Genomic DNA, 57,671 nt, shown 5'->3' with positions numbered 1-57,671 from the left:
TACAATGAAGAAATTTTATCAAATAAGCAATGGAGTTGCTTTGGTCATCACTGTGATCATTAATTACCTATCCAATACGGGGATTTTTAATGGGGAGACCATGGCAACAATTTCTGCTAAATATCAAAATCTATTTACACCTGCGGGATATGCCTTTTCCATATGGGGTCTCATTTATTTGGGGTTGTTTGGATTTGTAATTTATTTTGGTCCTTTTGTCAGACAGACAAATGAAAAAGATAAAGTAGTTTTAAAAGTCGGATGGTGGTTCTTGATTTCTTGTCTAGCAAATAGTTTATGGGTCATTACCTGGTTGTATGACTATACCTTTTTAACTATTTTATTGATGGTCTTACTTTTTGTGTCGCTATTAAAGATAATTTACTATACACAAACTATTGCGTTTCATGCTGCACGCAGCAAGCGTATATTTCTTAAGATCCCTTTTCAACTTTATGCAGGGTGGATTTCTGTCGCTTTGATTGCCAATATTGCAGCCTATCTGACGAAGATAGGCTGGGGAGGTTTTGGATTATCAGCTACCATGTGGGCTATTATCATGTTTTCAATTGCATTAATTCTTCACTTATTGATGATCTGGCAACGTCATTTGCCGGTATTTGGACTTGTCGCCGTATGGGCTTTAATAGCCATTGCAGCTGCTAATAAATTAGTTAATAGCACTGTATATGCAGCGGCTATAATGGCAGCCATTATTGTTTTGCTAAATGTAATTGTGTACTTTATTCAATATCGTAAGCGACAGCCTTTCTAGTCCTTGCCTAATAAAGTGCATGATTCTGTTGGCAATCGAATTTTAAGCTTTCCATAGTAATGCAGCGAAACCAACTATTATTTTATTGCTGATTTTGCAATCAATAGCTTTTGAAATTCTTTTCCGATAAATGGATTGATGACGTGCTGAAATCCTTTTTGCAATGTAAAGACAGTGATAGTCGCATCAGACTCCGACGAATAGATCACATCTGTTCCCCACCAAACCCCATGATAGTAGGCGTTGAATCCCATGTCAAAATGATAAATTCCCAAACAATATTTAGATTTATCCGACGAAAGAACATAGGTATGCATCGCTTCTAGAAGCTTTTTATCCTGAATGATTTTCCCGTTAAATAGATATTGGAAAAACAGGGAAGTCTCTTTGGCTGTTGCTGCGATTCCGCCGCCTCCGTACAGATCCCAGGAAGGATCAATAGCATAAGAGTCCCAGTTGTATTTGTTAGCGTATTGATGGGCGAGTGGCAAGGTGCTTTCAGGATAATGCTCTAAGTTTATAAACCATGTCTTTGTAAGATTTAATTCTTTGTATTTCAGTAAATTTCGAATAGCTGTATAAAATGGCAGATGCGTTTTTTGCTCAATAATCTCGGTGAGGAGCAAATAATTAATATCAGCGTAACTAAACTTTTCCCCGACAGGCTGTGGGCTCCCGATATCGATGGATCTTTTGATCTGCTCGTCTTTTTTCCATTTATATTTAGGATGCTGATTGACGAATTCAAAATAAGCTTCATCTACATAATCTTGAATTCCCGAAGTATGTGACAGCAAGTTCTTTATAGTAATTCCCGCTAGATTATAGCCATCGCTTTCAAATAGGTGACGTGTTTTTTTTGATAATAAATTGGCAATCGGTTGATCAATAGAAAATTCACCTTTTTCTACCAATCTTAGCATTGCTGCAGCAACATAAGGTTTTGTGTTGCTAGCAATCAAAACAGGCTGTTGGTCTTCCAGCGCTTGGTTCGTGCTGGTATCTGCTACTCCTCTTGCATAACTCCAGGAAATATTGTGTTTCGGTGCTTCTACATGAACAATAATCCCGATTGCATCCTTATTTTTATCATAAATAGAATCTATTTTATGCTTAAAAACTGGCTGTAATTGAGCCCATCCGATTAATGGAATAAACATGGTATTTAATAACACGATTTTTTTCATATGTGCTTTTCTAAACGTGTATCTCAGATCCAGAAACTGTCTGAGCATTGCTAAGTATATTTCTTTACTACTTCACTAACAGACGCCACTGCACCTGCGAAAGCATTGATCCTACAGTAGGATTAACGGATTTTGCTTCCTGTTGCGCTTGTGAAAATAAGAATTAAAATAATAATCTTGATGGTGAAAAATGTAAAATAGCACATCAGTTTTATTTCTTGTCGTATGCAAAGTCTTTTCAATATATAAAATGTTAGATTTATGGTGTAAAAGAAGCTTATCGTAAGGATATGAGAAAAGTAATTGCAGCATTCAATATGACCCTTGACGGGTTTTGTGATCATACAGCAGGCATTCCCGATGAGGAAATACATCTTCATTATACGCATCTATTAAATAACGCTGATGTCATTTTGTATGGTAGGATTACTTATCAGCTTATGGAATATTGGCGGCCTTTTGTAAAAAGTCCCTCAGGTGAAAAATCAATGGATGACTTTGCATTGGCTATCGATAAAATTCCAAAAGTTGTTTTTTCAAATAGCCTGAAAAATATAGACTGGGCAAGTGCAAAATTGGCCGATGGTATACTTAAAGATGAATTATTGAAATTGAAACAGCAATCCGGTAGGGATATTTTGGTTGGGAGTCGAAGTTTAATTGTACAGTTGTTGAATCTCAATTTGATCGACGAATTTCAGCTGTGCATTTATCCAGTTGTTGTAGGACAGGGGCTTTCACTTTTTGAAAATATAATCGATAGAAAAGTTTTTAAATTATTAAAAACAAAGCCTTTTTCTGGCGGATCAGTCCTCTTGTACTATCAATACAGTCCAACACCTACTTCCCTATAAACTATTCCATCGGGAAATATCGGCAACACAGCGGGAAATCCAGATACCTGCAGCTCCTCTGATGAAATTTACATTTGTAATGTAATTTAAAAAGAATTCATTATGAAATATAAACATTCAATTTTGTGGGCTATAGCAGCACTCCCCTCGCTAATTACCGCTTGCAAAAGAAATGATGCTATGCCATCGATGTCGGAGACGACCATCACGATAGAAAATGTATTGGATTCGAAACCATTGGTCGAGTCTGGTCGTTTTAAAAACAATGGTGCTTCGCCAGTGATTATGCCTGGTGAAGCAATTTCAATTAAGTTTTCTGCAGCCAAAGGACAAGCGCTTAGCTTTGCAACGATGTATGGTTGGTCGAATGATTTGTTTTTTGCTCCAGAAAATCCTGGCATAAAGCTGTATCAGGACAATGGAACTCCGGTTGAGGGCGATGTTTCGGTACAGATCAAATTATGGGATAATGGTACTCGTATCAATCAGAAACCAGGCGCAGCTGTAATGCACCCGGGAACCACAGAAACTGCTCCAAAAGCTATTAGCGAAGTAAATGGAACCGATGCACAGGGCAATACTTATGCTGCAGCTTCTACTTTAATGAAGGCAACACTTCATTATGAAGGGAATTCCAATTTTACACTTATAATCACGAATACCTCTGGCGGTACGAGCAATCCGACTCCCTTCAGTCCCGGAGTTTGGGCGATTTCATATATCGCAGGAGGCAAGCTGATAAATTCTAATCCATTATTTGAGGCAGGAAAACCAAGTGCAAATGGGATGACAAATATTGCGGAAATGGGAGACAATAGCGTTTTAGGAAATTATATCAATACACAAACAGGTATTTTTACACCATTATCTCCGGTTTTGGTGGTGTTGTATAAAGACATCGAAAACCCGATATATAAAACCGGTGAAAATGACCGTGGAAAAGGACTGAAGGATTTAGCGCAAAAAGGTGATGCATCAGGCCTGGCGACTTATCTTAAAACACTCGCAGGTGTAAAAGCTGTTTATATCCTTCCGGCGGCTAGCTCAACTGTATTACTTCCTAAAATCGGAGCGCAGGCGGGAAGTAGCGTTTCGCAGCAGTTAAGTGTAGCAAGTGGAGACCGAATTGCCATTGCAAGCATGTACGGGCTTTCCAACGATTGGTTCTTCGCCACAAAAGATAATGGAATTGATGCAACAGTAAAAGGAGATGTATCCTATTCAATCGGATTGTTTGACAATGGGACAGCGATTAATCAGTTTCCCGGAGCCGGCAATGGGCAAGCAGGATTAGGCGGCACTCCTGCGACAGAACGTAAACCTGTTATAGAAGTGCCTAATCCAAATGGGTTCACCACACTGCCATCAATTTCCAGCATGATTAAAGTAACAATCAACTAATTTTTGAGTCCGGTTATACGGGCGAAAATCTCATGGATATTATTGTCCTTACTGGAGACAGGACAATCAGCAACCTATTACATGCGGGGCTAAAGTATCGATTGAGTTTCCATGGGAAAAAGTATAGATTCAGTTTAATAAGTAGTAAATGTGTTGTAAAATGAAAAATTATATAAAAACAAAATTAGCTGCGTTTATTGCGTTGCTGTTATTCACGACGTGCATCGCAGGCATAGCCAATGCGCAAGAGCCTTCTCGCATGAGTAAAGCTGACGGCGTGATACATAAAATCGAAATGAAGCAATCCCCTTATCATATTCCGCAAAATCCGGAAGACATCAGCCCGCTATTGTGTGGAGAAAAAATACCGATGGCCGTATTGTTTGACGTTTCCGGTAAACGATTTGATCTCAATAGGGCGATTTCCCAAAAACCGACCATTTTGGTTTTCTACCGCGGTGGCTGGTGTCCTTATTGTATCAGACAACTTTCGGGCTTACAAGAGGCCTTTTCAGGATTGGAAGAAATGGGGTATCAGTTGATTGCCATAAGCACAGACGAATCTGAAGGACTAATGGAAGCTGCAGCAAAAGAAAAATTAAGCTATACACTTTTATCGGATTCAGATCTTGCGCTGTCGAAACAAATGGGGATTGCATATAAAGCTCCAAAAGACTATTGGGAGATGCTTCCGAAAACAACTGGAGGTAAGGACAGCGAGTTATTGCTCCCAGTGCCATCGGTTTTTATAGTCGATCAAATGGGAACCATACACTTCGAATTTATCAATCCCAATTTTAAACAGAGATTGTCCTCCAATCTGCTGCTTGCAGCTGCAAGCAGCATTAAAGAAGACCTTTAAATTTCTAGTTTTTGGGTCGTAGACTCTTAAGAAAATGATTAAATTTAAGCGAATTGAAATGCTGTAAGTAAACGACAACATGATTAGGGAGTATAATGATAACGTGACCGCAGCACGGTTTGTGATGCATAGTGACAACAACCAGTTTTCAGGTAGGGGACTTCGTAATGCGGGTTGTCTGCCTATCAACACATTTATCTACAACAAGGGCGGCGAACAGAAAGTGACGATCGATGAGATTAGCTATACGATGCCAGCAAGGTGTATACTTCCTTTGGTTTCCAATCAGCATTTTGTATTTGAGCAGCCCGATGCGCTGACTGCCTGGCAGTTTAATAGGGAGTTCTATTGTATCGTTGACCACGATGCTGAGGTCGGTTGTGTTGGTTTTCTGTTCTATGGTATTCGACATCCAATGTTCATTGTATTAAATGATACTGCTGTCGAAGAAATGTCTCATCTGGAGAATGTGTTTTCCAATGAGATGATGGTAAAAGATAATTTTCAGGGTGAAATGCTGCGCACCCTTCTTAAGAGAGTTATTATCAATACCACAAGAATTGCAAAGCTCCAAAGTGAAAGCTATCAGCTATTTCCCGACGAAAAAATGGATATTGTGAGAAAGTTTGCATTGCTACTGGAATGTAACTTTAAAGAGGAACATGAAGTCAGGTTCTATGCCGCTGCACTCAACAAATCACCAAAAACACTGAGCAATGTATTTGGTCTGTTGAAACAGTCAGCGCCATCTGTTCTTATCCGTAACCGAATAATTCTTGAGGCTAAAAGGTACCTCCATTATACCGAGAAGTCAGCGAAGGAAATAGCCTACGAACTTGGTTTTGAAAGTCCTGCCCATTTTAGCCGGTTTTTCAAAAAGTATTCTGGAACAAATGTTTCAGCTTTTAAGAACCTTTGATCATAATTCAAGGCGCGGGTTGCCGTTTAGAGAAAGACTATATTGTATGGGAATTTGATTTTATACCTTTTAATGAATATGCGATTAAGGTTTCCTTATGAAAAATAAGTGAATTTGCTCTTACAATAAAAAATATGCCATTGGTAAACTGGCGCTAGAAAATTGAAGCCCAATATAACAAATTATTAATATTCTGTAAATGAATTTATTAAAACGGTATTTTGTGTTGATAGGGATGATCATTGCATTGATTTTTATGTACATTGCAATTTCGGTTTATCCGGGTGGGACGTACCAGAATGAGTCTGAGCGAGAAATTAAAATTCTATTTCGAAACGTTGCCAAATTATGATGAGCAATAATATGATAAAAAATGAACCACAAAAATCTCCTAGCACTAATTTTCATTGTAGTAAGCCAATTAGCGAATGCACAATTTGCAAAAATCGTTAATAAAGACGGGTATGTTGTTATTTATTGCGGAGATCTCCAAAAGTAGGCGGGATCAAACGTAATCACCTTGTTTTTTAAATATTTGTTATTGCTTTTGTCAAACCCACTTGGAACTAAAGAAATGTACTGCAGATTGGGGTCGGCAGGCCTATATCTACTTTCTGTGTTAAACTGGCTTTTATTCGTGCATTGAATCCAGTATAAATTTTTTGCCATATAATAATCCAGATACCAAAGTTTGCTTACTTTGGTCTCTGCGTTTAGCTTGAGCGATTGATTATTTTTTAAATGCTCCCTAACTTCTTCAATGCTCAGTAAATTGTTGTTGTCGTCCATCACAAATGTACCATGGGAAGGATCCATCCACAGCCATTTTTTTAGAGTTTCAGCATATACGCTATTGATCACATGGCAATCAGTATCTTTGTCGTCTTTTGGCATGCATGTAACATAGCGTGACTTAAATCCCATAGCGAGGTACATTTCATTTAACGTCATCGCTTTGTGCCGACAGTTGATACCCTTTCCCGTTGCCTTGTGGTAGTTGTAAAAATCAATTGCGTCAAATTCACATAGCGCCCAATTGCTGCCGTCATATTTAATGCTATTTGCCACGAAAAACATGATATTACGGATTTTGGAAATTTCGTCGCCATTACCAGCTATCGAGTCCAGGTTGAAAAAATTTTTTACTGCTAATAAATTACGATCGCTCGCTACCTCGTAGGTAAATATCGGCAAAGAGTCACTATTTGCTGAAACGTATCCTCCTGATTGCTGCAACAGGGTTAATTTATCGTATTGCTTCAGTTGGACCAATGCTTTTACAAATTTGCTTTCCTTTCGAATATTATCTAGATCCTGATCATTTAAAGCATTACGATAGTCGGTATATCCCCACAAAATTGCCTTTTCAAAACTTGAAACAGCTTGTTTTTTTTGATTGAGTAATGATTGTAAACAAGCAAGGTTGAAGTTTATATTCGCATTGATTTCACTTATCGTAGTTTGATATTCCTGCTTTTCTTTTTCAGATAGCTGTAAGCTGTCCATTTTGGCCGATATGGCATTTAATACTGTGGCTGCTTTTTGATAATCCTTTGCCGGGTAATAATTATTATATTCCTGTTCTAACTTCTTAAAGTCTGAGAGGAATTTATGCCATGTCGTAGAAGCTGTCTGCGCGGATACACAGGTGGTCAATAGCATGAAAAGAAGAAGGTTAAATAGTTTCATTGGAGGTTTTTAGTTAAAGTAAATAGTTTTATTATATCAATGTCAACTGTAATTTTTGTGCTTGAAAAGCGTTGTCCTATGATTTTATAAAATAGGATTTGCTTTAAGACAGTTATACCATGTGAATTATTACATCTGGCTCGTATAATATTATCCAAATACTTTTTAAATAATTATCGCTTAATTCGCTGTGATCGAATATCGTCTTTAATCCATTTAAGCGCTGCGCGATTAGGAGAATGAATATTAAGCGGAAATTATCTGGAAAATGCAACAAAACACGTGTAGAGTTGTTTGCATTTTGAATGATATTATAAGGGATTAATGATTCGTCATATGAAAAAGATATTTTATGTGTTTCTATTTATCCTTTCCATGATGAAAGTTTATGGTCAGGGGCATTACAACGGTTCATCGTTTAATCCCAACGATTATTTTGCTCCGCATGAAGGGTTGATTATACCAGTATGGTATGGTTATGCCAATATGAATTATTTCAATGGGCAGGGTAAAAAGACAGATCAATTGATTAATCCGGTTCCTGGAAATCCTACTGCTTTACAAATTGAACAAAAGGTGATCACGCATTCTTTTATCCTGATGGCAATTTACGGAGGAAAGGGAAAGATTTTGGGCGCCAATTGGGGACTGATGGTTATCCCGACAGTAAACAGTCCTACCGCCAATATTGCGTTGGACTACTATTCGCAGCAGACAGGTCCTGGAAGATATGTTTTTACCAATAAAAGTTTAGGATTTGGCGACATGTATGTACAGCCAATCTGGTTATCATGGAAGCAGGGAAAGTTTCAATATGCATTAAATTATGGCCTATGGGCGCCGACTGGGAAATACGAGCATGGTAGTTTAGATAATGGGGGGCATGGATATTGGTCACATAATATACGTGGTGCTCTTAAATATAAACCAACTTCCAAGATCAATTTAAGTATTGCTCCTACATTAGAAATCAATCAGTGGCAAAAAAACACTGACTTTAAAGAAGGGAGTCATCTTACGTTTGATTTAGGTGGTTCGTATTTATTGAATTCCCGGGGAGATGAAGTGGGGTTATTTGGCAACTATTCCAAACAAGTATCCGACGACAAGGGAACAGAGGGAAGTTTTCTTTCTGACCAGAACGCGGGAATAGGTGCATTCGGATCGTATTGGGTGGTACCTCATAAAATCGGTATAATGGCCCGGGTAACGCAGAATTTTGCGACCGAAAATAGATTTGGTGGGATTGCTTTTCAAACGGGTGTAAATTTCCTAATACCGGCAAAATAACTCAGAGGATGCTATAAAACGCGACTTTTGTGTTTGCTTGGAGCTCCTGTAGGCGAAATTGGTTAACTATTGGTTCTCCAAAAAGAGTCGTAAAAGATTCCCCTTGTTTATTTGAAATGCAATCAAAAATTTCAGTCCACCATAGTGGAATATCATTGATCAATGTACCGAGTACTTTTTCTGCAGGTGAATGCAGAGTTATTGTAATACTGTAATTTTCCAAATTGGCGGTTTTATAATTTTTGTTGTGATAACCAAAATTAAGCTTTAGTATCCAACTCAAGCTTGACATAGGATAAGTATACCAAATGTATTCTAAGCACTTTGGTGGACGATAAATTATAGATGACGCGATAATATGAACTCATTTATATGCTAAGCACGCCCATTTTCTATAATTATTAAACACTAATATATTTTTTGAGTACTTCGAGAAGGTCTGCCCGCCGTATTGGTTTGGGAAGAAAGTCGTTCATTCCGGATTCAAGACATTTTTCTTTTTCTCCCAGCACATTTCCGGCGGTAACACCTATGATCGGGATGTGTTGATATCCTGACAGCATTCTAATATGTTGTGTCGCCTCAATACCACTCATTATCGGCATCTGTACATCCATAATAATAAGGGAAAACTGCTTTTTCCTGCATTCTTCCAAAGCTTGTAAACCGTTTGCAGCTTCCGTTAAATGTATGTTGGGAGCTAGAGACTTCATTATCCTATTGTTCAGGACCATATTTACTGGGTTATCATCAACCAAAAGCACATCTAATTCCCGTGCAAATGCATGCGAATCTTTTTCTGGCTGATCCTGAATAATTTCTAATACAGTACTTCTGTCTACCTTTTTTAGGGTTTTGTATAGATCATGTGATTTTATAGGCTTCAACAGCAAATGTGTATTTTCTATTTTTCTAACTGAAGTAAGTATATCCAGTTCTTCTGAAGAAGAAGAAAGTACTATAAATGGAGCGATCTCCTTTCGCTGATTTAACAAGCCTTTTATTTTCTCAATTGTTTCCAATCCAGACATGATAGGCATATGATAATCCATCAAAATCACATCAAACCGCTCACCCTTCAACATGATATCCAGTGCTTCCATGCCGTTAGAAGCCAATGTGGATTTGATATTTTTATAGGTAAGCATGTGTTCAAGGATAATCCTGTTGCTTTCATTATCATCTACCACTAATGCCGTTTTAATAGCCGTTTCATCTTCTTCCTTCCATTCAGACTTTTCGTATGGAACCGTGAGATCGAAGAAAAATACAGATCCGCTGTCTATCTCGCTGTTTAGAGATAAATGACTCCCCATATAGCCCAAGATATTGTTTGAGATCGTTAGCCCTAGTCCCGTACCGCCAAATCGCTTGCTGATTGAACTGTTTTCCTGGGTAAAGGCATCAAAAATATATTTCTGTTTCTCAACAGGAATGCCGATTCCTGTATCTCTTACCGAGAAACGCAAAGCAATCGTATGATCATCCATGCGCAATTTCTCTACTTTTAGTTCGATCTCACCCTTTTCTGTGAATTTCACAGCATTCCCTAGCAGATTGATCAAGATCTGTTTTAACCTGGCTTCATCAATAAAAAGTGTTTTCGGGAGGCCCGGCTCAACGTTGAGAAGAAGTTCGATGTTTTTTTTCTGGGATTGATAAAGAATCACGTTGATGACTTGACTTAACATATCATACACGTCACTTTTTTCGATCAAAAGTTCCATTTTTCCGGATTCTATTTTAGAAAAATCCAGTATATCATTGATAATGCTGAGCAGGTTTTCTCCTGATTCGTTGATGTAATTCAGATATTGTGTTTGTGTTTCATTCAGCGGTGTACGGAGGAGGAGGTCTGAAAATCCAATAACTCCGTTCAAAGGCGTACGGATCTCATGACTCATATTGGCCAGAAATTCGGATTTTGCCCTGCTGGCTATATCCGCAGTTTCCTTAGCGCTTTTCAGTTCTTCGTTTATTTTTACGGCATTTGTAATATTCTGTATGGAAATAATTATACCTCCAACCTCATCTTTTGTAAGATACCATGGCCCGACTTTAAGGTCGTAATGCTGAATTTCTTCTTTACCTTCCACCTTTACCGCAAAATCCCCATCGATGTACGTTTCTCCCAAAAGCGCACTCCTGTAAATTTTTTTTCTTTCTTCTGGAATATTAGGCGATATTGTAAATAGATTATTGCCGATAAGATCGACATTATTCATATTAAATTCATCTCGCCATCTACTACTTACAGCAACGTAGTTAAGGGCTTTGTCCAACATTGCCAATGGAATAGGAACATCGGTGGCAAAAGACTGCATCATAGCCTCCTTCTCGGCAACCTCTAGAAACATTTTTTTGAAGGCATCAATGTCCTGAATAATTCCAAAAACCCTGTGGCATATTTCATTTTCAAATTCGGGAATACCCTTTATCCTTACCCAAATCGTAACGCCGTCATTACGCATGAGTTGCAGCTCCTCATCAAAAGAAATTCCTTGTTGTACTGCTCTGTCAAATAGATATTCTATTCGCTCTCTATTTTTTCCTTCGTAAAATCCAAGGGCATTTTCAAAAGTTGGTTGGAAATTAATGTTAGTTTTATGAATTTCTCGCACACTTTGAGACCAAGTGAGTTTTCCGCTTTTCATATTGACTTCCCAGCCTCCCACTTGGGCAACCGCACTTGTTTCCTCGAGCATTTCCTTCGTATAAAACAGATCTTTTTCCAACCTGTCCCGGCGCATTATGTCAGATTTTAGTTGAATATAGACGAAAATGGTGACACCGATTGCCGCAACTGCAGAAAATATAATGAACAAAACGGTCCGTTTGGTGGAGTTATTCAGGTCTTCATTTTTTATAGCAAGCTGACTTTCTCCATGTTTTACAAATTCCTGAACAAGCATTCGACATTTATCCATGATCTGCTTGTTTTGTTCAAGCTCTTCTGGGGTCATTAATATACCCTTTTTACGATTATTAATCAGCGAGGCATATTCTTTCATCAGCAGGTCTGAGGTGTGCCGCAGTTCATGAAAGATATTAATTTGGAGTTTATCTTTAAGATTAAACCTTTCTTTGTCAGCAATAAGCAGGGGATATTCTTTCCCGCTTTTATCCAACGGTTCAAGAAATTCTTCCTTGCCGGTAAGCTGGTAACCCCGATTGCCAGTTTCAGCATTTAACAGCGTGTTTAAAATATCCTTTATTAAACTGATAGATTCCTTCGTTTTTAAGAGGCTTTGCCTACTTTCCATCTGCTTATGTATGCTAATATAAGAGGCTATAGAACCCGTAATCAGCAGTATTAAAGAGAGCATTACACCGATCTGAAGATTTCTAATAATTTTTTTTGGCATAGGATGGTTGTTTACTGTTAAGATACTAAAAAAGTAAATAATTACCCCAGATTTCCTATTGAATACTTTGAATAATAATCCAAAGGTGGACAATGCTACTATCGGCGCCAATAATATATTGCACTGTTAAGTTGTTATTTTCAGATATTTAATTCGATCATTAAACAACTGGAAATGATATCTCAAAACTTCGCATAAGCACCACTGTCAAATTTGTTTTGTGCTTTCAGGAGTTCGGAGATAATGTTTGGTAAATTCATATTTTCAAATCTTAGGAAGATTATTAAATGGTTGGTAATGTTCCGCCGTCAATTACGTATTCTGTCCCCGTTAGATAGCTGGCTCTTGGTGAAACTAGAAAGCCAACAAGTTCAGCTACCTCTGCAGGCTCTGCAGGTCTCCCGAAAGGGATCCCGCCCAGTGCATCCATTACGCCCTGTTGCGCCTCTTCTATAGTACTGTTCGAATTTCTTGCAATTTCGCCTAGCCAGGCTTCAGATGCGGTGGTATTGATCCAGCCAGGCGAAACCGTCAGTATGCGGACACCTTTAGGAGTAACCTCGTTCGATAAGCTTTTGCTGTAGTTCCTCAATCCAGCCTTTGCCGCTGCGTAAGGTAATGTTGAATCATATAAGGGTAATTTGCCCTGAATAGAAGCAATGTGGATGATCACACCGTTTTTGCGTTCTATCATCTGCGGTAAAAAGCTCCTATCTAGACGGATCGGAGCCAAAAGGTTAGCTTGCAGTGTCGATTCCCAATCCTCATCACTTAACACAGCAAATCCTCCTGCGGGGGTAGAAGATCCGCCAAGGTTGTTTACCAAGATGTCTAGTCTACCATAGCTCGAAAGCACTCCGCTCACCACTTTTTGAGCCCCTTCTGCTGTACTCAGATCGGAAGCAATGAAATGCAGCTTGCTGTTTTCCAGGTCGGGGACGTTTCTTGCGGTAATCACAACTGTTGCTCCAGCTTGTAATAGTCTTTCCGCGATTGCTCTTCCAGTGCCTTTTGTACCCCCTGTTACCAAGGCAATCTTGTCTGATAATTCGTTGTTGAAATTAAATTGTTCCATTTTTACAAATTGTTTATAGGACAAAATTGAGGTATAAAACCAGCCTGTGCAAGTACGGCATTACGATTCATATAGGGATAAATTTTTCCCCTATTGTACAAATCGGAACATACCTTTAATTTTGAAAATATGTATGAGAGAAAAATAATTCCGAACCTAAATTGCGGTCTCGACTTGATAGGTGAAGTGCTTTACGGAAAATGGAAAATACGCTTGCTCTGGTTTATTGACCAGGGACATAAAAGACCGAGTGAATTGCAGCGTAAGATACCAGACGCCTCCAGACGGGTGCTGAATATACAGCTGAAAGAACTGGAAGATCATGAGGTAGTCATGAAGAAAATATATCCTGTCGTTCCTCCAAAAGTTGAATATTCGCTTACAGATTTAGGGATGAGTTTAATACCCATAATTTCCGCATTAGGACAGTGGGGTGATCAAAACGAAGATAGACTGCGGACAATAATTTTAAAAAGAATTTTAGGATAATACCCCTAATTGCTCTAGTCGGTAAAGTATTTTAGTTTATACAAAATTTCTCTTTTATTTTCTTGCAAAGAGCAAGAAAATAAAATCATTAAAAAATGCAGTAATCAAGACGTTGGCTAGTAAAAATAGCGTGCTATTATTTTTGTTACTGGAGGGGAGAGCAATTGGTTACTCAATTTAATCTATAAAAAACGGCCGAATATAGGTTCGACCGTTACTCAGGAAAAGCTCCCGAACATGGGCATTACTCCAATCTTTTTAATCTGAACAATAACTGTTGGACAGCTTCTTGCGCATCATCAATAATGGATTGTGAGAAGTTTTCCTTAAAAAGTCCTTCTCGTTTGTTTTCAACTTGCTTGTAAAAATCCTCAATGTATTTGATGTAATTAGCCGGTTTTGACGTTTGGGGAATCACGATATCAAGTGTACCTTCCAATGAAAAAGTGGTTTCCACCAGTCTGTCTGTAATATCAATAAGAGACTCAATCGCTTGGTCTAAAGAAATATGAGCCTCATAGCTCCCTTTTCCTGTTATCGACCAATGGGTCAGCTTCAATGCGTTTCTGAATGAAATCATTTCACCTAAAAAGTTCGCAATTTCCTGTTTTGAGTTCTGTTGTTTTTTTGCCATGATATTTTACTTTATTTAAGTCACATTTTTGATTATTATAACAACAACCTAGTGGTCAAAGTTTCTAATTTATTAGAAAAACCGCTAGTGATCAAGAAATCAAGGATATCCGGATTTTCGACTGTATAGTTTTGTGTGCCAGTAGGGCCTACCCAACGAAGTCGGACGAAATTACGAGATTGTACTATACTTTTAACTAGCCAATACGTCGTGAATACTGGATGTAATTTCATTTAAATCAAAAGGTTTCGCAATAAATCCGTTTGCGCCAAGTCCTTCGGCAACATCGCGACCATCTACACTGGCGGATAGAACAAGGATAGGTATATTTTTGATTTCGGGTGTATTGCGTATGATTTTAATCAGCTGGTCGCCCGAAAGCACGGGCATCCAGAGATCCAATAACAAAAGATCTGGCTGATATGCTATGAGCTGTTTGGTCAGATTTGTACTGTTTTTTCGCTTAAGACCTGGTAACCCTCCAGATCCAAGAATAATTCCAGCATCTCAACAATGCCTTGGTCATCGTCACAGATCATTATTTTCTTACTTTTCATCGTTTTCTGTCCTCATTATTGGTAATGTGAAATTAAAAGTAGAACCTTCTCCGGGTTCGCTTTCTACCCAAAGGGTTCCGTTGTGATGCGTTATGATCTCGTGCGAAACATACAGTCCAATACCTAATCCCGGAAATTTCTTTTGGGTATGGCCGGCGCGAAAGAAGCGCTCAAATATTTTTTGCTTGTCGACATTTGCTATTCCCATGCCATAGTCTCGTACAGAGATCTTGACAAAATTGGCAACCCTGTGAATGGCAACGTCGATTCTATTTGAACCCGGTGAATATTTGATCGCATTGGACAACAGATTATTGATTACCTGAATAATTTGTAATTCATCGCCGCTAACTGTAGCATCTGTGGAGCCTAATAGGTTTATTTTGTAACCAGGTACACCTACCATTATATTGTCAATGGCTTCCCGAATTGTATGATCTATGGCAAATGGCTCCATGTGGAGCTCAATATGGCCAGACTGTATTTTTGAGGTGTCTAGTAATTTAGTAATCAATATATTCAGTCGATCTATATAGGCCGAAATTTTATCCAGTGTACTGACAAATTTATTGTCGGAATGGTCTATACTAAGTCGTTGCAGAATCTGTACAAGCCCCTTAATGGTCGTTAGGGGCGTCTTTAGTTCATGACTAGCGACGGACAAAAAATCGTATTAACGTAGATCCTGTTCTTTTTTCTCGGTGATGTCTTCAATGGCGATCAGGATACGGTCTTTATATTGCCCTTCAAACTCTATGCGATAGGCATTTAATAGCATCACTTTGCGGCCGATATGCGGAAATACATGTTCTACTTCGTAATCAATTACGGGATTGCTGGTTGGTAAAATATGCGTAAGAAGTTCCTTCAAGGAGGGGATATCCCATTGCTTATTGCCCAGATCAAACAATAATTTTCCTACAGTCTCTTCTGAGGAGACGTGAAATGATGTTAAAAAATGTTTATTTGCACTCAGCACAATATAATTGCCATCGAGTACTAGAAGACTTTCGCGAACCGTTTCAATCATGCTCGAGAGGAAGCTTTCCTTCTCCTGCAATTCTTTGGTTCGTTGCTGTATTTTGATCTCAACATTGTTTTTTTCCTCCCGGAGTTCGTGTTCGGCCTTTTTACGCGAGGTAATATCATTTTGAACACCAATAAAGTGCGTCACCTGGCCGGCCTCATTCTTCACAGGTGAAATGAAAAGCTCATTCCAAAAAAGTGTTCCGTCTTTGCGTTAATTGCGAATTTCGATCTTACATTCTTCACCATTTTTGATACAATCTTTGAGGATGTAGCGTTCAGGTTGAGAACGATCCTGCGCTTGCAAAAAGCGACAATTGTGACCGATAATTTCATCGTGTGAATAACCACTGATGTTTTCAAAGGCCTTATTGCAATAGATAATCGGATTATCATGCTGCAAATTATCGGTGATAATAATGCCTGAATAAGCAGAATTTAAAGCCTTAAGATATATATTTAATTCATTAATGCCTGACGCACGTTTTCCCATATAGTGTTGTATTCCAAATATCGTTGTCCAATTTAATCTATAAAACTAAAACCAATGAAAAACAGCCTGTTTTTTTTGAAAAACACGTATAAATCCGCGTCAGGAGTTTAGCTAGCACGTGGTACTGTACACCAAACAACATAAACTGAGTGTTGGTAACATATGCTAATATTGCCTAAAATATTACATACAAATTTGTTAGTAACGTACATTCAGCGGTATATTGTAGTAAATGTATGACTTCTAGTTAATTTTACTTGAAATTTTGATAGCCTACCAAAAAGATTCTCGGAATACGCGTGATACCGGCAATGATTTTCTATAAAAACATAAATCATAGTAAAGAAATGAATACAACTAAATTGACTCCTGAAATAATTAAAATAATTGAAAACCTGAACAAGCTTCATGTGTTTGACGGCATAAATTCATTAGAAATAAAGCTGCAAAGGATATGAGGCAATGGCATTCGGCTCAGCGGCAAAAAAGAAGCAGTGAAAATGTTAGAAGAATTTAATATTCGTAGCAAGAATCACGAAATTCCTGTGAGAATACACCGACCCAATGAAATTATAAATGAAAAATCACCGGCCATCATTTATCTTCATGGCGGTTGGTTTATTTCTGGAAGTTTTGAGACGCACGATGCTATTGTCTGTCAATTGGCCAACGCTACGGGTTGTGCCATTGTTTTTGTGGACTTTCGACTGGCGCCAGAGTATCCTTTTCCGGCTGGTTTCGATGATGCTCAATCAGCGACTGAGTGGATCGTTAATAATTCGGACTCTTTAAACATCGATAAAACTATGATTGGAATTATTGGCGACAGTGCGGGGCAGCTTTAACCGTAGGAGTTTCGACAAGGCCTGGTGAGCATTTGAGGTTTCATGTGTGATTTATCCGGCAGCTGATAATCAATTAAGTACAGTCAAAGAAAGACTATCAAAATGGTCCGATTATTAATAAGGAGGAAGGAATAAAAGCCTGGAATTGGTATCTAACCGACCAAATGGATCAACAGAACCCCATAGCAATTCCTCTTTTGATTGAATATTTTAAGAATACGCCTCCAACGTTGATTTTATTGACTGAGCACGATCGGTTGCGGGATGAAGGAAAACAATTGGCAGAGAATATGAAAACCTCCGAAATTCCAGTCAAAATTACTCATTACAAAGAGATTGCCAATGGTTTTTTGCATATGGGAGCTGTTTTAAGAGAAACCAGAGAAGCTTTTCGGGACATCGCAGCATTCACAAAAGAAAACTTAAAATAATCTTCCGAAAAAGTTACTTCAATATCGTGTAAGGTATTTCTGAAACCGTCCTCAACAAGGGCTAGCATATGACCATACGATCGATTTGCCAGTTCTGAACAAACTTCTCCGGACTGTCCTGAAAGCTTAATACATTGTAGCAAAAATTTCTTCTGTGGATTTGATTAAACGATTTTAGGTTGTCCATTGTTCTCAGAATAACTGTACAAAAACAGTACAAAAAAGGTTGAAAACGTAAAAAGCAAAATATGAATGGATTTAATAAAAATATGTTGGGCGGATTGATCGGTGCGCTCGTACTCAATGTGGTCCATAGTGCTGCCAAGAGATTCGATCCCAAAGCTCCAGAAGTGGATAAAGTGGGCGAAGAAGCGATGCAGAAAACGGTGCGCTTTGCTGGATTTAAACCGCCAAAGGGCAATGCATTGGTGGCGGCAACTTTTGGGGCAGATGTAGCTTCCAATGCCATGTTATATACCCTCATCGGATATGGAGGTCAGAAAAATATGCTGCTCAAAGGAGCGTTGCTCGGAACGGTAGTTGGTCTGGCAACACTGACTATTCCAGAACAGGCCGGACTGGATGCCAAGCCAATAAAAAAGACTGATCGTACCAAGTTTATGACCTTGGCCTGGTATGTGATCGGAGGAGTGGCCGCTGGTCTAGCCATGAAAGCGATGAGCAAGAGTTAGGAAAGACTAGAGTTGGTAAATTTATCAGATTACATTGTTCAATGCATGCCCCTTTAAGCGCCAATCTAAAATGAAAAAACATCTTTTTTGATCTAGATCATCGTTTTAAGCCGTCGGGAAAATTGAAATTTGAATAGCTTTCAATAAGGGAAGTCTATCAGATTAAAAGTAATTAACGAAATAGGAATAGATAGTTTTATCGCTACCGGAGCATATGATGGTGGGTTGAGTTCAGCGGAAAATATAACAGCAATGAAAGCCCTATTGTCAAAGATAGCGTTTGCAGATCAGGCAGGATTGCATGTCTTCGGGCTCGGGGAGCATCATAGAAAAGAATTTTTAGATGAATCAAAGCCAGTAGGAGTAGCTCGTCATCTTTAGTATTTCCTGCAAATTCAGCTATTTGGATTGCATTGCTATAGTTCACGTAAAAGGACTTACAGGTGACCAGGGATTATTGACCACCGGGTTTTGTATTTAAGTATGAGAAGGCTTTAATTGAAAATAAGGCAAAAGCAATAGCGCAAATGTAGATAGCTCAAACCTTTTAGACTTTGGCTTTGTTCACTTTATGGATGAATCGGTTAAACTCTTTCGCAAAATGCCGATTACATCAATTTATCAATAAAGGTTATAAAAGATTACCGAAACTTTAGGACTTTGCCATTTGCACTGACCCTTACACGTTTTGGAAATCAGCTATGTCTGTCATTATTTTAAAAAATGGTATGAAAAAAGCAGCAAGTAAAAAGATTCGACCGTTGCAAAAGCAAAAGCGACCCGGATTAGAAATAAATATGACACCAGTTCCTGACACTTCGCCGTTAAAGTATCCTGCAGAAGGAAAATTGAAAAATAAGGTAGCATTAATTACTGGAGGAGATAGCGGCATTGGGAAAGCTGTAGCTTTGTTATTTGCCAAGGAGGGAGCTGATATTGTTATTGCCTATCTTAGTGAAACAAAAGATGCAAAACAAACCCAGAAAGAGGTTGAATCCTTCTCAAGAAAATGTACGCTGATTAAAGGTGATTTGGGAAAAGAAAATCACTGTAAAAAAGTAATTGAATTTACGATAAAAACGCATAAGAAAATTGATATTATCGTTAATAACGCGGGGCTACATTGGCAAACAGAATCAATTGAAGAAATTACCACTGAACAGTTACACAAGACTTTTCAGAATAATTTCTATTCCTATTTCTGGATTACGAAGTATGCCATGCCTTATCTTAAGAAGGGGGCAAGTATCATTAATACATCCTCAGTGACTGCATATCGAGGCAGTCCAAAGTTGATCGATTATTCTGCAACAAAAGGTGCAATAATTTCTTTTACACGAAGCTTGTCAGCAAATCTTATGGATAAAGGAATTAGGGTCAATGCTGTTGCGCCCGGTCCGGTATGGACTCCATTGATAGCATCTTCATTTGATCCTAAAAAAAACTCCGAATTTGGAAGCGACTCCCCAATGGGAAGGGCAGGAATGCCAAATGAAATTGCACCAAGCTTTCTATTTCTAGCTAGCAAAGATTCACATTTTATGAGCGGTCAAGTTTTACATCCCAATGGCGGAGAAGTCGTCAATGGTTAACCAATGAATAAGTCACAATCAGATCTGCAAGTCGTCAATCGACATAAGGCTTTCAGTTTTTCAAAATGTTCTCTACTATGGGGTGACTGCCCCGCCAATGAATGAATGACTCGAGCTAGCTAAATTTGTTGACAAAGTATTATTCTTTAATAAGTACAGATTTGTTGTACGAATTGTTGCTGGAATTAATATTAGTTTGAGAAACAGGCGGTTTTCTTATTCTCTTTCCGCTCGTCGGCGACCTTAACCATGATTCATATACCTGTTGTCGTATGGATACAGTCGCAAATTGAAGATATAGATCGGAATGAAATAATTTTAGCGGGATTGTTTCCATCATTGAAGATTGATACCTTATGTATGTTGTTTTTGCCAAGTGATGAACTATTGCGACCGGAGGAATGTTTAGGATTGAATGGCGGCGGCTATAGTAAGATTTTTGAATTTTAAAAGGTTATGATTGATATACAAAAAATATTTGCAGAGGGGGTGGAAAGCTCCTTTCTTATTGAAATAGGTGCGAGAACAATTATAATGTTTCTTCTAATATTGATCATTCTAAGGCTTTCGGGTAGAAGGGGAGTTCGGCAGTTAACTCTTTTTGAGGTTGCGATTATAATCAGTTTGGGCTCAGCTGCGGGAGATCCCATGTTTCAAGAAGAAATACCCATCTTTTATGCGATTGTTGTCTTTATATGTGTAATCTTTGTCTATAAGTTGGTAACCTGGATTACCTCCCGATCAGAGAATATTGCCCATTTATTGGAAGGTAAAGTTTTACCTGTAGTTAAGGATGGCGTATTTGATATAAAACATGAAAATGATAATACCTTTTCGCGTATGGAATTTTTTTCTGAACTGAGAAATTTAAATGTCGAACATTTGGGGCAGGTTAAGGAAGGCATTCTAGAAGTCGATGGAACATTAAGCGTTTTATTTTATGCTGATAGTGATGTGAGGTATGGGCTACCATTATTCCCGTCTTCTTTCAAAAAGGTTGATGTAATGAGTGCTGAAGGGCCATTCGCATGCATGTATTGCGGCCATGTCGTATTTAGTTTTAAGAACGAATCAAAGGCATGTCCAAGATGCAATAAAACACAATGGAGCAAAGCCTTGAATTCAAGAAGAGTATAGAAGAATAATACCATGTATTATTTAAACAAATTATAGGGTGAAAAAATTTGACCGTTTTTATTTGAAGCTTTTCTGTGAACACACGATCAACATCAATCAAGGCGCAGAATCCACAATAAGCTATTTAATGGCCCGGGTTAAGATGGCGGATTATATGAATGAACCTGTTCGTTAGTGTATTTAAAAAACTTGATGCCTGATTGTCAATTATTATGCGTACATTTATTACTGCGATCTGCTATTCATCTTAACCCATTCAGTAGATCCGATATGATAAATACACTTGTTTTATCTCTAAATTCTCCACGATATACCTTTCGGAAATTTTCAGTTCAACAACTAGCAGCTTGCGTACTTCAAAGAGTAAATACGATTCAGCTTAATATTATTCCTTCCGATCAATCATAGCTATTGAAAGTAAAAGGACCATCACTTTATAAAATCCATACATCATGAGTAAAGACATTAAAAAGGAAAAAAGCACCAAAGAGAAAGCACAATCTTCTTATCAAAAGGAAAAAGATGGCTCCTCTAAAGAGTTAACGGATAATGTTTTCCGTAAAAAAAAGAAATAGGCAATCGAAAAGGTAGCTTATTTTTTGCACTTGCACAAGGCAGATTATTTTGAAGCGGGTATACAGTCTGGATTATCACCAGGCTTTTGCTCGCTTTTTTAATTTGCAAAGCTGAATGATATACCCATTGTTTTGACAACAAAATGAGTTTCATCACAAAGCGATGTTTTTATACGTCTTCGTCTGAATATACACGTGAAGTATGGGTAATGACGTTTGAAGTAGAACCAAATATATTCGATGGGGGTTCAATTTTAAAAAGCTCTAGGGCGATAGACTTACTCAATGGAAAAGCTCATTAAGAGCTAATCAACAATCAAGGAAGGTGGATCTTATGCCTAAGATCCATTTTTTAATAAGTGATGAAAAAAATATTTCTTAAAAAAATAAGATGAAAAAGACAATAGTAGTGTGCGATGATGATAAAGAAATACTAAATGCATTTTCCTTGGTGTTAGAGAATCATTATACGATTGTTATATCTGTAGCAAACAGTTTAGTCCTGACGGAAGTGTTGGATACTATGAATGCTGATATACTCTTTTTGGACATTCATATGCATGCACGGAATGGTGACATGATACTGCGTGATCTCAAGAGTTCAGCTAAATATGATAAGCTGCCTGTGATTATGATGTCAGGTCATATCGACGGAAGAAGAATCTCTTTGGAATGTGGGGCCGAGGGTTTTCTAGCAAAGCCTTTTGAACTTACTGATCTGGAAAACTACATACGAAGATTTGTTTATGAAAGTGAATCGTAATGCCCAATCGTCACAATATAGCTTGCCGGCACTATAGTATTCTGAAGGCAAGAACAATGACGTCGGAGGCGTATATATTTGCTCTCCTGATCAGATGGTACTCTTATTAGACTTTGCGAAATACCACTATATATTTAGCTACAAAATTACCGAAGTATGTCGCGCCACTTCTTACTCATATTAAGCAGCCTATATATGAGGCTTCGCTTTGATACGGATGTGCCTGAGTTGTTTTATCATCATGGAAAACGCCAGGTAGTGGAAGTTCGGGCCAAGAAATACAGCCTTTGGCATATTTATCTCAATAATGCTTATGTAGGAAGTATTCAGTATGACAGTAAGCAGTTCAATTACCACCTCGTAGATAATTGCTTACTGACCGATGATCACGTGCAAAAGTATAGCCATGATACAACGTGGGGAATTAAAGTGGATAAAGGACGATATTCGATGAAAAAGGATATAAAGTTCGAATGTGACGTGTGTGGTCAAAAGCAAGTGGTTGAGGTTTCTGTTTTGCATGGCGGTGGAACCTTGCAAATTATGATTGATCGGTTTTTTTATAATGGATGTAGATTTTCGCAATGGCGAATGGGTAATGCTATGTAACAATACGAGCTGGTTGACAATCGATGAACTTGCTATTATCCTGTTAATCTAATTACACTCAGTGCTATTGATGGAATACAAAGAAATAATTGTCAATAAAATTCCACAACATGACCACGAAAACACTCCCAATTTTTGCTACGTAAAATGACAAATTAGCCTTCTCATTAAGCAGATATAATACGATTTGTTTGCTCCGGTAAATCCAGCGGATTCAAAGGTCGAGACAAATACAGACAGTTCGCTTTCTTCCATCAGAGGCTTGCCAATTGGTTCTACTGCTCTCGCGGGATTGATCATGAGCATGCCGGGATCAGGTCGAGCGGGAGGGATATCCTTGCGGAATATGTTCCGCAGGAACCGGTGTACGTTTTCATTCATTATGGCATCTGCAATTCCGATCTGCTTATTGAAATGAACAAAGTAGAAGTCTTCTCCAAATAGGATTTCCATCAGTTCAGTCCATGGTTGTTCTCCGCGCTCCTGATAAGGCAGCGCTAAGTTTATTATTTTATTTACCCGTTCAGGATACAATAGTGCGAGATTCCACACCACATTAGCACCCCAGTCATGACCGACGAAGGTAGCATCTTTGTATCCGAAATGATCAAGTAGAGCGGATAAGGTCAGCAGTCCAGTGCTTTATGTTATAATCCGTTACTTCAGTTGGGCAGGATGAGTTACCATAGCCACGTTGATTTGGGACAATGCCGTAGGTTGATTATTTTCGCTAAAGCCTATGCTGAAATTCTCATTAATTGGAACGAGATCGATTATGGGACAAATTTGATTTGTTTGGCTGACATAATTTTTGTCTTGAAATGATCCTTTAAAGTGAAACCACCGACTATAGCGATGGTCACCAAGCTCATCATTGTAATAATGCCATACTTCACATTCTTTTTTATAACCAATTCCCAAATCTTCGAATAAAAGTTTGATTTCATATTGCCTCATTTAACCGTTATAAAGGTGCCATTTGATGCCCTATTTTTCCAGGTCATAGCTAATAATGTCTCTCTTGACATTCATCAATCCTTTACAGCAGTTTACGTTTTGCATCCTCAAATTCTGCTTGTGTAATCATTCCTTTTTCCATCAATCCATGTAATCGTTCTATTTCAGTCGCAGCATCTTTTTGGGTAATGGGGGAGATAGGCACATAATTATGAACGACGGGTTGTGAAAAATATACGCGGTTGTATTTTAAATCAAAATTCTCTTTGCGCATTGTTAGAAAAGCAATAAAGTCGATCAATGCGATAAAAGCAGGTATAAGCGTCCAACAGAAAAGGAGATAAAGGAAACCTAATCCGGTCTGCCCTAGGTAAAATCTATGTGCACCAAATACTCCAAGAAAAATGCCATTAAAGCTGCGGTTGTTTTATCTTTCATATGTTATTGATTAATGCGGTTTGTATTGTCTTTTCAAACCTAAGGATTGCCTGTTAGACATTCTTACGGTTTTCCGTAACCGATCCCACTTTCAAACCAATATCTTAGCCTTACAGCTTGTAATAATCTAGATAGTTAAAATTGACCAACATATTCATTCAGAATAAATAATGTATAGTAGGCTTTGGTATTAACCTTGCCCGATTGAAAAATAGCATGCCATGATGGTAACCACCACCAGTTCTGTTCTTTTTCTGTTACCTTCCTTATTTGCCTAAATACATTAGAATTAGCCTAAGATGTCAATTTTGCTAAACTGAAACGGTTTTATTTTCAAAAATCACAATTTAATATGGCACCACTACTAGCATTGCCAACAAGCTGCCGATATTGACTCAACCATTTAGAATTTAGTTTTTTTCTGATCGGAATAAAGCCTTTTCTTCGCAATTGAATCTCATCTTCGCTAATGTCAGCTGAAAGCATATGTTGGTCGATATCAATAACGATATAGTCTCCGTTTTTTAGTAATCCAATCAATCCACCTTCAGCAGCCTCAGGTGAGACATGTCCAATAGCTATTCCGCGGGTAGCTCCGCTGAATCGGCCATCTGTTACCAACGCTACAGAACTGCCCAATCCCATCCCCATGATCAGGCTAGTAGGTGTCAACATTTCCTGCATCCCCGGGCCACCTTTGGGACCTTCGTAACGGATCACCACAACATCTCCAGCTTTGATCTCACCGGCAAGGATGCCTACTATGGCCTCTTCTTGACTATCATAGCAAACCGCAGTCCCGCTAAAATTCTTTTCGCCAGTGATTCCTGCAGATTTTACAACGGCTCCCTGCTCTGCAAGATTTCCGAATAGAATCGCCAATCCTCCAACAGGACTGTATGGATTATTTATTGTATGTATGATTGTTGCATCTTTGATCGCTGCATTGGCAATCTTTTTGAATAACATTTCGCCACTGATCGTTATATTATCCTGAAGGACATGGTTGTTGCGCTTGGTCATTTCGTTCATTACAGCGTTTACTCCTCCGGCGCGATGGACGTCTTCCATGTGGACGGTGCTTAAACTGGGCGATATTTTTGCAATGTGCGCTACTTGATCTGATATTGAGTTAATGTCCCTAAGCTGAAAATCTATTTCCGCTTCGTGAGCTATAGCAAGCATATGAAGGACAGTATTGGTACTACCGCCCATGGCCATATCCACTGCAAAAGCATTCTGGATGGCTTTTTCATTGATGATGTTTTTAAGTTTGAATTGTTTGGAAAGCTGATTGTCTTTGGCGATTTCACAGATCCTTCTGGCTGATTCCCGATATAGATTTTCACGCTCGGGTGTTAATGCCAATATGGTTCCATTACCAGGTAGTGCTATACCCATAGCTTCCATCAGGGTGTTCATGGAATTTGCTGTAAACATACCCGAGCAACTACCACCACTGGGGCATGCATTACACTCGATGTCTTTGAGCTCTTCGTCACTGATTAAGCCTGCTTCGTGTTTGCCTACAGCCTCAAAAGCTGTAGACAGGTCAATGGCAGTGCCATCTTTGATATACCCTTTTCTCATGGGGCCTCCACTGACAAAGATTGTAGGCACATCTACACGTAGCGCACCCATAATCATGCCGGGTACAATCTTATCGCAGTTAGGGATAGCTATCATAGCATCCAATTTGTGTGCATTCATGACGCTTTCAATTGAGTTGGCAATCAATTCTCGGCTGGGGAGCGAGTACAGCATTCCATCGTGTCCCATAGCAATACCATCGTCAATACCGATCGTGTTGAATTCAAAAGGAATACATCCGTTTGCCTTGATTTCGTCTTTAATGATCTCAGCAACCTTATTCAGAAAAAAATGTCCGGGTATAATTTCGATAAAGGAATTTGCCACTCCAATAAAAGGCTTATCAAAATCGTTATCATTTACGCCTGTGGCCCGAAATAGGGCTCTATGGGGAGTACGTTGGTATCCCTGCTTTACTTCGTCGCTTCTCATTTTTTATTAGTTAAATAGTAGATTTTAACCTACTTAGTGTTTCGGGTGATATCGCCAGATAAGCCGCAAGGTTAGCATTAGACAAACGCTGTATGAGTTCGGGATTATTTTTCAATAGATCGCGATAACGTTCTTTAGCAGTTTGGGTTAATAAGCTGCTGAGCTTATTATTAACAACAGTTAATCCATATTCGAGGATGTAGATATAAAAATTGTCCCAGCCGGGCATATTTGCTCTCAAAAAGATAAAATCAGTGTTGCTGATGCTTAGGACCTCCGTATCTTCTACGGCTTGGATAAATTCTGTAGCTGGCTGTCTGGAAATGAAGCTGACGATAGAGGTTAGAAAAGTATGCTCAAAAGCCATGAATCGGGTTGCCGTTGATAGTTCGTCATTGCGAAAATATAGGCGCAGACAGCCCTTTCCGACAAAGAAAAGATAGTCTGCAATGGAACCTTCGTTGAGCAGATGGTCATTTTTCTTTATCGATTGGGGTTTAAAATAAGTTAGGGCCTCCGTTAATTGCTGTTCGTTTAACAACGCTTTTTCACGTAACAATTGTAATAGTTGCTCTCTCATCGCTTATTATTTATAGGTCAAAGATGCACTTTATATTAGGATATAGTCGTTGACATTGGTCAAAAACGTCAACGATTTATTAAAGTTTTATTCTCCTTTGAGATAATGGAAATTTGGTAAGTTTAGAGCTAATACAACATTGAAATATGCACAAATTATTTATTTGTTAGGTGCAAAAGCTGTTCGTTTGACCACAGCTCACCCAAAAAAAAATCCATTTCAAACTAATTTATACCTTAGGAAATGTCGTGCGTGAAAGAACGAGGAAAATTAAGCCCGAACCGCAAAACTTTGTTTCTTTCAGAAATACCGACCTTGACATCTATGTATTAGTTAATAGATTCTTTACCGAGACTATTTGCTTTGCACTAGATAACCATGGTGATTTAGTCGTGCCGAGTGAGTCGACAGCTGGCGGTTTTCTTATTCTCTTTCCGCTCGCCGGCGCCCTTAACCATGATGTATATACTTATCGTCGTGTGGATTCAGTCGCCAATTGAAAGATATAGATCCGAAAGAAATAATTTTAGCGGGTTTGTTTCCGTCATTCAACTATTTTTGAAAGACATTTTTGGTCTGTTGTTATTCAGTCTTCTTTCGTTAGATGCAATTGAAGAAAACCGTTTTTAAGCTTCTGACCTTGGTACTTGAACGTTGAACTTAAATCCTCATTGCTTGCTAAAATTGCTCCAGCTCCAGTAATTATAGGGCTGATGTTAAAATAAATATCGGTAACCAAATTCTTATCCAAAAAAGCGTTGAAAGTACCTGCTCCGCCACCAACGGCTATTTCCCGCACTCCTTTTGCAGACATATATGCAATTGCTTCTTCAGGACTTGCAACAGTCTTGTAGCCGTCAGCCGTATAAGGTTTATCGGCCAATATGATGATTTCTATTCCATTAAAATGATCTTTTATCGGATCTGGAAAATTTAGAAAATTTTCAAATGTTTTCAATCCTATCACTACATTTCCAATCCGTTTTACAAATTGTATGTAAAATTCCATTGCTTCCGGTGGCAGTTTATGATGCGGATTATCGGATATCAAAATTCTTCCATTAGCCGAAATATTTGCGATTACTGTTACTTTCATAATGATTTTCTTTAAATTTTTGTACAACAAAACTATTGGATATTCAATATATATTTACTATTCATTACCTTTAGGAAAGTAACTATCTTATGAGCAATAAAAATATTGGTAAAGAAACTATATTGGCATTAAAAGATGGCATTGAATTGCTCAGTGGTAAATGGAAATTTTGTATCCTACACAATTTGCAGAAACACGGCCCAATGCGGTTTAAAGATCTGCAAGAGATGGCTCAGGGAATATCCCCAAAAGTTCTATCCAAGGAACTTCAGGAATTAGAAGATAATTTACTGATTAGTAGAACGGTTAATGACACCAAACCTGTAACTGTTTCTTATGCGCTTACCGCCTATGCTAAAGAAACGGAGGAAGTTGCCAATGCTTTAATTAAATTTGGTCTAAAGCATAGAGATAAAATTAAAGCAAAATGAGGTTTCTATTTTAACAGCTCATTTGGGGAAGTTTGGAGCCTTCTCTATGTAACAATCCGAATAATTATTCCTAACCTTATTAAGTATTGATAAATAATATTTATCTTTAAGCTAATGTTATTTATCCTATGCGGCTAATCTTAGGCGTGTAAGGTTAACCAAAAGCCTAATTTATGCGTATTATACAAAAGCTTAGCACTTATTTAAACGAGAAATTCGATGGATTAGTTTTAATCGGTTTGTTATTAGTTATGATTTTTTACAGTGCAGGTTTTATGCTTTTTAATCAATACATAGCTTTGTTTTACGGACTGTTTTCTGGATTAATATTAGTTCTTTTTTTTAAAAATTGGCGGACTGAATATTTCATCAACAGATCTGGGTTGGGATTATTAACTTTTGTTATAGTGCTAGAATTTGCATTTTTGCTATATGATCAAGTTCATTTGAAAGATGATTGGTACTTTTTACCGTGGGCGGTTCTGTTGGGTGGAGCTGTGATGGTAACCATTAGTATGTTAATCGGGTTAAAAAAAATCATTATTCCAAAAGCACTTTCGAAATTCTTTTATATAAGCGCTATTTTTCTCTTTTCAACTGTCTATTCCTACGGGCTGCTATCTCTTATAAACATTTTTAATGCGCGGCAAGTCGTTAAATGGGAGCGTGCTGAAGTGGGGCTACCATCCTGGGTAATTACTTTTGGAGGAAATTACAACGATGCCATATTTGAGAACAGAGAATGGGGAACTCGGTGGATGAATTTATTTTTTTTGAAATGGGAAGGTGATTTTCCGCATCCGCCAACGACTGCCGAAATAAAAGTCTTTGAGGGAAACCTAGGACAACACTATATGCTCAAAACGTATGATGAGGATGAAAAGAATGACGCAAGACAAATCGACTAACATGGACAAAATTATATATCTTGACAACAATGCATCCACTCCAATGGATCCTAGGGTCTTAGACGAAATGATGCCCTATTTGACAGACAAGTATGGTAACGCAGCAAGTCGTCATAAACTAGGCAAATATTTAGATACTGCGGTCGAGAAGAGTAGGAGACAGATTGCTGATCTTATAGATACCAATGCAGAAGATATTTTCTTTACAGCTGGTGCTACTGAAGCTATCAATATGGGATTACGTGGATTATTGAGGCCCGGGAAACAACATATTATAACTGTACAGACAGAGCATCCCACAGTTTTGGATACCTGCAGGTATCTTGAGACCAATGGTATTGCGGTTACTTACCTTTCTGTCGATAGCGACGGATTGATAGACCTTGAAGAACTAGAGCGGGCCTTTACACCTCTTACAGCTTTAGTATGTGTGATGCATGTCAACCATGATACTGGTGTGATTCAGGACATAGAGCGAATTGCGGAAATAACACATGCTCATGACGCCTTTTTTATGACCGATGGAAGCCAATCTGTCGGAAAACTCCCTGTTCGCGCACGATCATTAATAGATATCCTCACATTCTCTGCCCATAAATTTTATGGGCCAACGGGTATAGGCGGTATTTATTTTAGACCCGAAGTACCTATGAAACCGCTTATTTTTTCTGGTGGACATGAAGGCGAGGCAAGAAATGGTACACTTAATGTGCCGGGTATCGTTGGTATGGGCAAAGCCGCTGAACTCGCAGCTTTACAGATGAATGAAGACGAAGAACGCATTGGCAAACTACGTGATATCTTAGAACAACAATTATTGGCAATCGGAGGGACGAAATTAATAGGTTCTAAAACACACAGGATCTATACAACATGTACAATACGTTTTGATGGTATTAACAGCGAAAATATTGTTCAAAAACTCGATAATATATGTGTTTCCAACTGCTCAGTACTCAGTTATTTTGAAGCAGCACCTTCTCCTGTACTTCAAGCTATGGGATTGAGTAGGGATGAGGCATTTAATGCACTAAGATTTAGTTTAGGGCGTTTCACTACAGCAGAAGAAATCGGACAAACTGTGGAAGCTGTTAGCGAGATCATAAACCAATTGCACAATAATAAATCGCTACATCGACACCACTGCCTTTAGCGATATAAGAGCGAGCTATGTCGATTTCTTTGGCGGTCGCTCTACCAGCTATGAGAGGCCTCATCCATCCAAGGGCATATAAAAAATGTGAAATCCTAAATATCTTTACTGTATACAATATTACTAATATTATTAGTAATATTGTGAAATGAAACCTCTGGAAATCTTTAGCCGAAATCGGGTAATGTACGCTCAAATTACCGTGCATGATAAAAGCATGGGCATGAAAGATTATCATCTTTACAACAAAAATGGTCTTGCTTTTTATGTTTTCAGGAAATCTCAGGGAGTGTGGGAATTGGCATTCGGTGTACTGGCCGATGACATTAAGGAAGCGTGCATTGACGCCCTTATACTTCGCTTTGATACGGATGTGCCTGAGTTATTTTATCATCATGGAAAACGCCAGGTAGTGGAAGTACGGGCCAAGAAATACAGCCTTTGGCATATATACCTCAATAATGCTTATGTAGGAAGTATTCAATATGACACCTTCACTAAGCAGTTCAATTACCACCTTGACGACAATTGCTTATTGACCGATGATCACGTGCAAAAGTATATAGCCATGATACAACGTGGGGAATTAAAGTGGATAAAGGACGATGTTCGATGAAAAAAGGATATAAAAGGAATAAAAAACCTTGAGTCTGGGAGGATCTCAAGACTTCATAATTACTACCTATTTCTGAAAAGTACTATTAATACAATATTGAATCCTGTTTGGTTTTAAAAAAAATTATTTCTAGCTGTTGAGTAGGGAGATACCGGAATGCAGAAGGGGATGACGGCTTTTCTTATACTTACGAAAATACGTAGCTTAACATCAACAAAGTGAAGGGGGCAGAACGCCATTTCAAAGACAATTTAAAGGTGGAACATTTGTAGCAATTTTAAATGTGCCAAAAGGAGCCGGCGGTAATGGTCATAATACTCTGTTAGTAAGAAATCCTATTTTTTGTAATGTAGGATTAACTTGATTAATTGATAAAATGAAGAAAATTAAATTTTTAGAATATCCGATTGCCTACTTCAACGAAGTTGAGTACGTTGCATATCTGCCCAAAGTAGAAGGTGAAAATGAATTATTTAGAAAGTTGAGCAATATTCTTACTTTTCCAGATTATTTTGGGGAAAATTGGAGTGCTGTATTTGATTGTCTAAGAGATTTTAGCTGGATTAGTAAAAAAGGAATCACATTGGTATATGAAGAAATTCCTGTACTTTCGGAAGAGCAATTGAGGATATATTTTGATGTTTTGTTTTGCGCAGTTAATGATTGTAGTTACCCAGCGGCAATAAGATTGAAACCACTGGGCAAACCTAGATCGCAACAGAGAGGTCGCGATTAGGAGCGGGGCTCCATTGCACCGAGCACCCTCAGGTCATCAGATGCTGGCAGTTCAAATACCTGCAGGTGAAAGTGCTTAATGGCAGCAAGTAAATGGTCAAAAATATCGGCCATCGTATCTTCGAAATAGGCCCATTGTGTCCCCTTGGTAAACATGTAGAGTTCCAGTGGAATACCGTATTCGCTAGGGGCTAGCTGACGGACCAATAAAGTAAGTTCCTGATGGATATTGGGGTTATGTTTGGCATAGGCGAGTACATAGGCCCTGAACAGGCCGATATTGGTCATCCTGCGACCATTGACGGGCGAGGAGCTGTCTGTATGCCAGGTTTTATTGTACTCGGCAATCTCGCGCTCTCTTTTTTCGATATAGGGAGCTAGCAGCCGGATCGTTTTCAATGCCGTGACTTCCTCCTCACTGAGGTAGCGTACCGAAGACATTTTAATGTTCAATGCCCGTTTTATCCGACGGCCACCGGTCTCCTGCATCCCACGATAGTTTTTAAATGAATCGCTCAGTAGGGTATAGGTCGGAATGGTGACAATGGTCTTATCCCAATTTTGTATCTTCACATTGTTGAGGTTAATCTGCAGCACGTCGCCGTCTACACCGTATTTAGGCATTTCTATCCAGTCTCCTACGCGGACCGAGTCATTTGCCGACACCTGAATACTGGCCACAAAGCCCAGGATTGTATCCTTAAATACGAGCATGAGGATGGCGGATGCCGCCCCTAGCGAAACCAGAAAAGACCAGGGCGAATTGCCGGTCAGCAGGGAAACGACCAGTGTACCGATCACAAATATTAAAAAGATCTGTACCACTTGCAGGTAGCTGTCGATGGGTTTGTCCCTAAACACATTTGTACCACGAAAAATATCGCGGCAGGTTTTTAACAAGCTATTGGCCAGATAGTAGATGGTGAACAATACCACGATATCCAGAAACTTGACAATAGCGGCTGTAAGCACCGGAAAACCAACGAAGATCACCGGTAGCAGCTGCCGTGTAAGCAGCACGAGCAGGGTGCGGCTCACGCGTACATGCACCTTGTTTTCCAAAAGATAATCATCCCATTTGGTCGAGGTTCGCTGGGCAATCCGGTTCAATGCGGAATAAAATACTTTGCGCATGATATAATCGAGCGCATAGAGCATCACCGCAAAAGCAAAAAGTAATCCGGCGGCCGTAACAATATGTGCCTGCTGCTCGGATAAATCCAATTTGGCAAAGAAATTAAAAATGTACTGATAAATTGAACTTGGTGATTGTTCATTGAAGTTAAGCATGTTTAAATTTTTCATATGAACGAACAAATTTACGAAGAAATATAAACACGGATTTTGGCGTGGAAAATACCCCTTTAACGCTGTTTTTATGTGTAAAGTTTGCTTATTGATTAATTTTTACGTATATTAGTAAATTAATAGATAACCCGACGGCGAAATTTCTTCTGTTTCGCGTCTTTAAAACCCCCAACGATTTGAATGAGATTAGTGTGATAGGTGGTGGGAGTTGGGCCACGGCCCTGGTTAAAATTTTGACAGAAAATAGCATTCATACCAACTGGTACTTGCGGCGTTCAGAGCAGGTGCGCTCGATAAACCGGGATGCTGTTAACCCTGACTACCTATCGTTTTTAAAACTTGACAATACAAAAATTTATGCGTCCGATCAGCTGGACGAGATCGTGGCCCGATCGAAAGTAATCCTTTTCGTCGTGCCCAGTGCGCATTTGGACAAAGTTTGCGCCGCAATCCCCAAAGAGGACCTTGCCGAAAAGTTTGTGATCACCGCTATTAAAGGAACCGTCGGCCCGGACAACCTGCTTCCCAGTGCTTATCTCGCTAGGTATTTTGAATTGGAAGATTTTCAGCAGGCAATCATTGCAGGACCATGCCATGCCGAAGAAATCGCACGGAACAAGAAAACCTATATGACCCTTTGCGGTCCCAACGAATCCTTTATCCGTAAGATTTCCAAGGGCTTCGCTTCAAGCTATACGCAGGTAAATTATAGCTGCGATATGCTGGGCGTGGAGTACGCCGCTATTTACAAAAATGTCGTCGCCATCGTCTGTGGCATGGCTGAAGGACTCCACTACGGTGACAACTTTATGGCGGTGCTTGTGGCCAATGCGATTGACGAACTGGGGCTGTTGCTGCATTCCCTTGGTGCGCCCGATGTCCGGCTGGGGAGCTCCACCTATTTGGGCGACCTATTGGTGACGGGTTACTCCGCGCATAGCCGTAACCGGACTTTCGGTAAATACCTTGGCCAGGGATATTCGGTGTTCGAAGCCCGTCAACTCATGGGCATGGTCGCTGAAGGATATTTTGCAACCCGGGGGCTGATGGCGACGGTCTCGAGCCTCGGGCTCAATTTGCCCCTCTTACAGACAACATATCGTGTGCTATACAACCATATGGCCGCAATTGATGAATTTAAACTTTTAGAAAGGAATATAAAATAATATGCTATTAGCAACAGATTTAGATGGAACTTTTTTGGGCGGAAAGATGGAAGACCGCCTCAGATTATATAGATTGATAAAAACTAGCCCGAATATGCAGCTGGTCTTTGTTACCGGAAGAGGGCTGGAGTCGGTATTGCCGCTGCTGAGCGACCCGCTTATTCCGGTGCCAGATTTCATTATTGCGGATGTGGGCGCCACGGTCGTTAACGGCCATAGCCTGGAAGCGATTGAGCCGCTGCAGAGTGAGATTGAGGAAAAATGGCCGCAGACTTATGCCATCCGGGCAGCGCTGGAGGAAATACCGCAGTTGAATTATCAACATGTGCCGCAGCAGCGCCGCAGTTCATTTTATTATGAAGCAGGGGTTGACCATAGTCTGGTGCAGCAGGTGGCTGACAGGTATGACTGTGATATTATTACTTCGGCCGATAAATACCTGGACTTGCTCCCCAGAGGTGTCAATAAGGGGACAACATTAAAGAAGCTGGTTGAATTTCTGGCCGTTGACCCAGATGATGTGATGGTAGCTGGCGATACACTGAATGATCTGGCCTTGTTTGAGATCGGCTTTCGTGGTGTTGCTGTCGGAAAATCTGAGCCGGGGCTGCTGCAGGCCATTGATCAGTTGGATACAGCGTACAGTGCAGAGGCCGCTGGGGCGGGCGGTATACTGGAATATATGGGCAAATACCGCCCGTTTCAGCAGTTGATCCGCGGGGAACAAAAATCGTTGCCTCAAAAAAGAAAATCCAAAAAATCAGACCAGCTGGTGATGGTGTACCATCGGCTGCCTTTTGAAAAGGAGTCGGTCAATGGTAAGACGGTAAGGGTACCGCCCAGAAGTCCAAATGGCATTATTCCCTCGCTGCTGGGCTTATTTGAAAAGGGACGCTCCGGTCTTTGGATCGGGGAGGAAGTCATCCAGCAGGACGGAAAGCTGGTTCCAAATCAGTTGGTGGACGAAAGCCGATATCCTAATCTGGTCGCTTCCACCCTATCGCTGTCTAAAGAGGATATCGATAAGTTCTATCGTGTATTCTCCAAAGAGGCGTTCTGGCCGACGATCTTTTCCTTTGTTGACCGGGCAAAATTCAACCACGAGGACTGGGAACATTACCTGATGATCAACAAGCGCTTTGCCGAGCGGATTGCCCGCGAGGCCGACGAGGAGGCGCTGGTCTGGATCCATGAGTATAATCTGTGGATGGTGCCTTCTTTTTTAAAGACCATGCGCCCGGACCTGAAAATTGGCTTTTTTCATCATACGGCTTTTCCGGCAGCAGATATTTTCAATATTATTCCCTGGCGCAAAGAGATTATCGGCAGCCTACTGCTCTGTGATTTTATCAGTTTTCATATCCCGCGTTATGTCGAGAATTTTGTGGATGTGATCCGTAGCCATACACCATTTAAAGTGGTCAAAAAAGTTGATGTCGCCAATCAGTTCCTGACCTATAGCTGTGCGCTCGGCGTCGATCAGATGACCAAGATCATAGAGGTGGATGGCCGGCAGATTAGGCTTGGCGCGCAACCGGTGGGGGTCAACAGGGATCATATCGAACAGATTTTGACAGATGATAAGGTTAAGACCGAGATCAATGCCCTCAAAGAAAACAAAGCCGGATCGGGAATAACGCGTATCATATCCATCGAGCGCCTGGATTACGTCAAAGGCCCCTTGGAAAAAATCCAGGCTTTTGGTGAATTTCTGGCCGAATACCCAGAATTTAGGGGCAAGATCGAACTGGTCAATGTCTGTACGCCGCCATCGCAGGGGATGACGATCTATGACGAAATTCGGGATCAGGTGAATCAGGCCGTGGGTGAGATCAACGGTAAATTTGCAACGATGAACTGGACCCCGATCCAATATTTTTACAGGGCCTTACCTTTTGAGGAAGTGGTCAAACACTATGCGCTGAGTGATATTGCCTGGATCACGCCTCTACGGGACGGACTGAATCTAGTCGCAAAGGAATACATTGCGACCCATGGGTTATTGGAGACTCCTGGGATTCTTGTGCTCTCAGAATTTGCAGGTGCCTCGGTCGAATTGCCTTATGCCATATTGACCAATCCCTACGACCGTAAGAGCATGAAAGATGCACTGTTGAAAGCCTTGGTCATGGAACCCGGAGAGGCTCAGGTCAGGGCGCGCAGGCTGTACGAGCATATTGAGCACTACGATATCCATTACTGGGGGCGGGATTTTGTGAAAGAGCTCGAAAAATCGGGTAAAGCAATTGTTCCTGAAAAGAAGTAACTGCTAATCTTAGGTGTCAAACGTGCTTTTTTAGCCATCTTAGAAAAAAAGAGTTAGAAATAACGTTGAAAACGAAGCTGCTAGATGTATCCTTTAGGAAATCCCTCTATTTTACAAACAATATTGTTTTAAAGAGGGTTTTTCTTGAGGGAATAATTCAATAAAAAAATAACGCGCAAAGTCTCGAAGAAAAAATAAAATATGATAAATACAGGTAATAATAATGAATTTCAAAATGCTTTCAGTGCAAGCTTCAGTTATTATTTTGACAATTTTAGAAATGAGGAGCAATTTTTTGATTCTGCCAAAAGATGGATTGATGATAAATATTTCTTGATTGTGTTTGGATGTTCAACTAAGGATCATCGTGGACAACATATCTTATTATTTTTCAGCAGCCAGTATTTTCCGGTTCAAGAACTAAGAGGATATTTTAAAGAAGGGGCTTATTTTGCATTCCGTTCAGATCTATTTACAGGATATAGTCTGCGAAATAAATTGAAAGAATTTGGGTTTCTAGAATACTCCATTCAGGAATCGATGATCTTATCGAATAACGATTATAGACTTATAAAAAATATCTTTGAACTGATAGACCTCGAGACTAAGATGCCCATGAGTGAAACGCAGTCTAAAATACTTATTTCTTATCTTGATTTGCTTTTACAACATATGCAAAGGTTTTATCAACAGTTAATGGAAGATAAGCTGAATGAGTTTAGCGCGTTACAAAAAGATTTCATGAGCGAGCTGCACACTCTTTTTGATAACAAAAGAAAATGCTTGTTTTTACTTCCTAGTTTAACATTATTGTCCAAGAAACTAAATTGTACAACACGATTTCTCAATGATGTTTCTTTAAAAACTTCTAAAAATACAGCACAGTATCATATTGACAATTTTATTGTTAAAATAGCAAAGGAATTACTTGCTGAAACTGATTTATCAGTAGCTGAAATCGCTAAAAAAATGCAATTTGATCAACCTCAGTCATTAACCAGACTGTTTAAAAAGAAAACAAGAATTAGTCCACTCGACTATCGTATATCAATTATATGACAAATTTATTTCTAGAGGAATCAGCATTAGACTAGCCAAATCAGGTCATTGGTCAAGCCAATGAACTATATTGAGCAAAAATTGGGCATTCTGTTTTGCGGCCGGGTGGTTCATTCCTCTTTTTTCACTTTTGATGCCATGGAGTTGTGCCGAAAAAGGAGCACCATCTCCGAATACCACAATTCTCCCTTTCCCAAATTGCAGGTAAGCGCCGTTTGCAAACCCTTTGCCCGACAATCGGGGAATATTGTCTGGAATAGGTCTTTTTATCTGATTCGCATCATTGGGTAGGTAGATGTCATATTCTTCATTTAATAAAGAAATAATATGTGCCTTCGTTGGTATGATAAAGCCTGTTCCACCCCAGCACATGATACTGTCTATTTCCTTACCTGATCCAGTGGTTATTTCATTGGATAACAGTGTGCCTCTATCCTTTGAAAAGATCTCGGGACGTCCATTCTTAGGTAAGGCAAAACCGTTCACGATATGAATCCCAAATGCCGCACCAAGCGTTTGTACAGATCCGGCACAAGGCATGTGGTCGGTCACTAGAAATAGGCTTCCGCCATCAAATACCCATTGACTGAGTGTTTCTATCTCCTGATCGGTAAAGGCTGAATAGGTGGGTAATTTCCAGTTTTCTGGATTATATAAGGCATTTATGCTGATATAAATTTTCACTTCCTTTAATTGATCGTAAGAGATTTTTTCTTTGGCACTTCGGAGGCGATATCCATCAGCTTGCAGAAGATCTGAAAAAGGAGCGTAGGCTCCTCTCAAAGTAACCGGATTGTTGTGTGCCTCGTCAAATAGGAGTAGCGGTCCATCACCGATCCGCACCAGCGGATCGGTGATGGGATAATGAAACTTTTCATCCGCCACCTGTTGGGCACTTAACCCAAAGGTACCTATTAGCAGAAGGAATAAGCAGACAATAGATCTGTTCATATTATTTTTCTTGAATAGGATTATTGGTCCGTCTTTAGCCAGACATCATTTTCGAAACACTGCATTTGCTCCACCTTTCCATTGGCAACAGAAAATGTCAATGGGAAGGTACCATCATCATTTAGAAAGAAAAATTCCGATCGTGGGGTAAATGAAATTGTTTTGTTATCCCACGATTGCGTAAGCGTTAGGCCTGTTGAGGAGGGATCTATTTGAATCTTAAAGTTGTTATCATTTACCTTGAGGTAAGTTCCGGCAAGTTGTTTCAGTTGAGATGCGGTTAAACTCGCGATTTTAGTGGGGTCAAATGGCACGCGCTCACATAAAATCCTACCCAGTATCTTGGTTTGGCTAAAATCGCCGGAATCATCCTTTAAAAATTCTATGGCGTAGCCTTCATTTTTGGATTCAAAATGCGTATCATCTTTACGGACCAGCTGATATCTTTTTTTCTGATCCCACAGCTGTGTCGCATACAGGTTGTTATCTTGCTCCTCGAAAGCAATGAAAGCTACTTTATTGGGTAGCTGGTAGTAACCTTGAAATGATTTTAGCGGAACCAACTGTTGTTGCTGGGGGCTATCTTTAGAGGCGGACTGGGCAAATGTATCAATCGAAGCAAAAAGACAACATGCTCCCACCAGAAGACCATATGTTGCTTTGGAAAATTGGCGGATCGCTCTCGAGTACCCGCTTGGTTTGGTGTATTGTATCATAATTTCTTTTGTTGATTTGATACAAGAGTAGGTCTTTTTGATAGGCTAACCGTCCGAATGGATGCAATCGAACAAACTTCATTGCGTCGGGTTAGTTTGATTGTTTACTATTGACTTTCATATATTCTGTCGGCGTAATGCCTGTTGCTTTTTTGAAGCTGGCATAAAAGGTTGTTCTTGAATTGAAACCTGCCCTTATTGCGATTCCAAACATATCAAGTAGCTTGGCCTCTTCGGATAATAAAAGTATTTTCGCTTCCTCCGTTCGAAGCCCGTTGATAAACTGGTAAAAATTTTTTTCCAGCCCATTGTTTATGATGTACGACAGATCATGCGGATTGATTCCGATATGCTCCGCGAGGGATGATAGTATCAAAGCCGGGTCGAGATATAGCTTTTCAGCTGCTGTTTTCTGTACTAGTTTTTCTTTTAATGCGTCTACTTGTTTTGCTGTCAGCCGCTCTTCGGCTTTAACCTTTTTATGCTCCGCTTCGTTGATGAGGTTTTCTGTAGACTCAATTGTGTAAATTGACCGTTGTGTTAACGTTGCGTAGGCAAGTGCCACAGTGCCCATAAAATATAAAATTGGGGCGACAGCACTAAAAACTATATATACCATAGCCAGCAGGCGGGCAACAATCATCAATAAGAGCGCGATCAATAGATACTTCAACCAGGCCATGTTTATCTTTTCCGTATAGGAAGATAGTTGGCGAATGTTTTTCTGGTGTATTTTGAAGAGCCTATAACAGGCAATCCAATAAAAGATACATTGTGCAAAAAAGAAATATTTGATAGCAAAGATGATCCATTGCGGTAATTGAGGAGGATGGATGTGTTTATTAAAAAGTCCGGGTATTAAATAGATGATCGAGAAGAAAACGAAAGCGAGGAATGGAACAAAATGTAGTCCCCAATACCGAATTGTTGCTGTTGGTTTGACCATGTAGTGAACGGCCAGATAGAAGCAGGGGAGTGTTGCCCATCGCGGGAGTTCCAGCGTATGGATCAATCCATTGCTCTCGATATGAAAACCTTCCAGAAAAAGCTGGGTAAATAAGCATGCCATCAAATAATACCAAGTCCCAAGCCACCGGTCTGCGTGGGAACAACTGTGGTTGACACCCATAACGATTAAGGTGCCGAGCAACAGAAATGCACCCGCTGAAAAAGCATGAAAGGTATAGAGTATATTGATCATGGGCCGTAGCAAGTTATCATTGTAACGTGAATTTAAACATAATTGATCAAATGGTGCTACATCATCCATATAAGTACCCCGATCCAACCATTTACGGACAGCGGGGCGACGAGTAAGCTTTTTTTTACAAATTAGCAATGATCTTTACTGGTCTTGTCCGTGTCCATCCAAACGGATAAATCTGTTAGGGTTCCATGCGATACAATATCAAACTGCTGTCGAATGAGATTACTGATATAGGTTGCTTTTTCGTTTTTCGGTTTATGCTTCGATCGCTTAAGCGGAGATAGTGATTTTATCAATGACAGCACAGTTCTCGATTATAGCTTATTGTTTCCATTTCACTTTTCCCTTATCGTCCAACATTTCGATAGAAGGGTTACCCAGACTGTCCACCTTTAAAATAATTCTCGGTATCTCATTGTTATCTTTCATCACCAAAGAAGCGTTCCCATTCTCTGTTAGTAGGTTTATCCGGTTAATATTATGCCCCGGCTTACCGGATAGATCTTTATCATTAATCAATAGACCAGCCCTGAAATAATTGTCGTGTTTATTATCCTGTGCCAGGATACCAATGGCATCGGCATTCTGATAATCAAATGCAAGTGCATTCAGGTTAGTCTCTTCATTATCGGTAATTGCCAAACCACCTCTTTCGTCTCCATTTTTATCATAGAAAATCAGGCCCGCGGGAGCGTAAGCCCTTTTATATGTTTTCCCTTTGATAATAGGTTGCGGAATGTTATCTGTGTTTGCAATAACGACACGATTATTTCCAGATCTGTCCTTGATATCTATTCTTTCAGCACTTAAACTGTGCTTGTTGTTCAGAAAAAAGTAGACCACACAAGCCATCAGTACGATATTGGAAAGAATAAGTGCGGTTAGAAATATTTTTAGTGTTTTGGAAATTGTTTGCATAATTTAATTTCAATTGTTAATTATTACGGTCTCCTATTCCAAACTTCAATTAATAGTACGATGCGTTCTATTTCAAAGAGTTTAATAGTATCCTTTATTATTGTTTGATAATAAGCAAAAATAAAGTGTGATTTCGAAAACGCACTCTATATAGGTTGAGCGTAATGATTTTTTTATTTGGTTAGCCCTTTACGTATTCGGCTCAACTGTGTTGGGGTAATGCTCAGGTGCGAAGCAATATATTGTAGTGGAATTCTGCTGTCAATTCCCGGATGTGCCGCCAGCAATTTGAGATATCTTGTGGTTGCACTTTCGGTCAGTAAAGAAATTTCTCTTTCTTCATTAATGACGATCCATTTTTTCTCCAAATAGGCAATGTAAAGGTTTTTTAGTTCATCATTTTGATTGATAGCTGCTCTTGTTTGATAATAAGGCATACATACCACAGTAGTGTTTTCAATAGCTTGCAGTTTAAAATCGTTGGGCGTTTTTATGATTGCCGAAAATCTTGTGCTCGCAAAATCCCTCTCCAAATAAATCCATTTATTCCAGATAGCTCCTTTTTCATCAATAAAATAAGAGTTTAAGGCTCCTTTACAGACAAAGAAAATGTCATTGGCGACACGCCCTTCCCTAAGTAAAACTTCATTTTTCTTAAACTGCTGAATGTAGGCCGTTTCAGCCAATAAATCAAATGCCTTATCCGAAATGGGATATACGCTTGTAACAGCTGTTTTAAAGTCAGCAAGATATTTTTCTGTTTCTGTCATTTGCTTTAGCGGGGCTATATTCGAATAAATATAACGTATATTTTAAATAGCTAAAATTGATTTTTCTTCTTCTTTGGATATTTCGATATCAATGACCACTAGATATATATGATAGATTTTATCTTGGTATTATTGTGCCTGAATTTGTAGCGGCAATAATAGTCGTCTGTATTTATTGTCCTGTTTCGTTTTTGAAACCGAAGCGTTATCCCAGTAGCTGCGGTGAGAATAATCTCTACCGATTCCGTATCGAGATCCCTGGCCGACCTCAACGAATAAAATTTCCAGATAAGTCCAAATCTGAGAATAAGTTATAAGTGTCGAAATAAAGGAACTATTTTGGCCACTTCATAAGTGGCTCCTTTGTAGGGGCTTATTGTTTTTTTGTCAATTTTTACCATCAACTCTCATCCTTTGCAGCATTTTCTTCGGCAAGCTTTCCTTTAAGTTATAGGACACCAGCTATCCCGATCACCCTTTGACTTTCTGATCCTGGCATAAAATTTTTTACGATCTTTAAAGAACCAATACGTCGCTATTATGATAAATATATTATTAAAAACGGTTACAGATGCAATAGACATTAATCAAGCAGATAGGGACCTGATTTCAAAACTTTTTAGGGAAAAGAAATATTGAGACTAAGCACAGCAGATAGAACATTAACCTGTTTTGTAAACAAAGGAAGCCTGTCCAAATTCATTTACAGAACTTTGACAGACTTCCATTTTAGAATAATTATGGTATGTTTATTTAGCGGCTAAAACGTCCAATTTCTCAATAGATGGCGGATTAGCTAACAATTCTGGTGCATTTTCCATAAGCGCCTTTGCTATCTTACCACCAAGATGTGCTTGTCTGCCTTCTTCATCTGAAAATGTGTCATAAATGCCAAATGTAGAAGAGTCAATACGAAACGCATACCAAGTAATAGTGCCGACTTCTTCATTAGCAAGTGGCAACGCACTTGTAATAAACTCTTCAACGTTTTTTTCTTTTCCAGCTTTTGCTTCTAGTCGAACTAATAATCCTAATTTTTTCATATATGTTTATCTTTTTTAAATTACACATTTTTATAACAAATGTAGCTCATTTAAGTTTTTTAGGATTTTTTATTTGGTTCAAAAACTTATGAAAAAAGATCAACTACCGTTATAACGTAGCCTTTGGGGATATCAATAAAACCATCTTAACTTACTGTAATAGAATGTTAGAATCCCTGCATCAAAATGCCTAAAATAACGCTATTGTATGGACCCTTTTTAATTCACCCCAAGATTCTTTATCAAATTCTTCGCTATCTTACCATTGTTGTTGATTAAACGTTCTAACATAGGCTTGGTTTAGTATGTTAAAAATGTGGAAAAGATCTAACCTAAACTATCGTCAAGCAATACATATTTGTAACCTCTCAGACATTAAAACGGAGGTTTATTGAGATTATTCGATATCCTTAATTAGCATGATTAATTTTAAAAGATGTTGTATCAAAAACTTGTATCAATAAACAAAGTTTCATGAATTTATATCACATGAGTTTAATGTAACTAAATATGAAAATTGGGTATGCAACTGGAAAACCACTTGAACGAAAAGAAAGCTTCGGGCAATAGCAATCGTCGAAATGGCAAGACAAAAAAGACAGTCCGAGGTCTCAATACCGGAACTTTTGAGCTGGAGACAGGCCGGGATAGATCGGTAAGGTTCGAGCCTAAAGTAGTACCTAACAGACAATTAATTATCACTGAACAGCTTGAGGGACACGTGTTGAGCATGTATGCCCATCTCCTGCTAGTTGAACTGAATTATTAAAAAACTCTTCAAATCCGAATTGACCTACTCCGTCAAATGTGATTTCTTCAATTCCAAAAAATTCAAAGGCGCTAGCAAATTTTAGTAATTCTCTTATCTCTGGCGGAATTTGTCCTGTTGGCAATCTTTGGCTAATTCGTCAATTTGTTGATTTGTCAAACCTTCTTTTAATTCTACTTTATATTCGTCGCCATCTTCTTAAATATATTGTTCGGTCGAAATGGAAGTTAGTTTTTCCGTAGGTGTCATAAATGCAATTGTGTTTTCTTGATGTGTCGTGTTATGCTTGTAGGTAACTGGCGCGGCGACTTGTCGTAGCTGTATCGAAGATACGAAAGTGGAGCTGTTTTGCCAAGTCACTTGTTATAATTTAGTGGATGCGCCATTAAATGAGGAATCTGGCTATCGGAATTTTTATGGAGATACCGCTAGCCCCAAATTACGAAGCATGGTGGTGCATTGAAAACTTTATCGATTTACCACAGGGACGGAATAGCGCTTTAGATTTCGGGGTACATGCAGGCGAAGTCAAAGTCCGACTGGAATTTTTGCCAAGGAATAGATGGTCTATCTAAAAGCAGTGAAGCATGAAGCCACTCGGTATGATATATCAGATATTTATATGCAGTGGTAAGGCTATTTTAATCAAGAGACAGAAGAGAAACTCCAGATAATAAATATACGCGTTAAGGAATTAAAGATTTTTTGGCGTATAGCCGGGGGCCTAGTTAAATAGTTTACAGAAGAAACTATTTTGGTAAATTCATAAGTAGTTCCTTTGCAGGTACTTCTTGTATTTTTCCGTCAACTTTTACCACCAAACTCTCACCCTTTGCTGCACTTTCTTCGGCTAGTTTTCGTAAAGCCTTTTGCACTCCTAAACGAATTCGTTCAGCAAGATTAATATTTTCAATATTTACCTTATCGTTCATTATAGTATTTCGATTTTAGTGTTGACCAAATTTCGCTATTTGAAACGAATTCTCCAAATTTATCACCCTGAGCAATAATTCCGGGGATTAAATCCATGTTATCAAAAACCAACCAGCGATCACATATTGGAATATAAATGTTAAACAAATTTTCTAAACCACGATGATAACGTCTTTCTATCACATCAGATGGAATATTGTGTCCTCCGTTTTCTACTCTTTTCTTTACACGTTGTATGGCTAGTGCAGGGGAGTCGAGCCAAAAATAGAGTACAGTTACCAAAGAATTCGATATCTCGAATGTCAATGCTGCAAAAATAAAATATTGCGGGCTTTTATAAAGTTACTAGATTTTGCCAAATCGATGTTATCTGCTGTTTTTTTAATAAAAGTCACAGTAGAAATTCCATTCTTCTGTCTTCGCATTTTTAGCAAAATACATCGTTCCGCTATCAACTATATTCAAATTTGCTTTGTCGTCGGATGCAATTTGAAATACAAATTCAAAGTCTTTGCCGAAATAAACGCCTGGTTGACAAAAGCTTGGATAGCCTCCAAGTTTGTGTCCATATTGATTGTCAGCTATATCATAATACCCTTCAATTACTCCCGAATTTTCAAGTTTTAATATTTCATCTTCCATTTCACTTGTTAAACCACCTCCATCCACACAGGATAATCTTCTTCTATTTTTGAAGGTTTTAGGGGAAATGGTTTTAGTCCTGAATCAGGATTGTTTAATTCTTTAATTATTAATTTGTCTGATTTTTTATATTCTCGCAAAAGCCATTCATTTCCGTTGGCAGTTATATCCATTGGAAGTTCTTCTGCTATAAAAACAGTAATCACCATTGTATCAGCTAAAATATCAGGTCTAATTTCAATATCTTCTAAGCAAAGTTGGAACAGAGGAAACGTCCAAAACGATAAGATAATTCGTATAAAAAAGTGGCGGATAGTGTTTTCAGTCAGTTTCTATCCTTGATAGACCGGGATAGGAATCTATCCAATCTTGTGAGCTTTATACGTATGAACATATTTGGCTAAGATTGCCTCCTTTGGTGGTTAACGAGAGGAGCTTTTATTGCTTAATTTGTTTGTCTCATTAAAGCTACCGAATAAATAAATTGGCTACGGATTCCCGAAATCGGGTAATGTACGCTCAAATTACCGTGCATGATAAAAGCATGGGCATGAAAGATTATCATCTTTACAACAAAAATGGTCTTGCTTTTTATGTTTTCAGGAAATCTCAGGGCGTGTGGCAATTGGCATTCGGTGTACTTGCCGATGACATCAAGGAAGCGTGCATTGACGCTCTTATACTTCGCTTTGACACGGATGTGCCTGAGTTGTTTTATCATCATGGAAAACGCCAGGTAGTGGAAGTTCGGGCCAAGAAATACAGCCTTTGGCCTATTTATCTCAATAATGCTTATGTAGGAAGTATTCAGTATGACACCTTCACTAAGCAGTTCAATTACGACCTAGATGACAATTGCTTATTGACCGATGACCACGTGCAAAAGTATATAGTCCTGATCCAACGCGGGGAATTAAAGTGGATAAAGGACGATATGCGATGAAAAACGATATAAAAGGAATAAAAAAACCTCGAGTCTGGGAGGATCTTAAGGCTTCCTAAATACTGCGGAATAGTGCTGCTGTAACTATGTTTCTATCGTCGAGAATAAAAGGTGCTGTATTGATGGAGGATTTTCCCCATCTGCCTCGAAGATATCAACCTTTGTTTGTAGCAACCTATCGTCTTTAATTATCAGATGCTCGGGGAAAACATGTTGTACTTTCTTTGTCAGCTTTTCAAATACCTGAAAATCAGTATCGCATACTGGGGTAAATGATTTTTTCCGATCGGGGAGGCGCATTATCCTGATCGCAAAATAGGGTAAAATAACACTAACAAATAAAGAGTATAAGATGTCTTCATTCTGCTCAAGGGGGAAGGAAAAGTGATATGAAGGGCTTCCCCCTAAGAAGGAATAGTCCCAGATTTCAGCAGACAGGTCGGTAAGGGACTCTTTTAATTGTTCCCATTGCCCGCGGTCTGACCAGGCTGATTCAATACATTGTTTCCGGTTATTGTAAGCTTCTGAAGCGGAATAAGCCATGATATCGTCGAGGGTAACACCCTCCGGATAATACTCTTTTAACTGCTCTGTTATTTGTTCCTTTCGCATCTGAATTTATTTACAATTAGTATCCCAGTTCTTCACTCCAGTCCCAGGATTAGTTCCTACCATATTGGCTCCTCTCGCAAGATTCGCTCCAAGCTGTGCATTGATTTAGACCTGCATTTCAGGAGGCCTTTTTTTTAATTTGTTAAAACTGCCGAACGAATCGACTGTTCTTCCGCGTAACCAACTCTTCTTTCGAACCCATACCGTAGCCTTAACAATGCGTCATCATCTTGAAATTAAGAGCTGTATATATTCTTTTTAACAACCTTTTGATGAAAAGGACGCGTACATATTTTAGGATATATTAAGGTTAATACGATTTATCCAAATTTGTTCTCGGTCTTGGTTGTTTTCAAAGTTCTGCAACATATATTCACGATTGTACTTTACTTTTCCATTGAAATACAATTTACCATTTACGTAAACCTTTACTTTCTTCTTCAGATTGACCATTTCAGGCGAAATATTGATTGAAAATGATTTAATAGATGAAGTTTTAATTCTGAAAATGTTGTTTTGATATTCAGCTTTTATTTTTCCTGATTTTCTTGGAAAATCAAAAGCTTTTTTATTAACCTCCTGCACAACTAAGCTATCGTTTTTGTCGTATTTCAACCATTGGTTGATTTTGAAATTTAACTCTTTGTGCCAATTTGATTTTCGGCTTAGGGTATCTAGTTTTATATCAGAAAACCAATCAATATTTCCGTATTTTTCATCATCAAATTCCCAAGATATTTCTTTCGAAAAAGGATTTCTCTTCCGGCTTATTAGGTCGTTAAAAAGAATCTGATAAGCTGGTTCAGATTCGTCAAATTGTGGAAACCAATGCGGAAATCCATTGTAGCGATAATCTTTGTAATCGGCATTTATTCCGTTCATTAATTTTGTTAAATCATCATTTGCGTTTGGTGGATAATAATAATCCTCATCTGTTGAAAAATTGATAAATGAACGGTTTTTAATATTTTCAACGAAAGTACCACCCGTAAATATTTTTGGATAAGTGTTAAATCCGTAAAAACCTGCAAATTGTGTAGGTTGTTTCATCAGATATGAAAACGACCCCGTTCCTCCGTTAGAATGTCCCGAAATGAAAACTTTATTGTCATCAACGTTGACTGCTTTCTTGATACTTTCAAGCATTTCGGGAATCATAAAAAAGCCCTCATTTGATGTCATCCAATTGTATTGCCTGCTCCCTTTTGGAAAAACTAAAATGACATCATTTTGCTCTGCATATTTTGTGTAATATCTATTCCAACCACCTAAATTCCAATCTGCAAACTGATAATCAATCAACGCATTACTTCTTACTGCACCATGAAGAAAGAAAAGCAGGGGATACTTCTTATGAGGATTGTAATTTTTTGGTAAATGAATAAAAAACGAAGTTTTGGTTGAATCGTTTATTTTGAATGAAATAGAATAATCCTGATTCTTTTTCGCTTTGTAGGGATTAAAGTTTTTTATTTTCTCATAAAGAGATTTTTCATCCTGAAATTTATCTAGGTTAGTTGGCTCTATGCTGAAAAATTCATCTTCCTTTACTTTTAATTGGATGTAAAAACGATCTTTATTTTTAATAGCATCACTTTTCAAAATTTGCCATCTTGGGTCACCTATTAGATCTTTATATTCTTCCGAAGCATAATCTCTAATGATATAATTCCAAGCGGGATAAGTTTTCCAGTCGGTTTCCTTCTTTGCCAGCGCAGATAAATAGGTAAATGCTTTATCTTTATTATTCAATTTATAGGCTAAGATTGAAGCGTTATAGCGGCTAAATTGATCTATACTATCCGGAAAGCGCGCAAATGCATCCTCGTATAATCCTAATGCATGCAGATACGCAATTGAATCTTTTGCTTTTTTTTTGTTTTCGACCGCTTTTCGAATCAAAGTTGAATAATTTTCCTGTGCTTGGGCAAATAAACTTAACAGAACTAAAAATAAAACAATACAATATCTCATAAATCAAAATTTAATCAGGCAAATCTACAGACAAACTATTTCGGAAACTTGTAAAAATGGAACTTTACTCGAACTTGTAAAAATGGAACTTTACTCGAACTTGTAAAAATGGAACTTTACTCGTTAAGGATCCAGATGCCAAAAAGTATCTTCTTTTCCTAAAATAGTTCCTTTGCTAAAAAAGTTTCTAGGTGAATTATCAACCAGATTTTTATAGATTTTATTAAGATGAGATTGGTCGCTGAAATTAAACTCATAAGCAATTTCAGTGAAGCTACTTTCAGGGTTCTCAAAAAGTTTCTTGTTGACGGACTGCCTAAAAAGAACTATTTCGTAAAATTTTTTTATGGAAACTCCCAAATGAAATTGAAATAATCTGTTTAAATGTTGTCTGCTGATTCCAATGTAAGTTGAAAGTTCTGTGACAGATATTTTCTCGTCATTACTGAAAATATATTGAATTGCTTGTTCTAAAATTGGGCTCTCAAATTTTTTAAAACGATGTAATAAAGCGTTGTCTAAAAAATCTGAAATATGTTTTGTTTGAGTTGTAGAAAAGATTTCTTTTAGTTCTTCTGGACTGAAAAACTCGTAATCTGTTATATAATCTGCAAAATTTAAATTTTCGTAAAATTGCTGGATACCTAAAGGATGAAATACAATGACGATTCTGTAAACTGTTCCAGATTGTTTTACATTAAGTACTTTTTGCCGAATAGGGGTGAAAATCTGAAATGGGTTTGCGTTATCATCAAATTTTATTTCTCCATTTTCCAATCTCACATGATATCTATAAATTGAAATTGTATTATTAAAATGGGGGAAACATAGGAATTTATTGATCACATTATTTGGTTTAATGTCCAAATAGTAATAATCAACATACTTTTTGACTATAGGATTTTTTGGTTTGAACGTTTGAAATAATTCCTTCATTTTTAACTTTCCACCTCGCAAATCTGCAATAATTTCAAAAATAAGAAAAAAAGTTAATGCTAAATCAACATATATCTGATCGTCTAAATAATAATGGAGATTGGAAAAAAACCTAAACAGCTTTGCTGGAGATTAGCGCTTAGCAAAGGGCTACTTTAGTCTAATATAATTCACTATCAAACGCTAAGAAAAGTGATTAAAAGTAATTTATACATAATCGATATTATTTACTAGGTTATTGTGCTAATTTATTACATACTAAATAACTCATAAAATTTGATAAAGAATAGTCTGTCTGTAATTTTTCAGCTCATGTGATTGACTATCCATATAATTTACTTGTTTTTTTACTAAATATGTTAGCAATAATCAATTTATTGTTATATATTTGTCTGATAATCAATTAATAAAAATTATGGCTAGATCAAAAAAACATTTGGGTAGGTATGTAGATCCACGTACCGATTTCGGTTGGAAATTTTACTTTGGTAGGGAGGACAACAAAATCTTACTGATTGAGTTTCTCAATAGTCTGTTTCAGGGAGAGAAGATAATTTCGGATCTAAGATATAAGCCTGTAGAACATGATGGTGATTATGAGGGAATGCGTCGTGTTGTATTTGATTTACATTGTATCGGCAGCGATGGTGAGGTTTTCATCATTGAGATGCAGCAGCTCTTTCAAGAATTTTTTAAGGACCGTGCAGTGTACTATACCTCACGTCTCATCAATAAACAATTAGCGCGAGGTAAGAAGGGTAGTGATTATTACCTACCGGAGGTTTACTTTATTGGTATTTTGGAGTTTCACATGGATAGAAATGGTAGTACCGGTATATCTCGTGTCACAGAGCGGCCTTATTTCTATGATGTTGCGCTGTGTGACAAATTGACCAAAGAAATATTCTATGATAAATTGGGATATAAAATGATTTCGCTTCCATTATTTAATAAACAGCCAGAAGAACTAAAGACAGTTATGGATCAGTGGTTGTACTTACTTAAACACTTGAGTACCATGGATAGATTGCCAACATTTTTGGATAAAAGAATATTTGGTCTTATCTTTGAGATAGGAGAGATAGGTAAACTAACGGAGGAGGAGCTAATGTCATACGAAGCAAGTTTAAAACATAAGCGTGATGCTGAGAGCGTATTTAATTCGGCCAAGAAATCCGGAGAATCTTTAGGTCACGCTAAAGGCCTAGCAGAAGGTAAAGCTAAAGGTCTAGCAGAAGGTAAAGCCAAAGGTCTAGCAGAAGGTAAAGCCAAAGGACTAGCAGAAGGAGAGCGTAAAAAAGCTCTTGAGACTGCTAAAGCATTTAAGGAAATGGGGCTACCTATAGCTGATATTGCTAAGGGCACAGGGCTTTCTGTCGAAGAGGTCGAAAAACTCTAAGTTTCTTTATTTTGGATGACTGCTCCACCAATAGATGAATGGCACGAGCCGATTAAATTGGTTGACACAGTTTATGTTACAGTCTCCCGTTATATGCTGTGCTTCCTGTTATTCTGTTGTCGGTAATAGTTTGTCCGCTAAATATTGTTTCCATTTTGTCCCGGTAAACTCGCAATTTCCGCTTTTGATTTGAGCATTAGGAAATTCTGCAAGAATTGCTGTTAAGTCGTTCCAAACATTTTTCAATTTATCGTCCTTGTTTTCAAAATTCAAACTAAATTTTCCGTTTTCTACTTTAATATGCTTGAGAAAAATACCTTCTTGTGTCGAGCTAATTCTGTCCGCAAGTTGTATATAGTAACCTTGATAGTCTGGATAAGGAACTTGCTCTGGTTGTCTTTCTTCACCTGAATAATAACGAAACAGAATGTCGTGTCCGTATTTGCTTAATTTTTCTTTCCAAAATAAAGGTCTCGGAACTTCAGAAAGGTCAGCGGTCAAATATATTTCCTTCTCACTTGTCCAAGGCTTAAATGTTGTTTTTATTAGTTCTTGTTCTTCAATTTCAAGGCTGTTTGTAACAAGTCGAAAAATCGCAGGTGTAGCGAACTCTAAGCAAATTCCATTTTCAACTTCCCATGCTTCAATATATTCAATGTAATTGTCGTCACCAACATTTGTTACATCTATGTCAAAAGTCCATTCATAAATTTTTGATGGAATAATTTTGAAAGGCAAGATGTGTCTTTCTGAATTTGCCTTATAATTTGCTTTCACATTATAACCAACAATAATTTCAAGCGGATTTTCTTTTATTGCCAAAACGTGTCCGTCTTCAAAATAGAAGTTGTCGGACAACCATTTGTCAAGGTCGTTGAATGTATGTACGGTAGTTTTTAGCATTGTATATGTAGAGCGGCGACTTTGCGAAGTAACGTAGCCGTATCGAAGATACGAAAGTGGAGCTGTTTAACCAAGTCGCTTATGGTAAGCTGTCCGCGTAGCGACGGCTTACGTCAATTCCAATCTTAATATAGACTAAGGTTTCCCATAATGCTATTATCGGGCTAGGATAGGCTTAATACATCCGATTACATATAAAAAATGGGAAACCCTAAATATCTGTACGGTATACAATGTTGCTAATAATATTAGTAATATTGTGTAATGAAACCGCTAGAAATCTTTTGCCGAAATCGGGTAATGTACGCTCAAATTACCGTGCATGATAAAAGCATGGGCATGAAAGATTATCATCTTTACAACAAAAATGGTCTTGCTCATTATGTTTTCAGGAAATCTCAGGGAGAGTGGCAATTGGCATACGGTGTACTTGCCGATGACATCAAGGAAGCGTGCATTGACGCCCTTATACTTCGCTTTGATACTGATGTGCCTGAGTTGTTTTATCATCATGGAAAACGCCAGGTAGTGGAAGTTCGGGCCAAGAAATACAGCCTTTGGCATATATACCTCAATAATGCTTATGTAGGAAGTATTCATTATGACACCTTCACTAAACAGTTCAATTATCACCTTGACGACAATTGCTTATTGACCGATGATCACGTGCAAAAATATATAGCCATGATCCAGCGTGGAGAATTAAAGTGGATAAAGGACGATATTCGATGAAAAAGAATATAAAGTTCGAATGTGACGTGTGTGGTCAGAAGCAAGTGGTTGAGGTTTCTGTTTTGCATGGTGGTGGAACCTTGCAAATTATGATTGATCGGTTTTTTATAATGAATGTAGATTTTCGCAGTGGCGATTGGGTAATGCTATGTAACAATACGAGCTGGTTGACCACCGATGAACTTGTTATTATCCTCGATGAGTTGGGCTATGACGAATAAAAAAACCTTGAGTCTGGGCGGGGCGAATCCTGTTTGGTTTTAAAAACAAAAAAAGGCCGAGTTACTCCTCATCCTCATAAATGAATAAATATTATAAAGTCTTTTCCAAAATTAGAAATCACCCAAGTTGCAGCAATGATAACGGACGGTGCGACAGGTGTGGACGATCATGGAAAAACTTTTTGATAATAGAATGCTGTCATTACCGAGACAGGGGGTTGATCTGGAGTGTTCGTGAACATGATAATAATATTTGAAGCAATAAACTAGCATTCCGGAATGAAAGTATTATCAGGAAGGAACTTTTAAACAACATATTCAAATAAATGAATAATTACTATCTGTGGGATTTACATACAATTAAACCAAAGAATGAAAGCAATTCACAACCTATGTAAGCATCCATTAATATAAACACTATTATGAGTCCAGCCGTATATATCGACCGGACTTTAAGATTTATCTTTTCAAAGCCTTTTCCTTTTCTTTAAGCATCCAGTTTCGGAGCTTTTCCTCTCTTTCAGGGCTGATACGCTTTAGAACAATTACCCCCTTTAAATTTTGAGTGCTATTCCCTGTAAATCTGTCGAATTCAACCGTTATATCATATTCAAAGCGATTCCATTTGGGAGAAGTGAGACTGTCAAACGGCACAGTTGTTATGGAATCCCCCCGTTGAACATATACCAAATTTGCCCAAGTAGCAGATGTCCTACTTGGAACACCAGACATCATTGCAACATCACGGAGATCCAAATGTATTTTTTCGACCAAAGTCTGTAGTATCGATAAGTCCTTTTCTTTTTTTTGACTGTAGGCAGATGTTAAAAAACAAATACCCAAAATTGTTAAAATGTTATTCTTCATTTGTTATCAATTAATTGGGGCTAGAGGATACGCTATGGATCGGACAGTTTTTCCCATCGCCTAAGTTTGCGTATGGTTTGATCGTTTGTGGTTGACCATCGGCGCTCGTCACGGTGATAGTTGGGTTTTTTACCCAGGTTTCATTTATTTCAACAGGTGGATTACCAAAGGTTGCATAATTATTTGCAAATGCTAAAGCTTTTGAAAAGTACTATTAATACAATATCGAATCCTATTTGGTTTTTAAAAAATATTATTTCTAGCTGTTGAGCATGGAGTACTAGCTGTCAAAAAGTTTGCTGTTACCGGATTTTTGACTGTAAATGATCTAAGCACCAAAAATATTTTACGTTGACGGATCAGGTGTGGATGATCTTTAAAAGCTACACATTCAAAAAATAGATAACATCAACCTCCCCACTTGAAGTTAGTGAGTGGATAGATTGCAATTATTTACTGATGTTTTCGACTTGCTTTTTCAACTTCCTTTCTTAACTTTTTCTGATCTTTTCTTGGGCCCACTTCATTTATATAAGCAGGTTGCCTTGGTAATTTTATATCCAGATAGTAATCTTTAAAGTATGCATCTATTCTCACTTCATCAATTGTCAAATTCGATCCAAATTTTTCTATAATTACTTTTCCCCAAAAACCATCTGGAGAGATTTGTTTTGAAAATTCACCCTTTTCGTCTGTGGTAAGCGAAGCTATGGTGTCCCTGCCATTTTTAAGAAAAAAGACTCTCGCGTAAGGCACTATTTCATTATTATAGCATAATCTTACTTTTCCATGTATTAATGGAGCTACCTCGCTTTCCGTATATCCTTTGCCCATCTGATTAAAACTACTGCAATTGTTTCGATCAATTTCAGCAAAGTCGTCAAGATTCTTTTTCGTTGCACAACTTGCCAATGTCCAAAATAAAAGAATGCTAGCAACCCATGCGAACTCCTTTTTGTGTAACTCCTTTGTCTTTTCTAGTATCATATTGTTCAGCCATTATTCTATCTGTAATTCGAGATTTATCTACATCTGAAAGGTTTTTAAATGCATCCGTTTCTAATAAGCCCTTCCAGGCAATATCGTCATATATTTGCTTATCTAAATGATAGCCTTTTAATTCTCCGTAATTTTTAATGGATGCGGCTAGATCTGTAATAAAATCTCTAGCAATGGTCTCATGTTGAGCGCCATTTGAAAAAGCTTTTTTCTTTGTATACTTTTCAAATAATTGAGGATAAGTCATTGTTGCTGCCGTTGGATCATCATAAAAAAATGCAGTAAGGTAAGCATGAATAGATTCATGAAGCATTGTTGTTGCAAATGCTAAGTCGGAAACATTACCTATAACTAGTGGATTGGTATTGAAAGCTATAATTATTTCTCCTGTATTATTATTTCGATTTGTACCAGCCACTTTCATCGGATCGCTAAAATTTTCTGTAGTAAACTTAAGGTTATACCCTGGTATTTCTCCCGAAAACTTTTTGATTATATCAGCGACAGAATTTCCATTCAGCATTTTAAGTGTATCCGATACGCCTTTCATACAGTCTGGAAGATTTGTATCATCGATTTTAGCATTGAAGTTTGCAATATCACTTCCGTCCGAGCCACCTCCACCATCACCCGTACCAGGTGCATCTGGAACCCAAACATTTTCGCAGACGTACTCATCTCGGCTATCAATAAGCGACCAACCATATCCAGCACAAAATGAGGGGTAAGAACAATCTCTGCTATGATATATAGTAATACCACTACCACATCCATATCCTCCTGATTGATAGATACAATCCACCGTTTGATAGTTGCAATTTTGCTCCCATGCCATTTTCGTTGATGAAGCCCTCTTTTTCTGTACATTTTCATCTCCTTCAAAATAAGGCGAACCATTCCGGTATTTTATCAAATTTGCAGCGTTACTTTTTAGATTTGTGAATAACATTTTTCCAGTAAAGGAGCGGAGATCAGTAATTTCTTCCTTCGTATCATTGAAAAAAAAGCCTTTGTAAAATTCTTTGCCATTTTTTACGAGTAAGTATGTCTTACCGCCTTTTTCAAACGTAATTTTCTTCTTATCTTCCTTGAGAAAAGGATGCAATGGAATGAACATATATTCAACTGAATCGTTTGCTTTACGGACAGTTACTTCATCCCATAAAGGTTCCCATTGAATTGGTAAGTTATCGTTTGGATTGATCTTTTTAAATATTCCTTCTTTGGCATAAAATTCTTTTATATCAGCCAAAGTCGGCTTATTTTCATTATCTAATACTTGGGACGAATCTTTCTGACAACTTACTACGATAAACAGCAAGATAAGGAGCCAGATAAAGTTTCTTGTAAAAAAATGGCTTTTCATTACTTCTATTTTACTTTTCACTTAACGATTTATAGGAATAAAGCTAAAGTTATTTATCGTGAAATTTTTACTAGATTAAAAAACTACACATTTGTGTGAAAGTTTGTAACTCGCTTATAATGTATAGATAATGCACAGGTAATATACAGGTAATAATAGAAAAGTAATTCGATTTTAAGAACCATTCTTCTGATTGAAATACAATAGGGAATTGAAATCAGCTTTACACGTTACTCGTGTAATATAGATAAGCTGGTTAGATAATATAAGAAATGAAAAAAGGACAAAGATTGCAGAGCGTGAGGGAGTACAAAACGCACTCTGTCAAAGGCTGGTGAAACATGCTGGTCTCTGTGTTACTTCCAAATGAACCTAACTGTTTTTAACAAAATCTGGATCAAAGATCACTAATCATTAGCAGTAAAATCTTATTACTTTATAAAAAAATTAAAAATTCGAATTTTAGCAGGCTTTTGAATAAAATGAACGACAATTATCTCAACTAATCTCGCGATCTTTACAGTAGATGAATGCCCAAAGCCGGTTAACATCTAGCCCAAGCGGACATCTAGCCAACATGGCCTCCCTCGACGGTTAACGAGGGAGGCCTTTTGTTTATTTTATTGCCTTATTAAAATTGCTGAATAAATCAGCTACGGTTTCCCGTATCGAACCATTCTTTCAAACCCATACCTTAGCCTTACAATTTGTAATAATCTTGAAAGTTAATATCTGTAAACATATTAATTCAGCATAAATAATGTATATTAGGCTT

General features: G+C 38.3%; 60 protein-coding genes and 3 pseudogenes. 30 read left to right on the top strand and 33 right to left on the bottom strand.

Going from position 1 to position 57,671, the window contains the following annotated elements; genetic code table 11:
- Positions 1–4 precede the first annotated feature (4 nt).
- Positions 5–775 carry a tryptophan-rich sensory protein gene (locus tag B2O97_RS02370; protein WP_112376248.1) on the top strand — a complete coding sequence of 257 codons (771 nt, stop codon included), beginning with the start codon at positions 5–7 and terminating at the stop codon, positions 773–775.
- A gap of 77 nt (positions 776–852) precedes the next feature.
- On the opposite strand, the gene B2O97_RS02365 is transcribed toward B2O97_RS02370, so the two are convergent.
- Entirely contained in the window at positions 853–1,962 is a 1,110-nt protein-coding gene (locus tag B2O97_RS02365; RefSeq protein WP_286766870.1) for a serine hydrolase domain-containing protein, read from the bottom strand.
- A 290-nt stretch (positions 1,963–2,252) separates the two neighbouring features.
- Here B2O97_RS02365 and B2O97_RS02360 point away from each other — a divergent pair, with 290 nt between their 5' ends.
- The 4 genes from B2O97_RS02360 (at position 2,253) to B2O97_RS02345 (ending at position 5,998) form a co-directional block, all read left to right on the top strand.
- Positions 2,253–2,816 (top strand): dihydrofolate reductase family protein, encoded by a 564-nt coding sequence (locus B2O97_RS02360; protein ID WP_046672970.1) that lies wholly within the window; start codon positions 2,253–2,255, stop codon positions 2,814–2,816.
- A 102-nt stretch (positions 2,817–2,918) separates the two neighbouring features.
- On the top strand, positions 2,919–4,217 hold the full coding sequence (locus B2O97_RS02355; protein WP_286766869.1) for a spondin domain-containing protein: 1,299 nt from the start codon (positions 2,919–2,921) through the stop codon (positions 4,215–4,217).
- A 160-nt stretch (positions 4,218–4,377) separates the two neighbouring features.
- Positions 4,378–5,079, top strand: coding sequence for a peroxiredoxin-like family protein (locus tag B2O97_RS02350; protein ID WP_286766868.1), 702 nt, complete (start codon positions 4,378–4,380; stop codon positions 5,077–5,079).
- A 79-nt stretch (positions 5,080–5,158) separates the two neighbouring features.
- Positions 5,159–5,998 (top strand): AraC family transcriptional regulator, encoded by an 840-nt coding sequence (locus B2O97_RS02345; protein WP_286766867.1) that lies wholly within the window; start codon positions 5,159–5,161, stop codon positions 5,996–5,998.
- 474 nt (positions 5,999–6,472) lie between these two features.
- Here the strand turns inward: B2O97_RS02345 and B2O97_RS02340 are convergent, their stop codons facing one another.
- Positions 6,473–7,687 (bottom strand): transglutaminase-like domain-containing protein, encoded by a 1,215-nt coding sequence (locus B2O97_RS02340; RefSeq protein WP_159333031.1) that lies wholly within the window; start codon positions 7,685–7,687, stop codon positions 6,473–6,475.
- A gap of 336 nt (positions 7,688–8,023) precedes the next feature.
- Between B2O97_RS02340 and B2O97_RS02335 the strand changes: the two genes are divergently transcribed.
- Entirely contained in the window at positions 8,024–8,977 is a 954-nt protein-coding gene (locus B2O97_RS02335; protein WP_070570608.1) for a transporter, read from the top strand.
- Between the two features lie 401 nt (positions 8,978–9,378).
- Here B2O97_RS02335 and B2O97_RS02330 read toward each other — a convergent pair whose 3' ends face one another.
- A complete protein-coding gene (locus tag B2O97_RS02330; RefSeq protein WP_286766866.1) occupies positions 9,379–12,342 on the bottom strand; it encodes a response regulator in 2,964 nt (987 codons plus the stop codon).
- Positions 12,343–12,625: 283 nt separating this feature from the next.
- Positions 12,626–13,417, bottom strand: coding sequence for an SDR family oxidoreductase (locus tag B2O97_RS02325; RefSeq protein ID WP_204991090.1), 792 nt, complete (start codon positions 13,415–13,417; stop codon positions 12,626–12,628).
- A gap of 129 nt (positions 13,418–13,546) precedes the next feature.
- Here B2O97_RS02325 and B2O97_RS02320 point away from each other — a divergent pair, with 129 nt between their 5' ends.
- Positions 13,547–13,906: a winged helix-turn-helix transcriptional regulator gene (locus tag B2O97_RS02320; protein ID WP_112376258.1), complete on the top strand. Its 360-nt coding sequence runs from the start codon at positions 13,547–13,549 to the stop codon at positions 13,904–13,906.
- A 244-nt stretch (positions 13,907–14,150) separates the two neighbouring features.
- Here the strand turns inward: B2O97_RS02320 and B2O97_RS02315 are convergent, their stop codons facing one another.
- From B2O97_RS02315 to B2O97_RS02295, 5 genes and pseudogenes are all read right to left on the bottom strand, one after another.
- Entirely contained in the window at positions 14,151–14,540 is a 390-nt protein-coding gene (locus tag B2O97_RS02315) for a DUF5856 family protein (RefSeq protein WP_046672983.1), read from the bottom strand.
- A 192-nt stretch (positions 14,541–14,732) separates the two neighbouring features.
- Positions 14,733–14,984, bottom strand: a complete 252-nt coding sequence (locus tag B2O97_RS02310) for a response regulator (RefSeq protein WP_376745384.1) — start codon at positions 14,982–14,984, stop codon at positions 14,733–14,735.
- Positions 14,985–15,086: 102 nt separating this feature from the next.
- Complete coding sequence (locus tag B2O97_RS02305; protein ID WP_112376260.1) at positions 15,087–15,761, bottom strand: sensor histidine kinase; 675 nt, start codon at positions 15,759–15,761, stop codon at positions 15,087–15,089.
- Between the two features lie 9 nt (positions 15,762–15,770).
- Positions 15,771–16,157, bottom strand: coding sequence for a PAS domain S-box protein (locus B2O97_RS02300; protein ID WP_256604708.1), 387 nt, complete (start codon positions 16,155–16,157; stop codon positions 15,771–15,773).
- A gap of 63 nt (positions 16,158–16,220) precedes the next feature.
- A pseudogene (locus tag B2O97_RS02295) lies at positions 16,221–16,616 on the bottom strand (PAS domain-containing protein); the annotation flags it as partial.
- A 545-nt stretch (positions 16,617–17,161) separates the two neighbouring features.
- Between B2O97_RS02295 and B2O97_RS02290 the strand changes: the two are divergent.
- The 9 genes from B2O97_RS02290 to B2O97_RS02250 all read left to right on the top strand — a co-directional run bounded on the left by B2O97_RS02290 (position 17,162) and on the right by B2O97_RS02250 (position 23,260).
- A complete protein-coding gene (locus tag B2O97_RS02290; protein ID WP_201639094.1) occupies positions 17,162–17,461 on the top strand; it encodes an alpha/beta hydrolase in 300 nt (99 codons plus the stop codon).
- A 110-nt stretch (positions 17,462–17,571) separates the two neighbouring features.
- Positions 17,572–17,892 carry an alpha/beta hydrolase gene (locus tag B2O97_RS02285; RefSeq protein WP_201303624.1) on the top strand — a complete coding sequence of 107 codons (321 nt, stop codon included), beginning with the start codon at positions 17,572–17,574 and terminating at the stop codon, positions 17,890–17,892.
- Between the two features lie 248 nt (positions 17,893–18,140).
- On the top strand, positions 18,141–18,584 hold the full coding sequence (locus B2O97_RS02280) for a hypothetical protein (RefSeq protein ID WP_070570577.1): 444 nt from the start codon (positions 18,141–18,143) through the stop codon (positions 18,582–18,584).
- Between the two features lie 728 nt (positions 18,585–19,312).
- The gene (locus tag B2O97_RS02275; protein WP_112376594.1) at positions 19,313–20,176 is read left to right on the top strand and encodes an SDR family oxidoreductase; all 864 of its coding nucleotides are present in this window, start codon (positions 19,313–19,315) and stop codon (positions 20,174–20,176) included.
- Between the two features lie 249 nt (positions 20,177–20,425).
- Positions 20,426–20,626, top strand: a complete 201-nt coding sequence (locus tag B2O97_RS02270) for a hypothetical protein (protein WP_070570580.1) — start codon at positions 20,426–20,428, stop codon at positions 20,624–20,626.
- 6 nt (positions 20,627–20,632) lie between these two features.
- The gene (locus B2O97_RS02265) at positions 20,633–21,313 is read left to right on the top strand and encodes a DUF421 domain-containing protein (protein ID WP_070570582.1); all 681 of its coding nucleotides are present in this window, start codon (positions 20,633–20,635) and stop codon (positions 21,311–21,313) included.
- 452 nt (positions 21,314–21,765) lie between these two features.
- Complete coding sequence (locus B2O97_RS02260; protein WP_256604652.1) at positions 21,766–21,888, top strand: hypothetical protein; 123 nt, start codon at positions 21,766–21,768, stop codon at positions 21,886–21,888.
- 391 nt (positions 21,889–22,279) lie between these two features.
- Complete coding sequence (locus B2O97_RS02255) at positions 22,280–22,651, top strand: response regulator (RefSeq protein WP_070570584.1); 372 nt, start codon at positions 22,280–22,282, stop codon at positions 22,649–22,651.
- A gap of 195 nt (positions 22,652–22,846) precedes the next feature.
- The gene (locus tag B2O97_RS02250) at positions 22,847–23,260 is read left to right on the top strand and encodes a hypothetical protein (RefSeq protein ID WP_112376263.1); all 414 of its coding nucleotides are present in this window, start codon (positions 22,847–22,849) and stop codon (positions 23,258–23,260) included.
- 138 nt (positions 23,261–23,398) lie between these two features.
- On the opposite strand, the gene B2O97_RS02245 is transcribed toward B2O97_RS02250, so the two are convergent.
- The 6 genes and pseudogenes from B2O97_RS02245 to B2O97_RS02225 all read right to left on the bottom strand — a co-directional run bounded on the left by B2O97_RS02245 (position 23,399) and on the right by B2O97_RS02225 (position 27,257).
- The gene (locus B2O97_RS02245) at positions 23,399–23,890 is read right to left on the bottom strand and encodes an alpha/beta hydrolase (RefSeq protein ID WP_236560358.1); all 492 of its coding nucleotides are present in this window, start codon (positions 23,888–23,890) and stop codon (positions 23,399–23,401) included.
- A 27-nt stretch (positions 23,891–23,917) separates the two neighbouring features.
- A complete protein-coding gene (locus B2O97_RS02240; RefSeq protein ID WP_070570588.1) occupies positions 23,918–24,217 on the bottom strand; it encodes a hypothetical protein in 300 nt (99 codons plus the stop codon).
- An 82-nt stretch (positions 24,218–24,299) separates the two neighbouring features.
- On the bottom strand, positions 24,300–24,491 hold the full coding sequence (locus B2O97_RS02235; protein WP_201639097.1) for an SHOCT domain-containing protein: 192 nt from the start codon (positions 24,489–24,491) through the stop codon (positions 24,300–24,302).
- Between the two features lie 24 nt (positions 24,492–24,515).
- Positions 24,516–24,623, bottom strand: a pseudogene (locus B2O97_RS25190) (TM2 domain-containing protein); the annotation flags it as partial.
- A 365-nt stretch (positions 24,624–24,988) separates the two neighbouring features.
- Positions 24,989–26,677 (bottom strand): dihydroxy-acid dehydratase, encoded by a 1,689-nt coding sequence (gene ilvD / locus B2O97_RS02230; protein ID WP_070570590.1) that lies wholly within the window; start codon positions 26,675–26,677, stop codon positions 24,989–24,991.
- Positions 26,678–26,687: 10 nt separating this feature from the next.
- Positions 26,688–27,257 carry a Crp/Fnr family transcriptional regulator gene (locus B2O97_RS02225; RefSeq protein WP_070570592.1) on the bottom strand — a complete coding sequence of 190 codons (570 nt, stop codon included), beginning with the start codon at positions 27,255–27,257 and terminating at the stop codon, positions 26,688–26,690.
- A 248-nt stretch (positions 27,258–27,505) separates the two neighbouring features.
- Here B2O97_RS02225 and B2O97_RS02220 point away from each other — a divergent pair, with 248 nt between their 5' ends.
- Positions 27,506–27,757, top strand: coding sequence for a hypothetical protein (locus tag B2O97_RS02220; RefSeq protein WP_112376264.1), 252 nt, complete (start codon positions 27,506–27,508; stop codon positions 27,755–27,757).
- Between the two features lie 86 nt (positions 27,758–27,843).
- On the opposite strand, the gene B2O97_RS02215 is transcribed toward B2O97_RS02220, so the two are convergent.
- Entirely contained in the window at positions 27,844–28,353 is a 510-nt protein-coding gene (locus tag B2O97_RS02215; RefSeq protein WP_112376265.1) for a dihydrofolate reductase family protein, read from the bottom strand.
- A gap of 89 nt (positions 28,354–28,442) precedes the next feature.
- Between B2O97_RS02215 and B2O97_RS02210 the strand changes: the two genes are divergently transcribed.
- The 5 genes from B2O97_RS02210 (at position 28,443) to B2O97_RS02190 (ending at position 32,197) form a co-directional block, all read left to right on the top strand.
- The gene (locus B2O97_RS02210) at positions 28,443–28,784 is read left to right on the top strand and encodes a winged helix-turn-helix transcriptional regulator (RefSeq protein ID WP_070570596.1); all 342 of its coding nucleotides are present in this window, start codon (positions 28,443–28,445) and stop codon (positions 28,782–28,784) included.
- Positions 28,785–28,957: 173 nt separating this feature from the next.
- Entirely contained in the window at positions 28,958–29,692 is a 735-nt protein-coding gene (locus tag B2O97_RS02205; protein WP_112376266.1) for a hypothetical protein, read from the top strand.
- A gap of 1 nt (position 29,693) precedes the next feature.
- Complete coding sequence (locus B2O97_RS02200; RefSeq protein ID WP_112376596.1) at positions 29,694–30,845, top strand: cysteine desulfurase family protein; 1,152 nt, start codon at positions 29,694–29,696, stop codon at positions 30,843–30,845.
- A 148-nt stretch (positions 30,846–30,993) separates the two neighbouring features.
- The gene (locus B2O97_RS02195; RefSeq protein WP_112376267.1) at positions 30,994–31,461 is read left to right on the top strand and encodes a hypothetical protein; all 468 of its coding nucleotides are present in this window, start codon (positions 30,994–30,996) and stop codon (positions 31,459–31,461) included.
- Between the two features lie 376 nt (positions 31,462–31,837).
- Complete coding sequence (locus B2O97_RS02190) at positions 31,838–32,197, top strand: barstar family protein (protein ID WP_112376268.1); 360 nt, start codon at positions 31,838–31,840, stop codon at positions 32,195–32,197.
- On the opposite strand, the gene B2O97_RS02185 is transcribed toward B2O97_RS02190, so the two are convergent.
- Complete coding sequence (locus tag B2O97_RS02185; protein WP_112376269.1) at positions 32,194–33,501, bottom strand: mechanosensitive ion channel family protein; 1,308 nt, start codon at positions 33,499–33,501, stop codon at positions 32,194–32,196. The genes B2O97_RS02190 and B2O97_RS02185 overlap by 4 nt on opposite strands.
- A gap of 179 nt (positions 33,502–33,680) precedes the next feature.
- Between B2O97_RS02185 and B2O97_RS02180 the strand changes: the two genes are divergently transcribed.
- The 3 genes from B2O97_RS02180 to B2O97_RS02170 all read left to right on the top strand — a co-directional run bounded on the left by B2O97_RS02180 (position 33,681) and on the right by B2O97_RS02170 (position 37,995).
- Complete coding sequence (locus B2O97_RS02180) at positions 33,681–34,670, top strand: NAD(P)H-dependent glycerol-3-phosphate dehydrogenase (RefSeq protein ID WP_112376270.1); 990 nt, start codon at positions 33,681–33,683, stop codon at positions 34,668–34,670.
- Between the two features lies 1 nt (position 34,671).
- Positions 34,672–36,936, top strand: coding sequence for a glucosylglycerol-phosphate synthase (ggpS, locus tag B2O97_RS02175; RefSeq protein WP_112376271.1), 2,265 nt, complete (start codon positions 34,672–34,674; stop codon positions 36,934–36,936).
- A 201-nt stretch (positions 36,937–37,137) separates the two neighbouring features.
- Positions 37,138–37,995, top strand: coding sequence for a helix-turn-helix domain-containing protein (locus B2O97_RS02170; RefSeq protein ID WP_070565720.1), 858 nt, complete (start codon positions 37,138–37,140; stop codon positions 37,993–37,995).
- A 45-nt stretch (positions 37,996–38,040) separates the two neighbouring features.
- On the opposite strand, the gene B2O97_RS02165 is transcribed toward B2O97_RS02170, so the two are convergent.
- The 6 genes from B2O97_RS02165 to B2O97_RS02140 form a co-directional block, all read right to left on the bottom strand.
- Positions 38,041–38,946: a hypothetical protein gene (locus B2O97_RS02165; RefSeq protein ID WP_286766865.1), complete on the bottom strand. Its 906-nt coding sequence runs from the start codon at positions 38,944–38,946 to the stop codon at positions 38,041–38,043.
- A gap of 20 nt (positions 38,947–38,966) precedes the next feature.
- A complete protein-coding gene (locus B2O97_RS02160; RefSeq protein WP_070565717.1) occupies positions 38,967–39,662 on the bottom strand; it encodes a hypothetical protein in 696 nt (231 codons plus the stop codon).
- A gap of 91 nt (positions 39,663–39,753) precedes the next feature.
- Positions 39,754–41,001 (bottom strand): helix-turn-helix domain-containing protein, encoded by a 1,248-nt coding sequence (locus B2O97_RS02155; RefSeq protein ID WP_070565716.1) that lies wholly within the window; start codon positions 40,999–41,001, stop codon positions 39,754–39,756.
- 189 nt (positions 41,002–41,190) lie between these two features.
- A complete protein-coding gene (locus B2O97_RS02150; RefSeq protein WP_070565714.1) occupies positions 41,191–41,787 on the bottom strand; it encodes a hypothetical protein in 597 nt (198 codons plus the stop codon).
- Positions 41,788–41,960: 173 nt separating this feature from the next.
- Positions 41,961–42,557, bottom strand: coding sequence for a Crp/Fnr family transcriptional regulator (locus B2O97_RS02145; protein ID WP_070565712.1), 597 nt, complete (start codon positions 42,555–42,557; stop codon positions 41,961–41,963).
- 749 nt (positions 42,558–43,306) lie between these two features.
- Complete coding sequence (locus B2O97_RS02140; RefSeq protein ID WP_070566204.1) at positions 43,307–43,600, bottom strand: putative quinol monooxygenase; 294 nt, start codon at positions 43,598–43,600, stop codon at positions 43,307–43,309.
- A 526-nt stretch (positions 43,601–44,126) separates the two neighbouring features.
- Between B2O97_RS02140 and B2O97_RS02135 the strand changes: the two are divergent.
- Positions 44,127–44,339: pseudogene (locus B2O97_RS02135) on the top strand (transposase); the annotation flags it as partial.
- Positions 44,340–45,118: 779 nt separating this feature from the next.
- Here the strand turns inward: B2O97_RS02135 and B2O97_RS02130 are convergent.
- The 3 genes from B2O97_RS02130 to B2O97_RS02120 form a co-directional block, all read right to left on the bottom strand.
- Positions 45,119–45,301: a hypothetical protein gene (locus tag B2O97_RS02130; protein ID WP_028069684.1), complete on the bottom strand. Its 183-nt coding sequence runs from the start codon at positions 45,299–45,301 to the stop codon at positions 45,119–45,121.
- A 382-nt stretch (positions 45,302–45,683) separates the two neighbouring features.
- Positions 45,684–45,944, bottom strand: a complete 261-nt coding sequence (locus B2O97_RS02125) for a DUF1963 domain-containing protein (RefSeq protein ID WP_115049185.1) — start codon at positions 45,942–45,944, stop codon at positions 45,684–45,686.
- 8 nt (positions 45,945–45,952) lie between these two features.
- Positions 45,953–46,153 carry a hypothetical protein gene (locus tag B2O97_RS02120; RefSeq protein ID WP_115049183.1) on the bottom strand — a complete coding sequence of 67 codons (201 nt, stop codon included), beginning with the start codon at positions 46,151–46,153 and terminating at the stop codon, positions 45,953–45,955.
- Positions 46,154–46,494: 341 nt separating this feature from the next.
- On the opposite strand from B2O97_RS02120, the gene B2O97_RS02115 reads away from it, so the two are divergent.
- Entirely contained in the window at positions 46,495–46,887 is a 393-nt protein-coding gene (locus B2O97_RS02115; RefSeq protein WP_286766864.1) for a hypothetical protein, read from the top strand.
- An 84-nt stretch (positions 46,888–46,971) separates the two neighbouring features.
- Here the strand turns inward: B2O97_RS02115 and B2O97_RS02110 are convergent, their stop codons facing one another.
- From B2O97_RS02110 to B2O97_RS02100, 3 genes are all read right to left on the bottom strand, one after another.
- Complete coding sequence (locus B2O97_RS02110) at positions 46,972–47,499, bottom strand: hypothetical protein (protein ID WP_112376275.1); 528 nt, start codon at positions 47,497–47,499, stop codon at positions 46,972–46,974.
- Between the two features lie 294 nt (positions 47,500–47,793).
- On the bottom strand, positions 47,794–49,473 hold the full coding sequence (locus B2O97_RS02105; RefSeq protein ID WP_286766863.1) for an alpha/beta hydrolase-fold protein: 1,680 nt from the start codon (positions 49,471–49,473) through the stop codon (positions 47,794–47,796).
- A 123-nt stretch (positions 49,474–49,596) separates the two neighbouring features.
- Positions 49,597–50,409 carry a helix-turn-helix domain-containing protein gene (locus tag B2O97_RS02100; protein ID WP_070565939.1) on the bottom strand — a complete coding sequence of 271 codons (813 nt, stop codon included), beginning with the start codon at positions 50,407–50,409 and terminating at the stop codon, positions 49,597–49,599.
- Between the two features lie 415 nt (positions 50,410–50,824).
- On the opposite strand from B2O97_RS02100, the gene B2O97_RS02095 reads away from it, so the two are divergent.
- On the top strand, positions 50,825–51,808 hold the full coding sequence (locus B2O97_RS02095) for an Rpn family recombination-promoting nuclease/putative transposase (RefSeq protein ID WP_070565937.1): 984 nt from the start codon (positions 50,825–50,827) through the stop codon (positions 51,806–51,808).
- Between the two features lie 108 nt (positions 51,809–51,916).
- On the opposite strand, the gene B2O97_RS02090 is transcribed toward B2O97_RS02095, so the two are convergent.
- The gene (locus B2O97_RS02090; RefSeq protein ID WP_139144988.1) at positions 51,917–52,630 is read right to left on the bottom strand and encodes a metallophosphoesterase; all 714 of its coding nucleotides are present in this window, start codon (positions 52,628–52,630) and stop codon (positions 51,917–51,919) included.
- Positions 52,631–52,975: 345 nt separating this feature from the next.
- Between B2O97_RS02090 and B2O97_RS02085 the strand changes: the two genes are divergently transcribed.
- Both B2O97_RS02085 and B2O97_RS02080 read left to right on the top strand, forming a co-directional pair.
- Complete coding sequence (locus B2O97_RS02085; RefSeq protein ID WP_159333010.1) at positions 52,976–53,443, top strand: hypothetical protein; 468 nt, start codon at positions 52,976–52,978, stop codon at positions 53,441–53,443.
- Positions 53,440–53,664, top strand: a complete 225-nt coding sequence (locus B2O97_RS02080; protein ID WP_115049171.1) for a hypothetical protein — start codon at positions 53,440–53,442, stop codon at positions 53,662–53,664. The genes B2O97_RS02085 and B2O97_RS02080 overlap by 4 nt, the downstream gene beginning before the upstream one ends.
- Positions 53,665–54,123: 459 nt before the next feature.
- Here B2O97_RS02080 and B2O97_RS02075 read toward each other — a convergent pair whose 3' ends face one another.
- From B2O97_RS02075 to B2O97_RS02065, 3 genes are all read right to left on the bottom strand, one after another.
- A complete protein-coding gene (locus tag B2O97_RS02075) occupies positions 54,124–54,531 on the bottom strand; it encodes a hypothetical protein (protein WP_070564582.1) in 408 nt (135 codons plus the stop codon).
- A 453-nt stretch (positions 54,532–54,984) separates the two neighbouring features.
- The gene (locus B2O97_RS02070; protein WP_070564584.1) at positions 54,985–55,518 is read right to left on the bottom strand and encodes a hypothetical protein; all 534 of its coding nucleotides are present in this window, start codon (positions 55,516–55,518) and stop codon (positions 54,985–54,987) included.
- Positions 55,463–56,917, bottom strand: coding sequence for a hypothetical protein (locus B2O97_RS02065; protein ID WP_139144948.1), 1,455 nt, complete (start codon positions 56,915–56,917; stop codon positions 55,463–55,465). Before B2O97_RS02065 ends, B2O97_RS02070 begins: the two co-directional genes overlap by 56 nt.
- Positions 56,918–57,671 lie beyond the last annotated feature (754 nt).

Origin of the sequence: Sphingobacterium sp. UBA865 (assembly GCF_002295765.1) — a bacterium.
GTDB classification, from domain to species: Bacteria; Bacteroidota; Bacteroidia; order Sphingobacteriales; family Sphingobacteriaceae; genus Sphingobacterium; species Sphingobacterium multivorum.
This window is presented reverse-complemented; position numbering and strand designations above follow the sequence as displayed.

Coding starts and splice junctions, on each gene's coding strand:
- B2O97_RS02070 (WP_070564584.1), bottom strand. CDS start 55,518: ATGATACTAGAAAAGACAAAGGAGTTACACAAAAAGGAGTTCGCATGG.
- ilvD (WP_070570590.1), bottom strand. CDS start 26,677: ATGAGAAGCGACGAAGTAAAGCAGGGATACCAACGTACTCCCCATAGA.
- B2O97_RS02190 (WP_112376268.1), top strand. CDS start 31,838: ATGAAGAAAATTAAATTTTTAGAATATCCGATTGCCTACTTCAACGAA.
- B2O97_RS02210 (WP_070570596.1), top strand. CDS start 28,443: ATGAGCAATAAAAATATTGGTAAAGAAACTATATTGGCATTAAAAGAT.
- B2O97_RS02100 (WP_070565939.1), bottom strand. CDS start 50,409: ATGAAGGAATTATTTCAAACGTTCAAACCAAAAAATCCTATAGTCAAA.
- B2O97_RS02170 (WP_070565720.1), top strand. CDS start 37,138: ATGATAAATACAGGTAATAATAATGAATTTCAAAATGCTTTCAGTGCA.
- B2O97_RS02320 (WP_112376258.1), top strand. CDS start 13,547: ATGTATGAGAGAAAAATAATTCCGAACCTAAATTGCGGTCTCGACTTG.
- B2O97_RS02130 (WP_028069684.1), bottom strand. CDS start 45,301: ATGAACGATAAGGTAAATATTGAAAATATTAATCTTGCTGAACGAATT.
- B2O97_RS02105 (WP_286766863.1), bottom strand. CDS start 49,473: ATGAGATATTGTATTGTTTTATTTTTAGTTCTGTTAAGTTTATTTGCC.
- B2O97_RS02125 (WP_115049185.1), bottom strand. CDS start 45,944: ATGGAAGATGAAATATTAAAACTTGAAAATTCGGGAGTAATTGAAGGG.
- B2O97_RS02350 (WP_286766868.1), top strand. CDS start 4,378: ATGAAAAATTATATAAAAACAAAATTAGCTGCGTTTATTGCGTTGCTG.
- B2O97_RS02250 (WP_112376263.1), top strand. CDS start 22,847: ATGAGGCTTCGCTTTGATACGGATGTGCCTGAGTTGTTTTATCATCAT.
- B2O97_RS02365 (WP_286766870.1), bottom strand. CDS start 1,962: ATGAAAAAAATCGTGTTATTAAATACCATGTTTATTCCATTAATCGGA.
- B2O97_RS02145 (WP_070565712.1), bottom strand. CDS start 42,557: ATGACAGAAACAGAAAAATATCTTGCTGACTTTAAAACAGCTGTTACA.
- B2O97_RS02315 (WP_046672983.1), bottom strand. CDS start 14,540: ATGGCAAAAAAACAACAGAACTCAAAACAGGAAATTGCGAACTTTTTA.
- B2O97_RS02110 (WP_112376275.1), bottom strand. CDS start 47,499: ATGCGAAAGGAACAAATAACAGAGCAGTTAAAAGAGTATTATCCGGAG.
- B2O97_RS02275 (WP_112376594.1), top strand. CDS start 19,313: ATGAAAAAAGCAGCAAGTAAAAAGATTCGACCGTTGCAAAAGCAAAAG.
- B2O97_RS02195 (WP_112376267.1), top strand. CDS start 30,994: ATGAAACCTCTGGAAATCTTTAGCCGAAATCGGGTAATGTACGCTCAA.
- B2O97_RS02185 (WP_112376269.1), bottom strand. CDS start 33,501: ATGAAAAATTTAAACATGCTTAACTTCAATGAACAATCACCAAGTTCA.
- B2O97_RS02370 (WP_112376248.1), top strand. CDS start 5: ATGAAGAAATTTTATCAAATAAGCAATGGAGTTGCTTTGGTCATCACT.
- B2O97_RS02280 (WP_070570577.1), top strand. CDS start 18,141: ATGAATGGATTTAATAAAAATATGTTGGGCGGATTGATCGGTGCGCTC.
- B2O97_RS02335 (WP_070570608.1), top strand. CDS start 8,024: ATGAAAAAGATATTTTATGTGTTTCTATTTATCCTTTCCATGATGAAA.
- B2O97_RS02165 (WP_286766865.1), bottom strand. CDS start 38,946: ATGAACAGATCTATTGTCTGCTTATTCCTTCTGCTAATAGGTACCTTT.
- B2O97_RS02095 (WP_070565937.1), top strand. CDS start 50,825: ATGGCTAGATCAAAAAAACATTTGGGTAGGTATGTAGATCCACGTACC.
- B2O97_RS02260 (WP_256604652.1), top strand. CDS start 21,766: ATGAGTAAAGACATTAAAAAGGAAAAAAGCACCAAAGAGAAAGCACAA.
- B2O97_RS02200 (WP_112376596.1), top strand. CDS start 29,694: ATGGACAAAATTATATATCTTGACAACAATGCATCCACTCCAATGGAT.
- B2O97_RS02225 (WP_070570592.1), bottom strand. CDS start 27,257: ATGAGAGAGCAACTATTACAATTGTTACGTGAAAAAGCGTTGTTAAAC.
- B2O97_RS02355 (WP_286766869.1), top strand. CDS start 2,919: ATGAAATATAAACATTCAATTTTGTGGGCTATAGCAGCACTCCCCTCG.
- B2O97_RS02265 (WP_070570582.1), top strand. CDS start 20,633: ATGATTGATATACAAAAAATATTTGCAGAGGGGGTGGAAAGCTCCTTT.
- B2O97_RS02080 (WP_115049171.1), top strand. CDS start 53,440: ATGAAAAAGAATATAAAGTTCGAATGTGACGTGTGTGGTCAGAAGCAA.
- B2O97_RS02340 (WP_159333031.1), bottom strand. CDS start 7,687: ATGAAACTATTTAACCTTCTTCTTTTCATGCTATTGACCACCTGTGTA.
- B2O97_RS02085 (WP_159333010.1), top strand. CDS start 52,976: ATGAAACCGCTAGAAATCTTTTGCCGAAATCGGGTAATGTACGCTCAA.
- B2O97_RS02270 (WP_070570580.1), top strand. CDS start 20,426: ATGATTCATATACCTGTTGTCGTATGGATACAGTCGCAAATTGAAGAT.
- B2O97_RS02325 (WP_204991090.1), bottom strand. CDS start 13,417: ATGGAACAATTTAATTTCAACAACGAATTATCAGACAAGATTGCCTTG.
- B2O97_RS02215 (WP_112376265.1), bottom strand. CDS start 28,353: ATGAAAGTAACAGTAATCGCAAATATTTCGGCTAATGGAAGAATTTTG.
- B2O97_RS02205 (WP_112376266.1), top strand. CDS start 28,958: ATGCGTATTATACAAAAGCTTAGCACTTATTTAAACGAGAAATTCGAT.
- B2O97_RS02240 (WP_070570588.1), bottom strand. CDS start 24,217: ATGAGGCAATATGAAATCAAACTTTTATTCGAAGATTTGGGAATTGGT.
- B2O97_RS02235 (WP_201639097.1), bottom strand. CDS start 24,491: ATGCGCAAAGAGAATTTTGATTTAAAATACAACCGCGTATATTTTTCA.
- B2O97_RS02345 (WP_286766867.1), top strand. CDS start 5,159: ATGATTAGGGAGTATAATGATAACGTGACCGCAGCACGGTTTGTGATG.
- B2O97_RS02160 (WP_070565717.1), bottom strand. CDS start 39,662: ATGATACAATACACCAAACCAAGCGGGTACTCGAGAGCGATCCGCCAA.
- B2O97_RS02120 (WP_115049183.1), bottom strand. CDS start 46,153: ATGGTGATTACTGTTTTTATAGCAGAAGAACTTCCAATGGATATAACT.
- B2O97_RS02115 (WP_286766864.1), top strand. CDS start 46,495: ATGAAAGATTATCATCTTTACAACAAAAATGGTCTTGCTTTTTATGTT.
- B2O97_RS02255 (WP_070570584.1), top strand. CDS start 22,280: ATGAAAAAGACAATAGTAGTGTGCGATGATGATAAAGAAATACTAAAT.
- B2O97_RS02075 (WP_070564582.1), bottom strand. CDS start 54,531: ATGAAGAATAACATTTTAACAATTTTGGGTATTTGTTTTTTAACATCT.
- B2O97_RS02140 (WP_070566204.1), bottom strand. CDS start 43,600: ATGAAAAAATTAGGATTATTAGTTCGACTAGAAGCAAAAGCTGGAAAA.
- B2O97_RS02330 (WP_286766866.1), bottom strand. CDS start 12,342: ATGCCAAAAAAAATTATTAGAAATCTTCAGATCGGTGTAATGCTCTCT.
- B2O97_RS02360 (WP_046672970.1), top strand. CDS start 2,253: ATGAGAAAAGTAATTGCAGCATTCAATATGACCCTTGACGGGTTTTGT.
- ggpS (WP_112376271.1), top strand. CDS start 34,672: ATGCTATTAGCAACAGATTTAGATGGAACTTTTTTGGGCGGAAAGATG.
- B2O97_RS02150 (WP_070565714.1), bottom strand. CDS start 41,787: ATGCAAACAATTTCCAAAACACTAAAAATATTTCTAACCGCACTTATT.